General features: G+C 61.0%; 46 protein-coding genes and 1 pseudogene (2 of these 47 cut by a window edge). 31 read left to right on the top strand and 16 right to left on the bottom strand.

The window, feature by feature from the left end:
- From BGC09_RS06805 to BGC09_RS06790, 4 genes are all read left to right on the top strand, one after another.
- Nucleotides 1–357: the 3' portion of a hypothetical protein gene (locus tag BGC09_RS06805; protein ID WP_069803137.1), read on the top strand. The gene continues 180 nt to the left of window position 1, outside the view; the window shows 357 of its 537 coding nt (coding positions 181–537); the start codon falls outside the window, past its left edge; its stop codon occupies nucleotides 355–357.
- A 310-nt stretch (nucleotides 358–667) separates the two neighbouring features.
- Nucleotides 668–1,072 (top strand): hypothetical protein, encoded by a 405-nt coding sequence (locus tag BGC09_RS06800; RefSeq protein ID WP_069803136.1) that lies wholly within the window; start codon nucleotides 668–670, stop codon nucleotides 1,070–1,072.
- A 136-nt stretch (nucleotides 1,073–1,208) separates the two neighbouring features.
- A complete protein-coding gene (locus tag BGC09_RS06795; protein ID WP_069803135.1) occupies nucleotides 1,209–2,840 on the top strand; it encodes an MFS transporter in 1,632 nt (543 codons plus the stop codon).
- Nucleotides 2,827–3,468 (top strand): TetR/AcrR family transcriptional regulator, encoded by a 642-nt coding sequence (locus BGC09_RS06790; RefSeq protein ID WP_069803134.1) that lies wholly within the window; start codon nucleotides 2,827–2,829, stop codon nucleotides 3,466–3,468. The genes BGC09_RS06795 and BGC09_RS06790 overlap by 14 nt, the downstream gene beginning before the upstream one ends.
- 198 nt (nucleotides 3,469–3,666) lie before the next feature.
- Here BGC09_RS06790 and sufB read toward each other — a convergent pair whose 3' ends face one another.
- Both sufB and BGC09_RS06780 read right to left on the bottom strand, forming a co-directional pair.
- A complete protein-coding gene (gene sufB, locus BGC09_RS06785) occupies nucleotides 3,667–5,073 on the bottom strand; it encodes a Fe-S cluster assembly protein SufB (protein WP_069803133.1) in 1,407 nt (468 codons plus the stop codon).
- Between the two features lie 175 nt (nucleotides 5,074–5,248).
- Nucleotides 5,249–5,677 (bottom strand): hypothetical protein, encoded by a 429-nt coding sequence (locus BGC09_RS06780; RefSeq protein ID WP_141727666.1) that lies wholly within the window; start codon nucleotides 5,675–5,677, stop codon nucleotides 5,249–5,251.
- Between the two features lie 505 nt (nucleotides 5,678–6,182).
- Between BGC09_RS06780 and BGC09_RS06775 the strand changes: the two genes are divergently transcribed.
- The 5 genes from BGC09_RS06775 to BGC09_RS06755 all read left to right on the top strand — a co-directional run bounded on the left by BGC09_RS06775 (nucleotide 6,183) and on the right by BGC09_RS06755 (nucleotide 11,727).
- Nucleotides 6,183–6,569 carry a DUF2089 domain-containing protein gene (locus BGC09_RS06775; RefSeq protein WP_069803131.1) on the top strand — a complete coding sequence of 129 codons (387 nt, stop codon included), beginning with the start codon at nucleotides 6,183–6,185 and terminating at the stop codon, nucleotides 6,567–6,569.
- Entirely contained in the window at nucleotides 6,553–6,936 is a 384-nt protein-coding gene (locus BGC09_RS06770) for an SHOCT-like domain-containing protein (protein WP_069803130.1), read from the top strand. The genes BGC09_RS06775 and BGC09_RS06770 overlap by 17 nt, the downstream gene beginning before the upstream one ends.
- 175 nt (nucleotides 6,937–7,111) lie before the next feature.
- Complete coding sequence (locus BGC09_RS06765; protein WP_069803129.1) at nucleotides 7,112–8,929, top strand: SHOCT-like domain-containing protein; 1,818 nt, start codon at nucleotides 7,112–7,114, stop codon at nucleotides 8,927–8,929.
- Between the two features lie 398 nt (nucleotides 8,930–9,327).
- A complete protein-coding gene (locus tag BGC09_RS06760; protein WP_069803128.1) occupies nucleotides 9,328–10,323 on the top strand; it encodes a helix-turn-helix domain-containing protein in 996 nt (331 codons plus the stop codon).
- 435 nt (nucleotides 10,324–10,758) lie between these two features.
- Nucleotides 10,759–11,727, top strand: coding sequence for an aldo/keto reductase (locus BGC09_RS06755; RefSeq protein ID WP_069803127.1), 969 nt, complete (start codon nucleotides 10,759–10,761; stop codon nucleotides 11,725–11,727).
- Nucleotides 11,728–11,892: 165 nt separating this feature from the next.
- Here BGC09_RS06755 and yedA read toward each other — a convergent pair whose 3' ends face one another.
- The gene (gene yedA, locus BGC09_RS06750) at nucleotides 11,893–12,933 is read right to left on the bottom strand and encodes a drug/metabolite exporter YedA (protein WP_069803126.1); all 1,041 of its coding nucleotides are present in this window, start codon (nucleotides 12,931–12,933) and stop codon (nucleotides 11,893–11,895) included.
- Nucleotides 12,934–13,403: 470 nt separating this feature from the next.
- Nucleotides 13,404–14,801, bottom strand: a complete 1,398-nt coding sequence (locus tag BGC09_RS06745; RefSeq protein WP_069803125.1) for an FAD-binding oxidoreductase — start codon at nucleotides 14,799–14,801, stop codon at nucleotides 13,404–13,406.
- 798 nt (nucleotides 14,802–15,599) lie between these two features.
- On the opposite strand from BGC09_RS06745, the gene BGC09_RS06740 reads away from it, so the two are divergent.
- From BGC09_RS06740 to BGC09_RS06730, 4 genes and pseudogenes are all read left to right on the top strand, one after another.
- Nucleotides 15,600–18,431, top strand: coding sequence for a type I restriction endonuclease subunit R (locus BGC09_RS06740; RefSeq protein ID WP_176728862.1), 2,832 nt, complete (start codon nucleotides 15,600–15,602; stop codon nucleotides 18,429–18,431).
- Nucleotides 18,428–18,883 (top strand): annotated as a pseudogene (locus tag BGC09_RS23605) (restriction endonuclease subunit S); the annotation flags it as partial. The gene BGC09_RS06740 and the pseudogene BGC09_RS23605, both read left to right, overlap by 4 nt.
- Before the next feature lie 33 nt (nucleotides 18,884–18,916).
- On the top strand, nucleotides 18,917–20,134 hold the full coding sequence (locus tag BGC09_RS06735) for a restriction endonuclease subunit S (RefSeq protein ID WP_069803124.1): 1,218 nt from the start codon (nucleotides 18,917–18,919) through the stop codon (nucleotides 20,132–20,134).
- A 110-nt stretch (nucleotides 20,135–20,244) separates the two neighbouring features.
- Nucleotides 20,245–21,804, top strand: coding sequence for a class I SAM-dependent DNA methyltransferase (locus tag BGC09_RS06730; RefSeq protein ID WP_069803123.1), 1,560 nt, complete (start codon nucleotides 20,245–20,247; stop codon nucleotides 21,802–21,804).
- A gap of 94 nt (nucleotides 21,805–21,898) precedes the next feature.
- Here BGC09_RS06730 and BGC09_RS06725 read toward each other — a convergent pair whose 3' ends face one another.
- The 3 genes from BGC09_RS06725 to BGC09_RS06720 form a co-directional block, all read right to left on the bottom strand.
- The gene (locus BGC09_RS06725) at nucleotides 21,899–22,156 is read right to left on the bottom strand and encodes a hypothetical protein (RefSeq protein ID WP_069803122.1); all 258 of its coding nucleotides are present in this window, start codon (nucleotides 22,154–22,156) and stop codon (nucleotides 21,899–21,901) included.
- 165 nt (nucleotides 22,157–22,321) lie between these two features.
- Nucleotides 22,322–22,486 carry a hypothetical protein gene (locus tag BGC09_RS22795; RefSeq protein WP_176728861.1) on the bottom strand — a complete coding sequence of 55 codons (165 nt, stop codon included), beginning with the start codon at nucleotides 22,484–22,486 and terminating at the stop codon, nucleotides 22,322–22,324.
- 72 nt (nucleotides 22,487–22,558) lie between these two features.
- On the bottom strand, nucleotides 22,559–22,759 hold the full coding sequence (locus BGC09_RS06720; RefSeq protein WP_069803121.1) for a hypothetical protein: 201 nt from the start codon (nucleotides 22,757–22,759) through the stop codon (nucleotides 22,559–22,561).
- 197 nt (nucleotides 22,760–22,956) lie between these two features.
- Between BGC09_RS06720 and BGC09_RS06715 the strand changes: the two genes are divergently transcribed.
- The 4 genes from BGC09_RS06715 (at nucleotide 22,957) to BGC09_RS06695 (ending at nucleotide 31,315) form a co-directional block, all read left to right on the top strand.
- Nucleotides 22,957–25,377, top strand: coding sequence for a protein kinase domain-containing protein (locus BGC09_RS06715; RefSeq protein ID WP_069803120.1), 2,421 nt, complete (start codon nucleotides 22,957–22,959; stop codon nucleotides 25,375–25,377).
- Nucleotides 25,378–25,519: 142 nt separating this feature from the next.
- On the top strand, nucleotides 25,520–27,307 hold the full coding sequence (locus tag BGC09_RS06710; protein WP_069803119.1) for a substrate-binding and vWA domain-containing protein: 1,788 nt from the start codon (nucleotides 25,520–25,522) through the stop codon (nucleotides 27,305–27,307).
- Nucleotides 27,308–28,042: 735 nt separating this feature from the next.
- Nucleotides 28,043–28,516 (top strand): nuclear transport factor 2 family protein, encoded by a 474-nt coding sequence (locus BGC09_RS06700; RefSeq protein WP_069803117.1) that lies wholly within the window; start codon nucleotides 28,043–28,045, stop codon nucleotides 28,514–28,516.
- Between the two features lie 603 nt (nucleotides 28,517–29,119).
- Nucleotides 29,120–31,315, top strand: a complete 2,196-nt coding sequence (locus tag BGC09_RS06695) for an alkaline phosphatase family protein (RefSeq protein WP_069803116.1) — start codon at nucleotides 29,120–29,122, stop codon at nucleotides 31,313–31,315.
- Nucleotides 31,316–31,542: 227 nt separating this feature from the next.
- Here the strand turns inward: BGC09_RS06695 and BGC09_RS06690 are convergent, their stop codons facing one another.
- The 4 genes from BGC09_RS06690 to BGC09_RS06675 all read right to left on the bottom strand — a co-directional run bounded on the left by BGC09_RS06690 (nucleotide 31,543) and on the right by BGC09_RS06675 (nucleotide 36,520).
- On the bottom strand, nucleotides 31,543–33,222 hold the full coding sequence (locus BGC09_RS06690; protein ID WP_084658043.1) for a glycoside hydrolase family 10-like protein: 1,680 nt from the start codon (nucleotides 33,220–33,222) through the stop codon (nucleotides 31,543–31,545).
- Nucleotides 33,223–33,532: 310 nt separating this feature from the next.
- Nucleotides 33,533–34,495 (bottom strand): ribokinase, encoded by a 963-nt coding sequence (locus BGC09_RS06685; RefSeq protein WP_069803115.1) that lies wholly within the window; start codon nucleotides 34,493–34,495, stop codon nucleotides 33,533–33,535.
- 287 nt (nucleotides 34,496–34,782) lie between these two features.
- Nucleotides 34,783–35,529, bottom strand: coding sequence for an ABC transporter ATP-binding protein (locus BGC09_RS06680; RefSeq protein WP_069803114.1), 747 nt, complete (start codon nucleotides 35,527–35,529; stop codon nucleotides 34,783–34,785).
- A gap of 226 nt (nucleotides 35,530–35,755) precedes the next feature.
- Nucleotides 35,756–36,520 carry a hypothetical protein gene (locus tag BGC09_RS06675; RefSeq protein WP_069803113.1) on the bottom strand — a complete coding sequence of 255 codons (765 nt, stop codon included), beginning with the start codon at nucleotides 36,518–36,520 and terminating at the stop codon, nucleotides 35,756–35,758.
- A gap of 188 nt (nucleotides 36,521–36,708) precedes the next feature.
- Here BGC09_RS06675 and BGC09_RS06670 point away from each other — a divergent pair, with 188 nt between their 5' ends.
- The 3 genes from BGC09_RS06670 (at nucleotide 36,709) to BGC09_RS06660 (ending at nucleotide 40,051) form a co-directional block, all read left to right on the top strand.
- The gene (locus tag BGC09_RS06670; protein ID WP_069803112.1) at nucleotides 36,709–37,548 is read left to right on the top strand and encodes an IclR family transcriptional regulator; all 840 of its coding nucleotides are present in this window, start codon (nucleotides 36,709–36,711) and stop codon (nucleotides 37,546–37,548) included.
- A gap of 106 nt (nucleotides 37,549–37,654) precedes the next feature.
- The gene (locus BGC09_RS06665; protein ID WP_069803111.1) at nucleotides 37,655–39,043 is read left to right on the top strand and encodes an MmgE/PrpD family protein; all 1,389 of its coding nucleotides are present in this window, start codon (nucleotides 37,655–37,657) and stop codon (nucleotides 39,041–39,043) included.
- A 177-nt stretch (nucleotides 39,044–39,220) separates the two neighbouring features.
- On the top strand, nucleotides 39,221–40,051 hold the full coding sequence (locus BGC09_RS06660) for a phosphosulfolactate synthase (RefSeq protein ID WP_069803110.1): 831 nt from the start codon (nucleotides 39,221–39,223) through the stop codon (nucleotides 40,049–40,051).
- 353 nt (nucleotides 40,052–40,404) lie between these two features.
- On the opposite strand, the gene BGC09_RS06655 is transcribed toward BGC09_RS06660, so the two are convergent.
- The 3 genes from BGC09_RS06655 to BGC09_RS06640 form a co-directional block, all read right to left on the bottom strand.
- A complete protein-coding gene (locus BGC09_RS06655) occupies nucleotides 40,405–40,737 on the bottom strand; it encodes a hypothetical protein (RefSeq protein WP_069803109.1) in 333 nt (110 codons plus the stop codon).
- Between the two features lie 23 nt (nucleotides 40,738–40,760).
- A complete protein-coding gene (locus BGC09_RS06650) occupies nucleotides 40,761–41,882 on the bottom strand; it encodes an alpha/beta hydrolase family protein (RefSeq protein WP_141727665.1) in 1,122 nt (373 codons plus the stop codon).
- Between the two features lie 590 nt (nucleotides 41,883–42,472).
- Nucleotides 42,473–42,766, bottom strand: a complete 294-nt coding sequence (locus BGC09_RS06640) for a hypothetical protein (protein WP_069803106.1) — start codon at nucleotides 42,764–42,766, stop codon at nucleotides 42,473–42,475.
- Nucleotides 42,767–43,209: 443 nt separating this feature from the next.
- Between BGC09_RS06640 and BGC09_RS06630 the strand changes: the two genes are divergently transcribed.
- The gene (locus BGC09_RS06630) at nucleotides 43,210–43,887 is read left to right on the top strand and encodes an MEDS domain-containing protein (protein WP_069803104.1); all 678 of its coding nucleotides are present in this window, start codon (nucleotides 43,210–43,212) and stop codon (nucleotides 43,885–43,887) included.
- 165 nt (nucleotides 43,888–44,052) lie between these two features.
- Here the strand turns inward: BGC09_RS06630 and BGC09_RS06625 are convergent, their stop codons facing one another.
- A complete protein-coding gene (locus BGC09_RS06625) occupies nucleotides 44,053–44,997 on the bottom strand; it encodes a cysteine hydrolase family protein (RefSeq protein WP_069803103.1) in 945 nt (314 codons plus the stop codon).
- An 818-nt stretch (nucleotides 44,998–45,815) separates the two neighbouring features.
- On the opposite strand from BGC09_RS06625, the gene nusA reads away from it, so the two are divergent.
- The 10 genes from nusA to BGC09_RS06570 all read left to right on the top strand — a co-directional run bounded on the left by nusA (nucleotide 45,816) and on the right by BGC09_RS06570 (nucleotide 57,131).
- Nucleotides 45,816–46,976: a transcription termination factor NusA gene (gene nusA, locus BGC09_RS06620; protein WP_069803102.1), complete on the top strand. Its 1,161-nt coding sequence runs from the start codon at nucleotides 45,816–45,818 to the stop codon at nucleotides 46,974–46,976.
- Nucleotides 46,977–47,346: 370 nt separating this feature from the next.
- On the top strand, nucleotides 47,347–47,700 hold the full coding sequence (gene rnpM / locus BGC09_RS06615) for an RNase P modulator RnpM (RefSeq protein ID WP_218103984.1): 354 nt from the start codon (nucleotides 47,347–47,349) through the stop codon (nucleotides 47,698–47,700).
- Between the two features lie 540 nt (nucleotides 47,701–48,240).
- Nucleotides 48,241–50,697, top strand: coding sequence for a translation initiation factor IF-2 (gene infB, locus BGC09_RS06605; protein WP_176728860.1), 2,457 nt, complete (start codon nucleotides 48,241–48,243; stop codon nucleotides 50,695–50,697).
- A gap of 21 nt (nucleotides 50,698–50,718) precedes the next feature.
- Nucleotides 50,719–51,162, top strand: coding sequence for a 30S ribosome-binding factor RbfA (gene rbfA / locus BGC09_RS06600; RefSeq protein WP_069803100.1), 444 nt, complete (start codon nucleotides 50,719–50,721; stop codon nucleotides 51,160–51,162).
- Complete coding sequence (locus BGC09_RS06595) at nucleotides 51,159–52,217, top strand: DHH family phosphoesterase (protein WP_069803099.1); 1,059 nt, start codon at nucleotides 51,159–51,161, stop codon at nucleotides 52,215–52,217. Before rbfA ends, BGC09_RS06595 begins: the two co-directional genes overlap by 4 nt.
- The gene (gene truB, locus BGC09_RS06590) at nucleotides 52,184–53,143 is read left to right on the top strand and encodes a tRNA pseudouridine(55) synthase TruB (protein WP_069803098.1); all 960 of its coding nucleotides are present in this window, start codon (nucleotides 52,184–52,186) and stop codon (nucleotides 53,141–53,143) included. The genes BGC09_RS06595 and truB overlap by 34 nt, the downstream gene beginning before the upstream one ends.
- A gap of 143 nt (nucleotides 53,144–53,286) precedes the next feature.
- Nucleotides 53,287–54,228 carry a bifunctional riboflavin kinase/FAD synthetase gene (locus tag BGC09_RS06585; protein ID WP_069803097.1) on the top strand — a complete coding sequence of 314 codons (942 nt, stop codon included), beginning with the start codon at nucleotides 53,287–53,289 and terminating at the stop codon, nucleotides 54,226–54,228.
- 17 nt (nucleotides 54,229–54,245) lie between these two features.
- On the top strand, nucleotides 54,246–55,100 hold the full coding sequence (locus tag BGC09_RS06580) for an FHA domain-containing protein (RefSeq protein WP_069803096.1): 855 nt from the start codon (nucleotides 54,246–54,248) through the stop codon (nucleotides 55,098–55,100).
- Nucleotides 55,101–55,148: 48 nt separating this feature from the next.
- Nucleotides 55,149–55,559, top strand: a complete 411-nt coding sequence (locus BGC09_RS06575) for an FHA domain-containing protein (RefSeq protein WP_176728859.1) — start codon at nucleotides 55,149–55,151, stop codon at nucleotides 55,557–55,559.
- A gap of 204 nt (nucleotides 55,560–55,763) precedes the next feature.
- Nucleotides 55,764–57,131 (top strand): FtsW/RodA/SpoVE family cell cycle protein, encoded by a 1,368-nt coding sequence (locus BGC09_RS06570; protein ID WP_069803094.1) that lies wholly within the window; start codon nucleotides 55,764–55,766, stop codon nucleotides 57,129–57,131.
- A gap of 110 nt (nucleotides 57,132–57,241) precedes the next feature.
- On the opposite strand, the gene BGC09_RS06565 is transcribed toward BGC09_RS06570, so the two are convergent.
- A protein-coding gene (locus BGC09_RS06565) for an MptA/MptB family glycosyltransferase (RefSeq protein WP_069803093.1) crosses the window boundary here: on the bottom strand, nucleotides 57,242–57,671 show its 3' end. Its footprint extends 1,328 nt past the window's final position; the window shows 430 of its 1,758 coding nt (coding positions 1,329–1,758); its start codon lies off the right edge, out of view; the stop codon is at nucleotides 57,242–57,244.

Genomic DNA, 57,671 nt, shown 5'->3' with positions numbered 1-57,671 from the left:
TTGCTGGGGCAATTGCTGCTCTTTCTGGTGGCCTACAAGCTCCTGGAAAAAATCTGGTACAGGCGACGCCAACAGCCCTGGCTTCTTCGCTTTCCAACTGTGAGCGCGACAATACTGCGGGGATATATCCGCGCTATGGTAGGCGAGCTTGGCATTCTCTGTCTAGCCATTGGCTGCGGTCGGCACGGTCTGGCCTTACTCTCCATCTTCAACACCTCCTTTCCAGTGATGCTCATCATTGCCACGGTCGCGACGGCCCTCTACCGCCGGCAGGAAGCGCGCTCAACACTCTTGCAGGTCCTGTGCCTGGGCTTTGGCCTCCAGCTCCTGCTTGATCTCCTGGTCAGACTTCTCTAACCGCTGACTGACGATCTCGCGGGACTGTTGCCATAGGGGACCGCTGACGGCAAAAGCAGCTCCGCAGCTGCCTGAGTTGAATGAAGAGGGGCTACCCTTGAAAGGAAAGGGTCACATCGTTGTCTTGCGCTCATCTCGTCTGCATCGTCCTGCCCTCTTCTCCCAATGCCACCCCTTCCCGACGCCTCTGTTGGAGTAACCGACTTCACCTGCGTTTATAGTGAATGGAAGCCGAACAGGAGCGCCAGCGATGCCCGGAAGGCACCGCCCAGGCGCTCCGGCTGATCCGCATTGGAAAGGAGATAAGGGGATGGAACGCTCGGCTCAAGAACCGCTGAGCGATCGTCAGCTCGTGGTCTGCCGCTACTGGTGGCGGGAGGATGCCCCACCACTGGCCTGGGCGCTTCCTAGACGGATGCTAGTTGCTACCCTGGCTGGAGCGCTGATAGTCACTGTCCTCGCTCTTCTCTTCTTTGTCTGGCATCTGGAGATACTGGCCTCTATCTTGTTCGTCTTGCACTCACTCCTGGCAATCAGCCTCCTGCCGCGCTGGCAGCGCTACAATGGTCTCTACGAGGTGGATGCTACTGGCAGGCCGCGCGCCTTGGTCTCACATGCGCTGCTGCCCGGCCTGACGCTCAGGAACAGCATGGGCCGCAAAGGCTTTCTGAAGTACGTGCAGCAGCAGCAAGGGGCGGTACTCGATTGGCGCTGAGCGCGAGAGATCGTCGGTAGGTAACTCGCTTTCCTCGTTATGGATACGAAACTATGGCGTTTCGTATTTTGGTGTGCTATACTCCATAAAGAAACGATACCGTTTCGTATCTAAATAGGAAGCGAGGAATCAGGGCATGGATACCCTGAACAGTCTGGGATTGAGCCAGCAGGTCAGCGAGCGGCGCTGGTGGATCTTCGCCGTTGTCTGTCTCAGCCTGCTGGTCATCGTCATGGACAACACCATCTTAAACGTGGCCCTGCCGACGCTGGCGCGTGCGCTAGGAGCCAGCGAGAGCCAGCTCCAATGGTTTGTGGACGCCTACACCCTGGTCTTTGCTGGCCTGCTCCTCAGCGCGGGCAGCCTCTGCGATCGTTACGGGCGGCGGCTCGTCCTCATGGTGGGCCTGCTGCTCTTTGCGGGAGGCTCCCTGTGGGCGATGCTCTCCGGTTCAGCCGACCTGCTCATCGCCGCGCGTACTGTCATGGGGCTGGGGGCCGCTCTCATCATGCCCTCTACCCTGGCCATCATTGCTGCTGTCTTCAGCGGACCGGAGCGTGGGCGAGCCATTGGGGCCTGGTCGGGCATTGCCGGGCTAGGGATCGTGATCGGCCCGCTTGTTGGGGGCTGGCTGCTCGATCACTTCGCCTGGGGGAGCATCTTCCTCATCAACCTCCCGATCGTCTTCGTCGCCCTGGTCGGAACGCTCTGGCTCGTTCCCGAATCGCGTGATCCTGAGCAAGCGCATCTCGACCCACTCGGTACTCTGCTCTCCATTGGCGGGCTGAGTGCTCTTGTCTGGGGGCTGATCGAAGCTCCTCAACGTGGCTGGGGCGATCGCCAGATCCTGACGGCGTTGGGCCTGGCGCTGCTGCTGCTGCTGGCCTTTGCCATCTGGGAAGTGCGGACGCGCCGACCCATGCTGGACGTGCGCCTTTTCCGTAACCCGCGCTTTTCGGTGGCCAGCCTGGTGATGACCCTTACCACCTTTGCCACCTTTGGCGCGCTGTTGCTCTTGACCCAGTACCTGCAGTTCGTTGTCGGGCAGACGCCGCTGCAGGCTGGGGCGGCGCTCATGCCGCTCGTCCCGACGCTACTGCTTGGCTCCATCGTTGCTCCACGTCTCAGCGAGCGCCTCGGTCCCAAGCTGCCGGTAGCGATTGGGCTTTTCATCGTCGCCATTGGGGCTGGCCTCCTGGCCTGCATCCAGCAGGGCAGTGGCTATTCGCCCGTTGCCCTCATGCTCCTGATCACCGGTCTGGGCCTCGGGCTGGTCGCGGCGCCGGCGGCCACCTCCATCATGGACGCGCTGCCGGTGGCACGTGCTGGCGTCGGTTCCGCCGTCAACGACACCACGCGCCAGGTTGGGGGTGCGCTGGGCGTTGCTGTTCTGGGGAGCGTCCTCTCGACCGTCTACCGTGACGCCCTGCAGCAGCATGCTGCGGCCATCCTTGGGCAGTTGCCGCCCGTCCTGGGAGCAGCTGTACGCGACTCCATTGGCAAGGCCATTGTGGTAGCCGGGCAGCTACCGCCGCCGGCTCAGGCGTTGCTGCGCAGCGCCGCAGAGCGGGCTTTCATCGAAGCATTCGATCGCAGTGCCCTGGTGACTGTCTCCGTGCTCGTTATCGGGGCCTTAGTGGCGCTGCTCTTCCTGCCAGCGCGAGCCCGCCGCCAGGCTCGGGTCACTGATGCAGTGGACTTGACGCCTGCAGAGTCACCTACTACAATGAAGGCAAGGGAGGAAGAGCCATCTCATGATCATTCCTGACTCTGAGCCAGAATCAGCCCAACGGCGGCCTGGGCGTCCACGGAGCGCCCAGGCTCACATGGCCATCCTCCAGGCCACCCTGGAAGAGCTAGCCGAAGAAGGCTATCAGGGCATGACCATCGAGGGCGTTGCGGCCCGGGCCGGTGTCAGCAAAGCCACCATCTACCGCCGCTGGTCCTCCAAGGAAGAGCTGGTCATGGAAGCCGCCCATCGCATCTACACCGACGTTCCGGTCATCAACACTGGTCACCTGCGGCGTGACTTCATCGCCATCTATACCCTGGCCTATCGAGCGATCCAACAGAACCCGTTTCTGCAACGGCTGCTCTTCCGGGCCCTTGGCGAGGTCCACATCAACCCCGAGATCTATCGCGCCTTTGTTGAGCGTCTCTTTGCTCCGCGCCTGCAGCAGTTTATCGAGCTAATCAGGCAGGCCCAGGAGCGCGGTGAAGTGCGCTCTGATCTGGACCCCTGGCTGATCATCGATATGGTGGCCGGGCCGCTCTTCTATCACCTCATGCTGGGTCCCCTGGCGCCCTCGCAGCCGCAGCCCTTCAACGAGGCCATCATCGAACGGCTCATCGACACAGTCTTTGAAGGCATTGCCCCGCAGACCGCCACTTCCTGAGTCCCCTGGCTCCCGGCTGGCTCCCTCCCTGGCGCTGGCGAGCGCCCCCTCTTTCTTGAGCGCCGACACAGGGGTGGAGTTTTGTCCTCTGCTCGACGGGAGTGAGCGGACCGACAAAAAAGGTCATCGCCGTAGGCAGGCGATGACCCTTGACTGAGAGCTTCTGCTCCGTGCTGGGCGTGGGCTGGGCAGGTGAGATCAACCGACGCTGCCCGACATCTCCAGTTGGATGAGGCGGTTCAGCTCGACCGCGTACTCCATCGGCAGCTCCTTGGTGATCGGCTCGATGAAGCCGTTCACGATCAGCGAATAAGCCTCCGACTCGTCCAGACCGCGGCTCATCAGGTAGAAGAGCTGATCCTCACCGACCTTCGAGACGGTAGCCTCGTGGCCGATCTCCGTCTCATTATTCTCGATCCGCATCGTCGGATACGTATCGGTGCGGGCCTGCTCATCCAGCAGCAGGGCGTCGCAGCGCACGCTGCACTTCGTATGGTGGGCCTCCGGATTGACGCGCACCAGTCCGCGGTAAGAGGCGCGGCCCGTGCCCTTCGAGACCGACTTCGACAGAATCTGCGAAGTTGTGTATGGGGCCAGATGGGTTACCTTCGCGCCGGCATCCTGATGCTGCCCGTCGCCGGCGAAGGCCACGGACAGAATATCGCCGCGTGCGCCCGGCTCCATCAGCAGGACGGCAGGATACTTCATCGTCACCTTCGAGCCCAGGTTGCCATCGACCCACTCCATCGTCGCATCGGCGTAGGCGGCGGCGCGCTTCGTCACCAGGTTATAGACGTTCTTCGACCAGTTCTGGATCGTTGTATAGCGCACGCGGGCGCCGCGCTTCACGATAATCTCCACCACGGCGCTATGGAGGCTATCGGTCGAATAGGTAGGAGCCGTGCAGCCCTCCACATAGTGGACATACGAGCCGGGTTCCGCGATGATCAGCGTCCGCTCGAACTGGCCCATATTCTGGGCATTGATGCGGAAGTAGGCCTGGAGAGGAATCTCCACGCGCACATTCTCCGGCACATAGACAAAGCTGCCGCCGCTCCAGACCGCGCTATTGAGCGAAGCGAACTTATTATCGGAGGGCGGAACGATCGTACCGAAGTACTCCTTCACCAGGTCCGGGTAGAGGCGCAGGGCGCTATCCATATCCATAAAGATCACGCCCATCTTCTCCAGATCCTCGCGGACCTTATGATAGACCGCCTCGCTCTCATACTGGGCCGTCACGCCGGCCAGATACTTGCGCTCCGCCTCGGGGATACCCAGACGATCGAAGGTCTCCTTAATCTCGGGCGGCACCTCGTCCCACGAGCGGCCCTGTTCCCTGACGGGCTTAATGTAGTAGTAGATATCGTCGAAGTTGATCCCCGAGAGGTCTGCACCCCAGGTAGGCAGAGGCCGCTTCAGAAAGAGGTCGAGGCTCTTGAGACGGAAGCGGCGCATCCAGTCAGGCTCGCCCTTCATCTCCGAGATCTGCTCCACGACCTCGCGGCTCAGCCCCTTCTTCGACTTGAAGGCGTAATTTTCAGGTACATGGAAGCCAGCGGTGTAGCTCGGCTCGGCAGTACCGAAGATTTCTTGCGTGCTCATCTCACATCACCTCAGTGTGGCGTCGAGACCCCTGCCTCACACATGAGGAAACAGCGCCACCTCGATTAATCCTTACTCTAATACTCGGATTTGCTCCTCTAATTATACGGCCCATTGTGACGGCCTGTCAAGGCCAGTTTGATGAGAGCCGGCAGGCCGTCACGCCTTGCTGGTCCTAGCTTGCCGTCTCAAACAGATAGACGTGAGCGGTGCTGGTAGCAAAAGAGGCCAGCAGGTGGTAGTGAGAGGAGAGCCAGGCGACGCTGGCCTGAGCGCGCTGAACGGCTGCCGCGTTGGGCAGCCGAGCAGTAACATAGAAGAGGCGCGCATGGTGCGCGGCGTAGGTGGCTAGGGCGGATGGATCAGTCGCCTGGCTGGCCTTCTCTGTACCCAGAGTGACGCGCGCGACATTGTAGGGCAAGAGAATGGTGTGCCAGAGCGTGGGCAACGATTGTGAGGCCCGCGAGACCGAGAGCAATTCGTCGAACCAGAGGCTAGGCGTACCAAGATGGTACAGGCCCAGAGCCAGAGCCACCAGGGCCAGTAACGTAGCCCAGATTCCCTCACCGCTCAACAGAGGCCGGTAAGGGGAGAGGCTTCTCATAAAGAAACCAGGTCTTCGCTCGTAGAAGGAATGCGATAGAGAGATGCTTTCAGAAGGAGCGGTCCTCAAGAACGCTTTAGAATGAGAGCAATCAGTGTCTTCCATAGCTACGCTCCTGAAGAGAGAGCTAGTCGCCAGGCTGGACGAGGAGCATGCTGTGCCGGAGGAATGGGCAGGGGCCGCTTTCACCCGACTCTGCCGGGCGGCTTCGCAAAGTGTGACGGGTTAAGCAGAAAGCAGTAACATGTATTGCCCAGGTATAAATACTTAGTTGTCGGTCTTTTGCTCATCCTGGGGGGTGTGAGGGTAGAGATGGCATCATCAATGGTATATCTCTCCATTTTTGGGGTGTATTTTGCCATATTCATTGACGAAATTGAGCGACTGTGCTAAAATCATGAGCAGAAACGCATAGCCATTCCCGAACTGGGCCGGTGGTCCATATGGGAAATTGGATTCAGGAGGTCCGGGGCGAGAAGATGGTCCCGGTGAAGAAGAGAGAAGCATGCACAGGCTGATAACCAGAGACCCGGTGAGCGGCGGCGAGCTGATCGTGACGCGCCTGGAGTGTCCTGAGAGCGGCGTAGTGATCGAGGGGCGTTTTAGCCTTGGGTGGATTGGGCGTCTTACTCCCGAGCAGCTCGATTTTGTGGAGCGCCTGGTTAAGAATCGCGGCAATATTCAGAAGCTGGCCAGTGAGCTGGATATTGCCTACAACACGGCGCGCAGCCGTCTGGATGAGATTGTGGCTGCTCTTGGGGGGCCGCCCGAGAGCGAGCCTCGTCCCAGTGTTGATCGACGCGCGATTCTGGATCGCCTGGCCGCGCGCGAAATTACAGTTGAGGAGGCCATGCGCCTACTGCGAGGTCAGTCAGATGCCAGTTCCCGCTGAAGAGCGCGATCGCATTCTGCGTTTGATTGAGGCTGGTCAGGTCAGTGCTGCTGAGGCTGCTCGCTTGCTCGATGCCCTGGCATCGCCTGCGGAGGCCGTGCCTGTTCCGCGGGCCAGGTCACGCCAGCGCCTGGTACATATCCGCGTGACTGATCTGCTGCAGAATCGTCCCCGGACAAGTGTGACGATCCCGGTGGAGCTTATCGAGGTGGGTTTGCGTCTGGCAACTCGTTTGGCTCCTCAGATTAGTGGCAGTGCCCTGGAGCAGCTGCTGCGTGCCATCGCTCAGGCTTCCACAGGACGCCTGCTTGATTTCCAGGATCTGGAGGAGAATGAGCGCGTAGAGATCTTCCTGGAAGAGCGCTAGAGTGGGCGCGCCAGGTAGCCAGGTGCTCTCGTCTCTGGCGAGCCGATAGGCCAGGTCCTGGGTACCAGCTTACTCGACGAAAGATGATCTGAAAGGAGCGAGCGGAGACTGTGGCTTGCGCTGGCTGGTGCTCCGCTCGGTACAGGGGTTTTGTGTGCCCTGAGGAGGCTGCCTTATGCGACAAACGGTGAGTGTTGGACCCCAGCCACGGATCAGGGTGGACCGCATCAGTGGCGATCTCGTTGTGCGTCCCGGTGAGCATCCTGGTGAGCATCCTGGTGAGCTTCAGCGCGTGCTGATCGAGAGCGACCACGCCCTGGCGGCGGAGCTGGTGCGTGGCGGCAAGGAATGCCTGGTACTGGGCGATTGTCGTGGTGACCTGACGCTCTGGCTGCCAGCAGATGCGGCTCTCTCCGTGGGCTGGCTCGCTGGGGACGGAGATATTCAGGGCATTCGGCTCTGTGAGCTGGAAGAGGCGCGTGCGGATCTGGCGGTGAAGCGTCTGAGCGAGGCGCTGGTTCTCGGGCGCGTTGCGGGAGATCTGCGCGTGCAGGAGGTACCGCTGATGCGCGTGCGCGGCGAGATTGGCGAGGGCCTGGTCAAAGAGGTCGAGCGGCTGGAGATGTCCTCGGTGGGCGGCGATCTTGTAGTGGAAGGCGGCGGTACGGTCCTGCTCGGCTCCGTTGGTGGCGATCTGCGCCTGCCCGCTGTTGCCAGCTCATTACGCTGTGGGCGTGTTGGTGGCGATGCCCAGGTACAGGGGGGGACTGATACGAAGGTGGTACTAGGGCAGATCGGGGGCGATCTGGAGCTGCTCGGCGCTGCCCAGGTCTATATAGGCGGCATCGAGGGCGACGCGGTGCTGCGCGATATCAGCGGTGAGGTGGAAATCGGGCGTATCAGTGGCGACCTCGATTGTCGCGAGGTAATGGGCCAGATGAGGGTGAGTCAGGTGGTGTCGGATGCGGTCCTGAAGAAGATCCATGCTTCTCTGGAGATGGGGACCGTAGAGGGCGATCTTTCGTTGCAGGCAGACTTTCCGCCAGGCTCATTCACGCGCTTGAATGTAAGTGGCGATGCGGTGCTCTCGCTGCCGGCGCAGGCTAATCTTACCTTGCGGGCCGTGGTCGGTGGGAGCGTCAGTGGCGCTGGTCTCGGCCAGGAGCGAGGTGAGACACGCCTGCTCTCGCTGGTTTATGGCTCGGGGGAGGCCCAGGTGGAGCTGCGCGTTGGTGGCAATCTGCGCCTGCAGGGGGGGGATCATCCCCGTGCCGATGAGGGACCTTGGCGCTCCTTGTTATGGTCTTGGGAGGACTTTGAGCAGGAGATGAAAGCTTTCGGTCGGACCATGACTACCCTGGGTCAGGAGCTGGCCCGCGAGATGACGCGCCTGGCTCAAGACCTGGCCCGCGAGCTGGCTGGGGCTGGAGTAGAGTCGAGCGCCCGCTGGTCTGAGGAGGTACTGCGCATGCTGGAGGAGCAAGCACGGCGTGCACAGGAGCGGGCCTCGGCCTGGGAGCGCCGCTTTGCCCGGTTCGGGCCCCAGCGTGGGGGATCGCGAGTGCGCCTGCGCTTTCAGGAACATGAGTGGCAGATGGACCCGGAGCGTCTCTATCGCATGCTCGATCAGGCTCAGCGGGCTGCTGCGGAAGGAGTAGCGGGGGCAATGGAGGCCGTGGAGCGGGCCTTGCGCAATCTGGGCCTGGTCTCATCGGCTGAAGAGCGCTGGCAGGCTTCACCGCCACCTTCGAGCGGATCAAAGGAGAGAACAGAAACACCCCCCATGCGGCCCGCGGCATCCTCGGCTGAGCAACCTGGTTCGCAGCCAGCAGTGTCCTCCCAGGCAGCCGCGGAGTCCGTATCAGATCCCGCCCCAGTTGCCGCCGTCGAGCACGAGCATGAGCGCGAGCGCGAAGCGATTTTGCGCATGATAGCTGAAGGCCGGCTTTCTCCTGAAGAGGGCGATATGTTGCTGGAGGCCCTGGGCGCCTGAGCTGGATAGGGACCGGCTTCGGCAGCGTGCAAGGCTGGCGAGCCGTTGCCGGGTCCCTGTCCAACGACTCAAGAGTCCCTGGTTTTGGGGACAACCTGGCCTGCTGGCTTGTTTGCTTCTCTGCTTCTCTGCCGCTGGGTAGCGCTTTCGCTGGCCTCTTCTCACTATTTAGATAGCCTAAATGCCGCTTTTCGGACCTTGAGTCTGCACAACTATCGTTCTCCACTGGGCGAATTGTGGTATAATTACAACCGCTGTCAATATTTCTGACCACGCGGAGCCGCTGCGAGAGGGGATTGTTTTACCACTGGCACCTGATCCGAAGGATCTCAGTTTTTGCTATCACCTGAGAACGCGATCTGTATCCACCCACTATTTCAAAGGACCAAGGTAGTTAGATGCAACAGAGCCGAAACTGGCGGGAACTGCTGGCAAGCCTCATTAGTGACCCGCGGCAGAAACAGACGCTGGCCAACAAGTTGGGAGTCACGCCGCTGACCCTGACACGCTGGGCTGAAGGGGAGTCACAGCCCCGTCCTCAGAATCTGAGGTTGTTGGCTGAAGCTCTCCCACAGTATCGTGCGGAGCTGCAGCAAGCGTTCGGTGAAGAGTTTGGCCTCGCCAATCTAGGGGAGCCAATGCTGGAGCTGGAAGAGGAAGAGATCCCCTCGGCCTTCTATGCTCGTGTCCTCAATACCCATGCCACGGCGCTGGCCATGCTGCGCTTCTGGTCCATCGCCAGTCTGATCCTCCAGCAAGCGATTGGACAGCTTGATCCCCATCAGGTTGGCATTGCGATCACTGTGGTACAGTGCATGCCGCCCTCTGGCCCCAATGGCAAAGTGCGCAGTCTGCGCAAGCGCGTTGGTATTGGCACTGGCCCCTGGCAGAGCAGCGTTGAGCAGAAAGCTGGCTTTTTGGGAGCGGAGTCGCTCGCCGGCTATACGGTGGCCCAGGGGCGGCTGATTGTCATCCAGGACCTGATACGCGATCAGGGTTACTATCCTGCGCGCCCGATCGAGGGAGAAGTGGGCTGTGCCATTGCGCCCATTCTGCGCTCCAGCTGTGTGGCTGGGGGCCTGCTCGTCTCCAGCACGCGACCTGACTTCTTCTCGCCTGGACGCAGTCGGCTGGTGCAGGAGTATGCCGATCTCCTGGCACTGGCCTTTGAGCCTCTTGAGTTCTATGAACTGCAGCTGATTGATCTGCAAACCATGCCTCCCTCACAGGTGCAAGAGGAGCATTTCAGACATTTCCAGCGACGAGTCGCGGCTTTGATGCGCGAGGCTGCTTTGAATGACCGTCCGCTGAAAGTGACACAGGCGGAGCAGCTGGTCTGGCAGCAACTGGAGGAGGAACTACTGGGGCTGCCAGTGCCAGACGTGCAGGAGTGAGGCCAGGCCAGGGGAGTACAGCCGGGGCGTGCTCCTGCTGTCCTCCTGCCGCGCCCACCCCTTCCCTTGCTCCTTTGTGCGTGACTCTAAGTGTTCGCCAACTTCACCCTCTGGCTGACCGCTCTGTCAGTCGGTAGTGGCTCCGGAGCGCTGTGGTCTAAAAGTGCGAGAAATTTGCCTTCCTCTTGTTCCTTGCTGTAGGGCAGCTATGAGCGAGGCATCCTTCAGCCCATGAATCACGGAGAGTAGCGCCTCTGGCAAACGACGGCTGGCGGCCTCCCCGCGGCATTCCATTCCCTACAAACAGGCTCTTTGCCTGAGTTTGCGTTACGGGTCTCCTTTGGAATAAGATGAGAAGGCCAGGGGCTGTGAGGGCCTTCTGAGCACCTACCACAAAGCAGTTGAGATGGCGAACAGGTTGCGGAAGGAGTGTCTATGCAGAAGCGACGCTTAGGGAACACCGACATGGAAATCACGCCGCTGGGGCTGGGGACATGGGCGATTGGAGGCGGCAACTGGACCTTTGGCTGGGGTCCACAGGATGATGCGGACTCGTTGGCGGCGATTCATAAGGCTTTAGACCTTGGGATCAATTGGATCGATACAGCGGCGGCCTATGGCCTGGGGCATTCGGAGGAGATTGTCGGGCGAGCCGTGCGCGAGCGCAGTCCCAACGAACGCCCGTACATTTTTACAAAGTGCTCGCTGGTCTGGGATGAGAGCAGCAATGGGCAGGTACGCAATGTGCTCAAGGCCGATTCGATTCGCCGCGAGGCCGAGGCGAGCCTGCGCCGTTTGGGCGTCGAGGCCATCGATCTCTATCAGATTCACTGGCCGGTGCCCGAAGAGGATATCGAGGAGGGCTGGAGCACACTCGCCGAGCTGCAGCGCGCCGGCAAGGTACGCTATATTGGGGTCTCAAACTTCAATGTGGCCCAGATGGAGCGGGCGCGGGCCATTGCTCCCATCAGTTCGCTGCAGCCGCCCTACTCTCTGATCCATCGTGAGATTGAAGAGGAGATTCTGCCCTATTGCCAGCAGCATAATATCGGGGTGATCGTCTATTCACCGATGGCTTCGGGCCTGCTGACAGGGCGGATGACCAAAGAGCGGGTGGCGGCCCTGCCCGATAACGACTGGCGCAAGCATCACCCCGATTTCCAGGAGCCGCGCCTGTCGCGCAATCTGGCTCTGGCGCAGCTCCTGGGCGATATCGGCTATCGCTATGGGCGCACGGCGGGCGAGGTGGCGATCGCCTGGACGCTGCGCCATCCAGCGGTGACTGGGGCGATTGTGGGGGCGCGCCGGCCTGAGCAGGTCAGCGAGCTGATCGGTGCGGCGGAGTTCCGTCTCTCTCCGAGCGACCTGGAAGAGGTCGACAATTTCCTGCGCGCCAATCCCTGACTGACCTCTTGCTGAGGAGAAGCCTCTCCCGGCAGCGAGGCCAGGCCGGCCTCGCTCGCCGGTGATTATCTATTTTCTCTCTCTTTTTGCTCTTTGTCTCCTGATCTCTTCTTCTTCTTCTTCTCCTCCTCCTCCTCCTCCTCCCTCGCTCTGTTCGGCTCCCGGCTAGCGGTCGGCTTGTGCCCGTAGTGAGCTGATCTGCTGTGGCTCGCTCTGGCTGTCGAGGACGCTGGTGGGCTGCTCGATGTCGCTGGCAGGAGGAGCTGGACGTGGCTGGAGCGAGATGAGGGCGACGCTGCCCAGGATGATGAGCATGGCCAGCAGTTCGAGCAGCGAGACCTGCTCGTGGGCAAAGAGAGCGCCCAGGAAAACGGCGACCAGAGGATTGACATAAGCGTAGCTGGTGGCGAGAGCGGGCCGCACACGGCGCAGCAGATAGCCGTAGGCACAGTAGCCGAGCAGGGAGCCGGCGCCGACCAGATAGACGATCGCCAGGAGTGCGCCCGAAGCCGGCGGCAGGCTGGGACGTTCTCCTAGTAGCAGGCCGATGGTGAGCTGGGCCAGGCCGCCAGCCAGCATCTGGGTGGCGCTGGCCATCAGGCCGGAGGCCAGTGGCAGGCGCGCGCTCCAGACGGAGCCAAGCGACCAGCAGATGGGGGCGATCAGGAGGGCAATGGCCCCCTGGGGATTGGCTCGCAGGCCGCTCTGCAGGTTGAGCAGGATGACACCGGCGAAGCCGACGAGTAGGCCGAGCCATTCGAGGCGTCGCGGCCAGCGCCCACTCAGGCCGGAGAAGAGCGCGGTCCATAGCGGCACGGCGGCCAGGGCAATGGCGGCCAGGCCACTGGCGACCCACTGCTCGGCAAAGGCGACCATACCGTTGCTGCCAACCAGCATGAGAACGCCGATGCCGGCTCCGGCCAGCCACTGGCGCAGGCTGGGCCGCGGCTCGCCGCGCAGGCGCAGGAAGAGATAGAGCAGGATGCCGGCACAGACGAAGCGTAGGCCGCCCATGAGAAAGGGCGGAAAACTGGTGAGCGCCTGGCGCATGCCCAGATAGGTGGAACCCCAGATAATATAGAGGGCGAGCAGGGCCAGGATGATGCCCAGGCGATCGGCAGGGCGCAGGCTGCCCGGACGCTGGCGGGCTGCTGCGGACCCTGACCGCTCAGGACCACTGGCGAATGCTAGGCGATCTTTACTCACAAAGGTCTTTATTTGTTCTCTTTGCATAGCTCTTCACAAATATACTGCTGATAAGATGAAAAACAAGCGAGACAATAAACTGGTGCATCATAGATTAACTGGCGTCACAGGGCGGGAAGTGGCTCGCTCCGTGGCGTAGCTGCTGCTAGCCTGTCTGGCTGACTGGATCGGAGGTGAAGGGCGGGTGTCCGGGTCCGATCGGGATCGCTGGCAAGAGTGCCAGCAAAAATTTTATCTGCCTGGGGGCCGATTGGCTACAGCCAATGGGGGGCAGACGGGGGTGGATTGGCTCTTGCCGTGGTTGGGGCGCCAGTTTGATCTGGTCTGCAGGCTTCACGCTCGCTAAGCGGAGAAGGAGGGAATGGAAGTCAATGACGAGCGACGTGCAGTCCGAGGATGCTACTCGCCTGGCCTGCGCGCCGCTTTTGACTTATGCTGGTCTGAGGCCCTAGGTCTGCAGGAAGGTTGACCTAGAGAGCAGGCTGGATGTTCTGATTGATGCGGAACAAGTTAGCCGGATCGTAGTGCCGCTTCACCTGGCTGAGTCGCTGGTAGTTCTCGCGGTAGGCGGCGCGGACACGCTCATCGCCTTCCCCCTCCATCATGAAATTGATGTAGGCTCCGCTTTCGGAGTAGGGATGCAGCGCTGTCCAGTAGGCACGTGCCCAGTCAGTAATCGTCTTCTTCTGGGCGGGGTCTGGGCTGACTCCCACGATCACCTCGGCCCAGGTGGCATCGCGGTAGCTCCAGGCGGTGGCGTTATTGCTCACGCGGCTGGCGGCCCCATTCACCGGGTAGAGATGCATCGTTGAGTGCAGCGTCGGGAGCTGAGAGCCGTGCTGCATGTGCAGGCGAATCGCTTCATCGCTCAGCTCTTTCACAAAGTCCGCTTTCCAATACCACTGCAGGCCAGGTGGATAGAGCGCGTCAAACATACTCTGCAGCGCGGGGAAGGGAAGTGGCCCTACGAGGTCCAATGCTGGCTGACGGAACTGGCGGATCGGCTGGAAGGTCTGTTCTGCCCTGTCCAGTGGCCCTGTGTAGCACCAGATCACGCCGCAGACCTTCTTATTGTGCAAATGCTCCGGGAACGGTGGGCCTGGCGGCACAGTCAGGAAGGCGAAGAAGCCGTTGAGATCCTCGGGGGCGGTCGTAATCAGGTTCTGGTACCAGTGAAGAATCTCGGGGGCCTTCTCTAACTCCCAGAGCATGGGGCCAGCATACACCGTGTCGACTGGCTGGGTGCGAAACAGGAAGGAGGTGACAACGCCGAAGTTGCCGCCGCCGCCGCGCAAGCCCCAGAAAAGATCAGGGTGCTGCTGCTCGCTGGCCACTACGACGCTGCCGTCTGCCAGCACCACGGTCGCTTCCAGCAGATTGTCGATGGCCAGGCCGTAGGTGCGCGTGAGGTGGCCCAGGCCACCGCCGAGTGTCAGGCCGCCGATGCCAGTGGTCGAGATGATCCCCGATGGCACAGCCAGACCGAAGGCATGGGTGGCGTGATCGACGTCACCCCAGGTGCAGCCGGCGCCGACGCGCGCTGTGCACCGGTCGGGATCGACGTGGGTGTAGCGCAGAAGAGATAGATCGATCACCAGGCCATCATCGCAGCTTCCCAATCCGCCAGCATTGTGACCGCCGCTGCGGATCGACAGCGGCAGCTCATGATCGCGGGCGAAGTTGACGGCGGTGATCACGTCGGCTATGTCGGCGCAGCGCACGATGAGGGCTGGCCGCTTATCGATCATGGCGTTGTAGACGCGGCGAGCTGCCTCGTAGGCGGCCTCGCCCTTCTGGATGACTTGCCCGCGCAGATTCGTCTGCAGGGCGCTCGCGTTGATCGCTGAAGACCTCTCCTCGATAGCCATACTTCTTTCGCTCCTTATCTCTGTCGAGGTCGATGCACTAAAAAAAAACACTCCGCTTTCCTGCAGACGTGGGGTGGCCTGGTCATAAGCAATTCTACTCAGTGCTGGATGGGGGAGCAAGCGCAAGGCTACCTACCTCGTTTGCATTGCAACCTGGGATGGGTCCTTCGGTCCTTCACAGGAGCGAGGGCCGTTGATCGCGCTTGCCGGCCTCGCGGACATCTCTGGGACCGGGCGTGCTACGCCAAGGGGAACCCGTGTGAGTGGGGGAGGACCTCCCTCATTGTGGGGGCCCCTCACCCGGAGAAACCTCCTGGGGCTGTTAGCAGCTCGCCGCCCGTTGACTGTTGTGCCAGTTCTGTGCTATGCTGCATTGCCTTACCTGTGCTGCTATGTGATCGTCAGGCTGTCAGGCGGTGGAGACCCTGGGGCGCAGGCTGGCCGCGCTCGACGGCGGGCGACGCAAGATCTTGTCTGGGCAGCCTTGCCTCTCTGTTTGCTCCATGCCCGACCCGGCTTCCTCCTCGCCTGATCTGCCACCCACAGCAATGTGACGGCCTGCACCACCTTCAGCCGGGCCTGATTCTGTTGGCTCTCTTCCGCCAACAAGCGGGCGGTAAAGAAACGTTCTGTGATTCGAAGAACAGGCAGGCGGTAATAACGAGATGAGCGATTGATGGGTGTTGCAGGCAATGATGGGCCTTTCTGCCCTGTGCTCTTTTGATGGATCTGGCTGAAGTGCAGAGGTAGAAGAGATGCGGGGCGTGAGCTGTTCCCACGAAGCAAGGAGTGAATGCAGTGCTGAAACCAGAGCAAGAGGCACGACAACAGATTGACGAACTGCTCCGTCAGGCAGGTTGGGCCGTTCAGGTGAAGGCGACTCTCAACCTGGGCGCGGCGCGCGGTGTGGCCCTCTGCGAAGCCTCGCTCAAGACGGGGGAAGCGGACTATCTTCTCTTTGTGGACCGCAAGGCTGTGGGGATCATCGAGGCCAAAAAGGTGGGGACCACGCTGACCGGGGTTGAGGAGCAGAGCAGCAAATATCGCCACGGGGTTCCTGCTGATCTGCCGGCGGCGCGCCTGCCCCTACCTTTCGTCTACGAGTCTACCGGGATCGAGACGCGCTTTACCAACTATCTGGAGCCTGCCGCCAGCAGTCGGCAAGTCTTTGCTTTTCATCGGCCCGAGACGCTGGCTGCCTGGCTAGAGCAGGCCCCCGAGGGGGTGCCGGAGCAGGAGAACGAGACGCTGCGCGCGCGGCTGCGGCGCCTCCCGCCTTTAGCCCGCACTGGTCTGCGCGACTGCCAGTACGAGGCCATCACCAACCTGGAGCGCTCCTTTGCCGATAACCGTCCGCGGGCGCTGATCCAGATGGCGACTGGCAGCGGCAAGACCTACACTGCTGTCGCCAGCGTCTACCGTCTGCTCAAGTTCGGTGGGGCACGGCGTGTACTCTTTCTGGTTGATCGCGCGAATCTGGGGCGTCAGGCGCTCAATGAGTTTTTGCAGTATGTGACTCCTGACAGCAAGCGCAGGTTTGGCGAGCTATACAATGTGCAGCTGCTCACGCATAACACCATCGATCGGGCGGCCAACGTTTGCATCACCACCATCCAGCGCCTCTACTCGATCCTGAGCGGCGAGCCGGAGCTAGAGAGCGAGCAGGAGGAGCGTTCGCTCTTTGATCGCGAGGAGGAGCTGCTGAAGGAGAGGCCGAAGCAGGTGCGCTACAATCCAGCGGTGCCTATTGAGACCTTTGATGTGATCTTTGTGGATGAGTGCCACCGCAGTATCTATCATGTCTGGCGCGCTGTACTCGAATACTTCGATGCCTTTATTGTGGGGTTGACGGCGACGCCCAATAAGCAGACCTTTGGCTTTTTTCATCGCAATCTGGTGATGGAGTATGGACATGAGCGGGCGGTGGCCGATGGCGTCAATGTCGACTACGGCATCTTCCGCCTGCGCACCGATATCAGCGAGCGCGGGAGCCGGATCGAGCCGCTCTCGGTCGTGGGTCTGCGCGATCGGCGGACGCGCGCCGTGCGCTGGGAGCAGCTTGAAGATGAGCTGGTTTATTATCCAGAGCAGCTTGATCGCGAGGTGGTCTCGCTGGACCAGATCCGTACCATTATTCGCGCCTATCGCGATAGCTACCGCCAGCTCTTCCCGGAGCGCACGAAGGTGCCCAAGACGCTGATCTTTGCCAAGGATGATAGCCATGCCGATACGATTGTGGAGATTGCGCGCCAGGAGTTCATGCCGGAGATTCTGCGCGAGGGATGCAGCGCTAACGATTACGTGCGGAAGATTACCTATCGGACGACAGGGGCGCGACCCGAAGATCTGATCACGGCCTTCCGCAACCGGCTGACGCCGCGGATTGTGGTGACGGTCGATATGATTGCAACCGGTACGGATATTAAGCCGCTGGAGGTCTTGATTTTTATGCGTCCGGTGCGCAGCCGGGGCTTTTATGAGCAGATGCTGGGGCGTGGGAGCCGGACGATTGATGAGACGGAGTTTCAGCGGGTGATGGGCGAGGAGGTGGGGAAGACGCGCTTTGTGGTGATCGATGCGGTGGGGGTCAGTGAGCGGGTCATGATCGATAGTGGGCCGTTGGAGCGCAAGCCGGGCCTGAGTCTGGAGCAGTTGCTTCAGGATATTGCGCTAGGGAAGTGGCGGAACGATCCCGATCTGCTGCGTTCCCTGGCGGGACGCCTGGGGCGGTTGGCACGGCGAGCGACGCCGGAGCAGCAGGCGGCGGTGATGGCGGCGAGCGGCGGTTTGGACCTGCGCGCGCTGGCCCGGCGCATTGTGGAGGCGCTCGATCCCGATGTCCAGCTAGAGCGGGCGATGGCTGAGACGGGGCAAAGCCTGCTGACGCCCGAGGCCCCGGAGGTGCAGGCGGTACGGCTGCGGCTCTTGCAGGAGGCGGCGGCTCCTTTTGATCAGCCGGAGCTGCGTCAGGCGCTGCTGCGCTTGCAGGGTCCGCGCGAGCAGGTGCTTGATGAGGTCAGCCAGGATCGGGTGATCGAGGCTGGCTGGCAGGCGACGACGGTGGGGGACGATCAGGAAGTGCTGGCGCGCTTGCGCCGCTTTATTGAGGAGTGTGCCCATGAGCAGCCGATTCTGCGCCGGCTGTGGCTGGGCGAGGCTGGCGAACCCTGGCGCGAGGCAGATCTGAAGCGCCTGACGGAGGCGCTGGCTGCGCCACCCTGGCAGTTATCCTTGCCGCGACTCGTGCAGGCCTATGCACGCCTGGAGCCGGGGCGGGTGCCTGGCCAATTTGGGAGTATGGAGACGGACTTGATTGCCCTGCTGCGCTATACTATAGAGCGTGAGCGCACCGGCGAGGCCGTCCTGGTGCCGTATCGCACGCTGGTTGAGCATCGCTTTGCTGCCTGGCTGGCGGAGGAGGAGGAGCGTCGCGGCGCACCTTTTACAAGGGAGCAACGGCGCTGGCTGGAGGCGATGCGCGATGCGATCGCCACCTCGCTGAGTATCGAGTTGACAGATTTCGAGATGGCACCTTTTCATCAGCTCGGTGGCCTGGGACGGGCCATATCCCTGTTTGGGGCTGATTTGCCCGCAATCCTGCGCTCCCTGAATGAGAGGTTGGCTTCATGAGTGCCGCTGCAACCACCGCCGCTAATGCCCACGATCAGACCCTGCCCCCAGGGTGGGCTTGGGTATGTTTGGGAGATTGCTGTACCATCATCATGGGGCAATCTCCCCCTTCCTCAGAGTACAATGACGAAGGGAAAGGATTGCCGTTTTTCCAGGGAAAGGCCGAATTTACTGATCTCTTTCCAGTGCCGCGTAAGTGGTGTACTAGTCCCCTTAAAGTTGCTGAGGCCGGCGATATTCTATTATCTGTTCGTGCTCCTGTTGGACCGACGAATATGGCTCCTTCCTTATGCTGTATAGGTAGGGGATTAGCTGCTCTTCGACCCGAAGGAAATATTTCCAATAGATATGTGCTTTATGCTCTCAGAGCACTTTCCGATAAATTTGCCGAATTATCTGGAGGAACTACTTTCGACTCTATTTCGGCTGAAGACATCAAGGGCTTTCAAATTCCTTTGGCTCCGATAGAGGAGCAGCGGCGCATAGTGGCGGCCATTGAGCGGCATCTGACGCGGCTGGATGCGGTGGTTGAGACGCTGCGCCGGGATCGCATCAAGCTTAAGAATGCGCGGGCGGCCCTGCTGCGCGATGCGGTCGAGGGGAAGCTGACCGAGGGCTGGCGGGCGAGCCATCCGGTGAGCGAAGACGGGCAGGCCCTGCTCAGGCGCATTCTGGCCGAGCGGCGCGCGCGCTGGGAGGCCGAGCAGTTGGAGAAGATGCGCGCCCGCGGCCAGGAGCCGCGCGACGATCGTTGGAAGCAGGCCTATCGCGAGCCGGCTGGCCCGGATACCAGCACGCTGCCGCCGCTGCCCCCCGGCTGGTGCTGGGCCACCGTGGAGCAGCTTATTACTCAGTTAAGTAACGGTCTTTCCCAGATGCCAAGCTCTGATCCAAGGGGTTATAAAATACTGAGAATTAGCGCTGTGCGGCCTATGTCTGTGGATCTAAGTCAGGTTAGATATCTGAGTTTACCACCTGATGAAGCAACTAATTTTACAATAGAAAATGGAGATCTCCTATTCACTCGTTATAATGGCAGTTTAGATTTTCTAGGGATAGTGGGCGTTGTACGCAAATGCTTTGAAGCCATTCTTTATCCAGATAAAATTATAAGAGCAAAAGCTACTCTTGGCGAGCCGCTTGTCTCTTACCTTGAATTTGCGATTAACACCGGCATATCGAGATTTCATATCGAAAGCAGATCACGTACGACTGCTGGTCAAAGAGGCATATCAGGGTCCGATATCAAACAGACGCCTATCCCCCTCCCTCCGCTTGAAGAGCAGCGGCAGATTGTCGCCGAGGTAGAGAGGCGGCTCACCATCATCCAGCAGGCCGAAGAAGCCATCGAGCGTAGCCTCAAGCGCGCCGAGCGCCTGCGTCAGAGCATCCTCAAGCGCGCCTTCAGCGGCCAGCTCGTCCCCCAGGACCCGCGCGACGAGCCGGCCAGCCAGCTCCTGGAGCGCATTCAGGCCGAGCGCGCCCGGCGCCAGCGTGAGAAAGAGGGTCGGCGCCCTGGGCAGCGCCGCAGCCGCATGGGAGCCGGACCGGGCGACCCATCCCTGTCCGGCGGTGGTCCTGGTGGCGTGGTCGGCTCCAACCCCCAGCCTCCAGAGCCGCTCGACCCCCAGCAGCTCGCGCGGCCCAGCCTCTGGGAAGCCGAAAGCGACACCGGCGGCGGCGAAGGCCGGAGCCAGACCTAGCCAGATCGGCGCTGCCGCCGTCCGGCCCGCCACATCACTGACCGAGCGGACCGTCCGACCCAACCGATTTTCTAGCTCAGCACCAACAAAAAAGAGAGCACGTAAGCACAATGAGCGACACACACAACGCACAATACATCGTCCAGCGACTCTGGAACTACTGTAACATCCTGCGCGATGAAGGCCTTTCCTACGGCGACTATCTCGAACAACTCACCTATCTTCTCTTCCTCAAAATGGCCCATGAGCGTACCCAACCGCCCTACAACCAACCGGCGCGCATCCCGGAAGAACTGAGCTGGGCCAGCCTGCTCAAACTGGACGGCGAAGCTCTGGAAGCCCATTATCGCCGCATCCTCAGCGAGCTAGGACAGCGCAACGGCATGCTAGGTATCATCTTCCGCAAGGCCCAGAACAAGATTCAAGACCCGGCCAAACTCCGGCGCCTCATCGTCGACCTCATCGACCGCGAACAATGGACCTCCCTCAGCGCCGACGTCAAAGGCGACGCCTACGAGGGCCTGCTCCAGAAGAACGCCGAAGACATCAAAGGCGGCGCCGGCCAATATTTCACTCCGCGCCCGCTCATCAGCGCCATTGTCGACGTCATGCAACCCAGACCGGGCCAACGCATCTGCGATCCCGCCTGCGGCACCGGCGGCTTTCTCCTGGCTGCCCACGACTACATCGTCAAGCACTACAGCCAGCAGATGAACCGCGACCAGAGGCGCTTTCTCAAACACGAAGCCCTGCACGGCTGGGAGATCGTCGATGCTGCCGCCCGCCTCTGCGTCATGAACCTCTTCCTGCACGGCATCGGCGACGACGAAAGCGAGCACTGTCCCATTCGGGTCGCCGACAGCCTGCGCAGCCATCCCGGCGAATATTTCGACCTCGTGCTCACCAATCCCCCTTTTGGGCGCAAAAGCAGCATCACCTACATCAACGAAAAAGGGCGTGAAGAGCGCGAGGCCAGCGTCATCGTGCGCGACGACTTCATCGCCAGCACCAGCAACAAGCAACTGAACTTTCTCCAGCACGTCAAATCCCTGCTCAAGCCCCACGGTCAGGCAGCCATTGTTGTGCCCGACAACGTCCTCTTCGAAGGAGGCGCCGGCGAGATCATCCGCCGCGACCTGCTCGACACCTGCGACGTCCATACCCTGCTGCGCCTGCCGACCGGCATCTTCTACGCCCAGGGAGTCAAAGCCAACGTCCTCTTTTTTGAGCGCAAGCCGGCCAGCGCCCGGCCCTGGACCGAGCAGCTCTGGATTTACGACCTGCGCACTAACCAGCATTTCACCCTGCGCTCCAGGCCGCTGATGCGGGCCCACCTCGACGACTTTGTCGCCTGCTATCAGCCTGGGAGGCGCCATGAGCGCGAAGAGAACGAGCGCTTCCGCGCCTTCAGCTATGAAGAGCTGATCAAGCGCGACAAAGTGAACCTTGACATCGTCTGGCTGCGCGATCGCAGTCTGGAAGATGCCAGCGATCTGCCAGCGCCAGACGAGATCATTGGCGATATTGTCGAAGACCTGCAGGCAGCCTTAGAGCAGCTGAACGCCATTATCGAGGACCTCAACGGCAACGGTAACGGCAATGGCAAGAGGAAAACAGAAGAGGGCCTCAATGCTGAAGAGAGCGAGATCACGATGCTGGTGGACGGGTAGAAAAGGAGAGCAAGCGGATAAGGTGCAGGTAAAAGAGCGTCCCGCTTGCTCTCAGGCTGGCTGGCTGACCCGTAGCCAGGCGCTTGCCGGCATGTCAGAGGTCTGTTGTGAGAAAGAGCGCGCGCGCCGCTTCGGGATCGAAGGTATCGCAGAAAGCGAGCAAGAGGGCGCGCAGGCGGTCGGGGTCCTGCAGAGCGCGCATGTGCGGCTCCAGCTCGGGGACGAGAGCGGGAAAGCGGCGGGCCAGCAGGGAAAGCACAAGCTCCTGCTCTGTGAGGAGACGGCCCTCAGCACGGCCTTCGGCGAGCCACTCCTGAACGGCTGGCGATTCCCGATAGATGTCGCGAAGCATCTCGAATCTCCTGTGAACGCGACTGGAATCCACCTGACCTTGAAATGTCAAACTGGCAAGCGTCTTAGCATGAGCAAGAAGATCGCGTAGCTGCTGCTCTGAGATACACTGGCGCCTTTGGGCCTGCTCCAGGCCTGGAATCACGCGCTCCACAATCTCATAGCGTCAGCCCCCGCGGCAGAGCGGTGCCAGTGGCCAGATGCCTGGCAGATCGAGACGCAGCAGATCCTCCGCTGCCACCTTCCACAGCTTCACCACGCGATAAGAGAACGAGAGCGTATCGGCCTCGCCCTTACGCAAGCCGGGCCAGCGCAAAGGCGGCGGTGGCATCTTGCCCCCCCCTCATGCAAGTAGATCACCCACGAAAAGACCTCTTGCTGGTACAGGCGCCGTGCAACTATATTATACTGCCAGCAGGCGGTTAGCCATCTGCGCATCGCCTCGCGCTTGAAACTCGATATGGAAGAGGCACGGGCGCCCGTCGACCCGAACACGACACAGCTCATCGGCGCGCAGCTGCAGACTCTGCATCTCACCAGAGAGGCGAGACTCCTCCTCGCACTCGCCGATCAGTTCCACCCCGGCACAGAGCCAGGTCAGCATATCCTGATTTCTTAATTGAGCCTTTACATTCCCATAACAGAGCCGTAAAGCAGAGATAAAGCTCTGGCGACATACTCGCAGCGTGGCAATTGGATAAGCAGAACATGAGCATCACGAGTGCGCGACTCATCACGACCGATCAAAGGCCGAGGAGCCATACGTGCTTGTACGTGCTATTCACGAGGAAGTGAAAAACCTTGCAGAGTCATACTGGAGGATTCCTCACCTGTGGCCACTGTGGTACCCCGAACGCGCCCGGTGAACAATTCTGTATCAACTGTGGTTACACGCTGGCCGGACCGCCAACCGGCGTCTATGCTGCCGTAGCCTCCTCGTCAGCGGTCACCGGAGGAGGTCGACGGATCACTGGGGCCCTTAGTCCTGGTGCCCTGCTCAGCGGACGCTACCGCATCGTCGCCCTTGTTGGCAAAGGGGGCTTTGGAGCTGTCTACAAAGCCCTGGACTTGCGCTTCTCGGCTCGCCGGCAGGTCGCCATCAAAGAGATGGGCGATGCCCTGCTCACTCCCAGCGAGAAAGCGCGTGCCCTGGCCGACTTTCGCCAAGAGGCAGATCTCCTGGTTCAGCTCCAGCATCCCAACCTGCCCAATGTCAGCGACTTCTTCGAAGAAGCGGGCAAAGCCTACCTTGTCATGGAATTCATCGAGGGCCAAACGCTGGCGAAGATCCTGGAAGAACACGGCGGACCGCTCGACGAAGCGACCGTCATGGGCTGGGGTCTGGAGCTATGTGCTGTCCTGCACTACCTGCACACGCGCTCCCAGGCGATCATCTTCCGTGACATGAAGCCGGCCAACGTCATGCTGACCCCAGATGACCAGCTCAAGCTCATCGATTTCGGCATTGCCCGCATCTTTAAGAGCCAGGTCACACGTGACACCACCCTGCTTGGCTCTCAGGGCTATGCCCCGCTAGAGCAGTATGGGCGCGGTCAAAGTGATGCGCGTTCGGACATCTACGCCCTGGGGGCCACGCTCTACGAGCTCCTCACCGGCGAGCTACCCCTTGACGCTCCGACCAGGCGCCTTAATCCTAGTCTCTTTCAGGCCCCACGCGCCTTGAACCCGCGAATCTCTGCCGCCAGCGAGGAGATCATCCTGACAGCGATGGCTGAAGATCCAGCGCAGCGCTATCAAACTGCCGCGGCCATGTACATGGCAATCCTGGCTGCCGGCTTCAGCTCCCCTGGTGCCATGAAAGGCTCCCTTCCTGGCCTGCCCAATGTCGCCGCGGGTGGCCGAACAGCCTCGCCAGCGACTTCGCCACCGGCGAACGCTCTGCCAGTGACCCCGCTGCCCGCCAGCAGTCCACCAACACCGATAACACCGTTACCCGGAACGCCGGGCCAGGGACCCCAGGCGCAGCTTGCCGTTCAGGGAGGGAGACGCATCTCGCGTCGCCTGCTGCTGACCGCAGGCGCAGTGAGCCTTGTCGCGGGCGCTGGCCTGCTCAGCCTCCCTTTCTTCTTCTCGCGCCAGCGTAGCGGAGGAACGACGGGAGTGGCCGGGCAGATTGCTCTCAGCTTTGTCTACAGCACCGAAAAAGAAGGCTGGATCAGCGCCGCCGTCGCAGCCTTTAACCAGCGCGGGGTGACCCTGGGCGGCAAACGCATCACCCTGCCGCAAGCCGAAGAGCGTGGCTCGCTCGATGCCCGTGCCCGCATTCTCAATGGCCAACTGCGACCCATCGCCTGGAGTCCGGCCAGCACACTGGAGCTCAACCAGCTGAATGATGCCTGGAAGGCCACACACGGAGGCAAAGAGATCGTAGCCTCCTCAGCAGACCTGTCACCACGCTCGCTCGTCTTCAGCCCTCTGGTCTTTGCAGTCTGGGAAGAGCGCGCACGTCTCCTGCTTCAGCGTTACCGCACCATCGACTGGGAGGCCGTTCACAGCACCGTTCTCCTCAAAAACGGCTGGCAGGACCTGGGAGGGCCTGCCGACTGGGGTCAAATCAAGCTGGCCCAGACTCGTCCCGATCAGTCCAATAGCGGCCTGCTGAGCATTACCCTGCTGGCCTATGCCTACTTCCATCAACAACGAGGCCTTACCAGCGACCAGGTGCGTGACAAAGGTTTTCTGCGCTACCTCGACGATATTGAGGGAGCCGTCACCCAATTCGGGCGCAGCAGCGGCACCTATCTAGAGCGTGAAGTCATTCTCAAAGGGCCTTCTTCCTATGATCTGGCCTTCACCTACGAGAACCTCGTGCTGACCTATCAGGCGGAGGCGCGCCAACGCCAGGGCATGGCTCTTCTCCCCTTCTATCCGGGCCTCAACCTGCTAAGCGATCATCCCTTTGCCATCCTTGACGCCGAATGGGTCACCAGTGAGCAGCAAGAAGCGGCGCGCCTCTTTCGCGACTTCCTCCTCGGCGAGGAGCAGCAGCGCGCAGCCCTCAAAAGCGGCTTCCGGCCCACCAACGCCGCGGTCACCATCTACGACCGCCTTGCAGGCAACCCTTTTCCCGACCTGGCGAGCAGTCTCAAGATACCAGCGCAGCTTGGTCCCGAGGCACAGCCGCCAGCAGGCCCTGTGACAGATGCCTTACTTCAAGAGTGGCTCAGCGCCTACGGCAATAGCGCCACTGCCACCAGTTAGCCAGTCCGATAGGAGGACGATAAAGCCAGAACAGAAGCGGAGGCACCACCTCCGAGAGAGGTGGCCCACAGCTTCCCCCGATTCCTGATGCTGCCACGACCACGCTACTCATGCTTTCGACAGGAAAGGATAGGCGAAGACGATGCTGAGAGCAAATGAGACCCTCAGCCGGCGAAGACGAAGAACACTCTGGATCAGCCTCTTCTGCTCTGTTTGTACTTTATTGCTGCTCTTCACGCTCCTGGTGAGCTGTGAGGCGCCCTGGAGCGCCACCGTGCAGCCCACGCCCACGCCGGCCCCCTATCCGCTGAATTGTCAGCATCATTCGAGCGACCCGGTGACCCTCACCCTCTACTATGGCTCCGAGAAAGAAGCCTGGATGAGAGAGGTCATTGCCGACTTCAACAACCACCACTACGCCGGCTGCGATGGCCTCATCACTGTCAACGCCATCCCCATTGGCTCCGGCGACTCCCTGCAGCAGATCCTCAATGGCACTATCAGGCCCGACGTCTGGAGTCCAGCAGGCAGCGTCTGGCTCAGCCTTCTCAATGCCCGCTGGCACCAGAAGACCGGGCAGAATCTTATCGACATGGGAGCCAGCGCCACCCCCTCGCTGGTCAGCAGTCCTGTTGTCATTGCCATGTGGAAACCGCTGGCTGAAGCACTTGGCTGGCCGCAGCGTGCCATTGGCTGGAGCGACATCGCGCGCCTGAGCACCAATGTGCAGGGGTGGGCTGCCTATGGTCATCCCGAGGCGGGCAGCTTCAAATTCGGCCACACCCATCCAGCATATTCCAATTCCGGACTTGACGCCGTCATTGCCATGAGCTACGCCGCTTTGGGCAAACAGCGCGGGCTAACCGTAGCAGATATCAACGATTCTCGCGTCAGCAACTTTATCGCTGGCATTGAAAGGGCAGTCGTTCACTATGGCGACAGCACCGGTTTCTTTGCCGACGAAATGTTCAACAAAGGGCCCAGCTTCCTCAGCGCGGCTGTCATGTACGAAAACCTGGTAGTTGAAGCCAATGACGGTCATAGCTATTCCCATCTCCCCTTTCCCGTCGTGGCCATCTACCCCAAAGAGGGCACCTTCTACAGCGATCACCCCTACGCCATTCTGCACGGTAGCTGGCTGACGCCGGCCAAAGAGAGTGCCGCAGAAGTCCTGCGCGCCTTTCTTCTGGCGCCCCAACAGCAAGCCAAAGCCCTGCGCTACGGCTTCCGCCCTGCTGTGGCCTCGGTAGCGATTGGCGCCCCCATTGACAGCGCTCACGGCGTCGACCCAGAGCAGCCGCGGACCATCCTGCAGGTCCCCTCGGTGGACGTTATCAATGCTATTGAGGGCACCTGGCAGGCGCAAAAACGCCGTGTGGCCGCCATGCTCATTCTGGACACCTCGGGGAGCATGAACGACGACTTCAACGGGATGAGCAAGATCGATGCCGCGCGGCAGGGCCTCAGCGACTTTGTGCGGCTGATGAGCGATGATGACATCCTTGGGCTAACGACCTTCAGCGATGAAGCCAGGGTCATCAGTCCGCTCTCAGAGGTTGGCCCCAAGCGTCAGCAGGTCCTCCAGCAAATTGCCACCATTACAGCGGACGGCAGTACCCGTCTCTTTGATACCATTGCTGAGCAAGTGCAGGCGCTCAATAGTTTTGCCACCGATGACATCAAAGCCGTTGTCGTCCTGACCGATGGGCAGGATAACGTCAGTCAACTCTCACGAGATAAGCTACTCCAGCGCATTACGCCGGAAGGAGAAGATGCCGGCAGGGGTATCAAAGTCTTCACGATCGCCTATGGCGACGATGCCGATGTAGACGCCCTCAAGTCGATCGCCGCGGCCACTGGTGCCCAGGAATACGCCGGCACGCCGCAGAACATTCGCGCTGTCTACAATCAAATCAGCCTCTTCTTCTGAAAGCATCTGACCTGGCCGCGGGGAGGCGCTTACAGACCTGCACGGAGAGAGATTGCAGTAAACAGCGAGATGCCTGCCTCGCTCGCTACGCTGGCGACCTCTCGCAAGAGGTCGAGCGGGGACGGGGACGGGGACGAGACAGGCGTCTCTCTGTCTTCGCCGACTGGTAAGCGCGCAAGCGCAGAAGTGAAAAAAGGAACGTCTCCCATGCGGCCCTCGGTCTCCGCTGCCGAAGCCCACGGGAAGCGCTCCCATCAGAGAAGACGGCATCGCCGGTGGAAACTGGTAATGAACGTCCTCCTGCTAATCGCGGTTCTGGCCGGGAAGCTGGTTGGGGGCGGCAAAAAGATCGTATCCCAGTTCCCTGTCATTGCGCCCGCATCCAGTGACGGACTCCCCTCAGCACCTTGCCTGGACAGTATGAGAATGGCAAATTCCTTTCTCCTGCCCTCGCCAGCGAAGAAGGCGGCGACCGATGAGGCTTGCGTCCTCTCGCTCGCCGTTTCCTCCTGGCTTTCGTCCTGATTGGGTCTTGCTCGCTCGGTAGGAGAGGTCAGCGAAGAAGGCCGGTGGATAGGCAGGTAAAGATAGGCGACAGGCGACCACACTCGACGCAGCTCCCAATTCAATTGACCAGAGTATTTGTCCTTATCGTCCTCCTGCGCTACAATACAGAGCACGAGGATGACCCCATCCGAGAGCTGCCAGCCAGAGAGAAGCAGAGGAGAAAGTGGCGTGCGAACCAACCGAGACGGCTTTGAGCACAGTGGTCCTGTGCCTGCAGGCATGGAGCTACCTATTCTCATCAATCGCTGGATCGTCGCCTTCAATGCTCATGACGTCGATGAGCTTGTTGCCCTCTATCATGAGAGCGCTGAACTCTTTGACACGGGTATGCGCCATGCGCGTCGCGGCCATCAAGAGATTGCGCGCTGGTTTAGTCAGCGGTTCAGCAGTATGCCGACCATCCAGTATACGCCGACGCGCCGCTTCTTTGGGGAAGGGCAGGCGGCAGTCTGCTGGATCGCCTCCGGCACAACGCCACGTCTCCTGAAGCAGTCCTGGCTCTCACGCCCTTTTCAAGTTGATGGCGTCAGCATCTTCCTGGTCAGAAATGGTCTGATCCTGCGGCAGAGCGACTACTACGATCATTTTTCGATTGTCGAGCAGGTCTTTCCCCCTCTGCGCTGGCTCCCCTTCAGGCTCTAAGCTTTGAGTCGGAGCAACCCCAGTCAGAGAGCCGTCCGGGTACTGGCTTTCTTCCAGGTGCGCCGTGCTTCCCATCCAGGGAGCCTGTGAGGTCAGTCAGCCAGCCGGCCACCTCGCTAACCAACCAACGAACCTTGGCCTAGACTCTCGGCCCTGCTTGATCAGGCGGGGTAGCCGACGAACTGAGCCTGACCGGGTCTACCAGTGCTTTTCCCCGGCCTGCGTCTCGGGGGTGATTCTCCTCTGCCCCTCTTATGGACGTGCATGAATGCCTCTATTTTGCATATTCTTAACACTTTGCCATTTAGATCATTGATATCTATTCAATAGAGTGCTATACTCTAATTGCATCTCCTTAGAGAGTCGAGAGGAACGCGACTTGAGGAGGCCTCTCTGTCAGGAGTGCCACCTGACAGGCTCTCAACACTGGAAGCGCAAGGACAGGGCAGGACGTGGCGGGGAAGGTCAGCGTCCGGGTGCAGCTACTGGACGGAGGAAGAAAAGGGCCGTACTCATGCTGTCACGAGCGAGTCGCAGTCATGCTGTTCTTGTGTGCCAGTTGACCGACCAACCGGTGGACCTGCAGCGATAAAGGAGGAACCTATGTGTCATCGCATCTGGTCCCAGCGCAACCCTGCGGGGGGACGCTTCCGCTTCATCGAAGCGAGCTGTTTGCTTCTCCTCATCATCAGCATCCTGCTACCGGCGTTGAAACCTGGTAGTGCTGCTGCTACTGCTGCTACGATGAGCGAGAGTGATGCGGCCTGTCGCCTCAAAAATGGCATCAAGCACGTCATCTACATCCAATTTGACAATGTGCATCTGATGAGGGACAACCCTAATGTTCCTTCTGATCTAGAGCAGATGCCCCATCTCCTCAACTTTATCGAGAGCAACGGTGTCATGCTCTCCAACAACCACACTCCCCTGATTGCCCACACTGGCACCAACATCCTCACCTCACTCACTGGTGTCTACCCAGATCGTCACGGCGTAGCGATCAGCAACAGCTATCGCTATTTCAATCCTGACGGGACCAGCAGCCCGGCCTCTGCCTTTGCCTACTGGACCGATCCCGTCTATGATCCCAGCAATCCGGCGCCGACCGACACCACCTACAACATGCTCAACGAGCTAGGAGTCAACGCCCCGGCGCCGTGGGTGCCCTACACGCGGGCTGGCTGTAATGTTGGAGGGGTTGGCGCGGCCAACATGGTCCTGGAGAACATCGGGACTGACATCCCCACTGTCTTCGGGGCTGACTCGCCGGAGGCCAGCGAAGTCAAAGCCAATCCAGCCCAGGCCTATGCTGATTTCGTAGGCATCAGCATTCATTGTGCCCTCAACAACCCGCTTTGCTCGGCTGGGCAGAGCGGGAAACCTGATCTTCTGCCTGATGAACCTGGGGGCTATCAAGGCTACCAGGCCCTCTTCGGCCACAAATACGTCGTCCCCCAGATCAGTCCCGACGGGCCGCTCACTGACCTTGACGGGCACATCATCCAGGACTCCCAGGGGCACATCGGCTTTCCCGGCTTTGATGGCATGAGTGCCAGTGTCAGTCTCGCCTATGTAGCCGCCATGCAAGAGCACGGCGTCCCTATCACCTACGCCTACATCTCCGATGTGCATGACAAACACCCTGGAGGGCCGGCCTTTGGGCCTGGTCAGGCGGGCTACGTTGCAGCTCTGCGCGCCTATGATCAAGCCTTTGCCCGCTTCTTCCAGCGGCTAGAGCAAGACGGCATCACGCCCGCCAACACCCTTTTTGTCATCACTGCTGACGAAGGCGACCATTTCGTCGGAGGGCCACCGACCCCGGCGGACTGTGACGGCGTCACTATCCCCTGCAGCTACAGCGTCATTGGCGAAATCAACGTCAACATGGCGGGCCTGCTGGCCACCCAGCAAGGCGTTACCACTCCTTTCCAGCTCCACGCCGACTCTGCTCCGGCAATCTACATCACTGGCAACCCGGGGCGCAGCGATCCAGTGACGCGAGCGTTTGAGCGGGCCACCGGCAAACTCACTGCCGTCAACCCCATCACGGGCAAGACAGAGCAGCTCACCCAATACATGGCCGACCCTGTCGAGATGAAGCTGCTCCACATGGTCACTGCCGACCCGGCCCGCGCCCCTACCTTTGTCTGGTTTGCCAATCCCGACTACTACATCTACGCCGGGCCTGCCAACTGCAACGCGCCCTGTGTTCAGGCTGTGCCCACCTATGCCTGGAACCACGGAGATATTGCCCCCGACATCAACCGTACCTGGCTGGGGCTGGTTGGACCTGGCGTGCGCCATCTTGGTCGCAACGGCAGCATCTGGGCCGATCACGCCGACATTCGACCCACCATGCTGGAGCTGCTCGGTCTCAAAGACGACTACCGTCATGATGGACGAGTCCTTATCGAAGCGCTGGACGACAGTGCGCTCCCGCCGACAGTGCGGCGCAGTCGTGGCCTGCTTCTCCAGCTTGGTCAACTCCTCAAGCGCATCGATGCGCCCGTCGGTGACCTTGCTTTGAGCACACTGCGCATCTCCACCCTGGCACTGGAGAGCGGCAGCCCCGACAACGACAGCACCTATACCCGCATGGCCTCCCAGCTCCAGCTACTGACCGCGCAGCGCAACGCCCTGGCCGACGAGCTTCTTACCATCCTGGAGGGAGCCGAGTTCGGTGGCAGCGGGCAGCAAGCCGCGGCGAAGCTCACCCCGGCCCGCACGGCTACCCTTGTGGCAAAAGGCAACAATCTGCTCCAACGCGCCCGTAGCCTGACGACCCGGCGCTCCCGTTAGCGCCCTCAAGCCTACCCTGGCCCTGGTGAACGGCGACTGAACTGAGCTGTGAACGCTCAGGCACTGTGCCGATATGCTCTCTCAGCCGCTGTGCTCTCCCCACACCAGGGCCTCTCTAAGCGTGGGGCGGCACAGTCTGGCAAGCTGGGGCTGTGTCCGTCCCCCTTGCGCCTCACGGCGAGGCTGGGCAGAGAAGAGGCGCGCCTGAGCGACAAATCTCGCCTATCTCATGGAAGATGGACCACCAGGGCGGTGCTGGTTGGGCTTTCATGATGCAGGCGGTCCAGCGCTGTCACATAGTAGGTATAGAGAGTCTGCGGGAGCACGAGCTGGTCGACAAAGACCTGCCAATCCGCGTCCAGGCCCCGCTGGGTTGCCAGTAGGGCAGTAGAAGTCTTCAGCGCGCATGGATCAGGGGATGCCACGCCATCCAGGCGATAGATCGCATAGTAAGTCGTCGCGACCGAGCCGGCAGGGTCGTTCTGCCAGCGCAGCCTTACAGTCCATCTGCTCGTCCCCTGGGGCTGCAACTGAGCCTGTAAAGCTCTGGGAGCTGCCGGAGGGCCGCCACCCAACCAGGGCATCACCGGAATCAGCGCGGGATGGCGATAGAGGGCTGTGCGCAAGCGCCGGGCAAAGCCGAGCGGATCGGCCAGAACCGACCTCAATCGAAAGAAGATCTCGCCCTTGACCGCTGCAAAGCGCAGGTCAAAACGCAGATGGCGTGGCATCTCCTCCGCGTCGCTCCAGGGGCCGCCGCTCCCGATTTTATAAGCTGCCTGTCCAATGTAAAGATGGACCGGCCAACCCTCTACCTCATGGACCCACCAGCGCACGAGCGTGGTGTACTCAGCGCGGCGAAAGCCAATTGGCCAATACAACTGGGGGGCAATATAATCCAGCCAGTGGTGTCTGATCCAGGTGCGTGTATCTGCATAGAGCGAATCGTAGCTGGTCACCGCGGCCTCGGTTGCCGAGCCTGACGGATCGCTGCGGCGGTTGCGCCAGACCCCGAAAGGACTCACACCGAACTTGACGGTTGGGCGCAGGCGGTGGATCGTCTGAGCCAGGGTCGCGATCAGCTCGTTCACATTCGCGCGTCGCCAATCGCCGATCGAGCGATAGCGACCGGCGCCGTACTGGCGATAGGTCTCGCTATCTGGAAACGGCAGCTTTCCCACTGGATAGGGGTAGAAATAATCATCCAGGTGGATGCCGTCGACATCATAGCGGCGCACCAGCTCCTCAACCGTGGCCGCCAGGAGCCGGCGCACGGCGGGCAGGCCCGGGTTCAGGTAGAGGGCTCCGGCATAGTGCACCACCCACGCGGGGTGCTGCCGCGCGGGATTGGTCGGCGCCAGGGCGGCGAGATTGTCGTGAAAGCTGATGCGAAACGGGTTCAGCCAGGCATGGAACTCCAGGTTGCGCCGGTGCGCCTCGCTCAGCAGGAACCCCAGCGGATCGTAACCAGGACTGCGTCCCTGGACACCGCTCAGATAGGCTGACCAGGGGGCGTAGTGCGACGGATAGAAGGCGTCCCCAAGCGGGCGTACCTGCACAAACACCGCATTGAAGCCCAAGGCCCTTGCCTGGTCGAGCAAGCGCCGTCCTTCTTCCTGCTGCGCGGCGGCGGGCAGGCCCGGGCGTGAAGGCCAGTCCAGGTTGGCCACCGTGGCGATCCAGACCCCGCGCAACTGTCGACGCGGCGCTCCCGTGGTTGGCGAAGGGGAGCACGACCAGGCTCCGGCCCCTTCTCGACGCCAGCTCTGCGCCTGCACTTGCATCGCAGGCAGACTGGCTGCGCCCAGAGCCGGACTCAATGGCAGCGAACTCAGCAGCCAGAACAGCACCACTGCCACCCAGCGCAGGTACCCATACGCTTCTATGCCACTCCCACCTTTGCCCATTTGCTGCTTCTCCCTTCTACCCTGAGATTGATGTAGACAATAGTGGCGATATGCAGGGGTATTGTACCGCACTTCTTTCTGATTGTGAAATCAGCTTCTTCAATGTAAGGATCTATATCGAAATAATTTGATAAAGAGGGGTAGGAAGCAGGTCAAGAGTGAAGGGGAGAGTGGGGAAAAGAAGAGAGGAAAGAGAGTGCTGGGAGAAGTCAGGCGCAGAGAGGTATGAGCCGGTTACTGTCGTGTCCAAAGGCTGGCCGTGAAGGTAACCGGCAAAGAGAGAAATAGAAATAGAAGACGAAGGTGAGCGCTAGAGCAGGGCTTCGACCTCGGCCCGTGTGGGCAGGGAAGGCAGAGCGCCCTTCCGTGTCACCGTAATGGCGCCTGCGGCGTTGGCCCAGCGGAGTGCCTCCTCGAGGGGGGCGTCCATTGAAAGGCGAGCGGCCAACGCTCCGCAGAAGGCGTCACCGGCGCCAGTTGGATCGACCTGCTGCACATTAAAAGCGCGCTGCCAGCGATGAAAAGGCGGCGCGCCATTCTCGCCGTGGGTGCACCAGGTCGCGCCCAGAGCCCCCAGCGTAATAATCACGTGCTGAGGGCCGCGCTCTAGCAAGCGTTCGGCTGCGGTTTTCGCTGTCATCGCCGTATCGACGGTCAGGCCGGCCAGGAAACTGGCCTCGATCTCATTCACCACCAGGATATCCACCAATCTGAAAAGCTCGGCAGGCAGTGTTTCCTGGGGGATGGGAGCGGCGTTAAGGATGGTCACGAAGCCGGCCTTGTGGGCCTGGAGCAAGGCCGTAGCGATGGTCTCGATGCTTGTCTCGCACTGGGTCAGAAAAACGCCGGGCGGAGTCATAGCGGCTGCCTGTCCCGAGCTGAGCAGTGCCTCCATTGCCCGTCGCACCGTCTCTGCCGACAGAGTCAAATTCGCGCGTGGCAGAGCAACAATGGCATTTTGGCCGATCTCGGTCGCCACCGTCACGCAGCCTACGCCCGTACCGGTGGTCGTATCGCGGCTGACGTAGGTGCAATCGACGCCTTCGGCGGCCAGCGCAGGGAAGAAGGCATCGCCAAAGGCGTCCTGACCGACGTTGCCGATCAGACTTGTCTGGGCGCCGAGGCGAGCGGCAGTCACCGCCTGATTGAAGCCTTTGCCGCCGATGAACATCGCGAACTCCTCACCGATCAAGGACTCCCCGGGGAAGGGGAAGCGAGGCGCGCGGGCTACCAGGTCGGTCATCAGGCTGCCAAGAACAATGACTCTACCCATAGGAGGACCCCCTCAATCCCTTCTTTACAGTATCCTCGTGTTTCCTTTCTGTATCCTCGTGCGGATCGTTCCCTCTGCAACCGCGGGCGGAGGAAAGAGATCCGGGATAGCCCTTCATTATTCTAACGATTGAGGCCCCGTTTTTGGCATCTGAGAGGCTCGTTTTCCTCTTCTTTCCCCTTCTCCAAAGACATCGTCATGCGGCATTTCTCGAAACTTGTTTTCTGTGCTTATAGAGGACAGGCGTGCAAGATGTAAATGCTGTCTCTGCCGGCAGGATCGCAGAGCTAGGCTTCGTCTGCATGGGAAGCGACGAGCGAACGATCGTCTTCGATGCGTCCATCGCGCATTGTGATCAAGCGCTGGGCCCGGTGCGCGACCTCCAGAGCGTGCGAGACCCAGACAAAAGTCAGCCCTTGCTCGCGATTGAGCGAGAGCATCAAGTCAAGAATCTCTTGACTGGCCTCGCTATCCAATGCTCCCGTTGGCTCATCGGCCCAGACGATCGCTGGGCGAGTAGCCAGGGCGCGAGCGATCGCCACTCGCTGGCACTGTCCGCCGCTCATCTCAGCCGGGCGATGGCGGGCCCAGCGGCTCAGTCCGACCTCCTCGATACTGGCCAGGGCCCGCGCACGGGCTTCGCGCGGTGGCACCCCGCTCACCAGCAGTGGCAATTCGATATTCTCCAGGGCTGTCAACACTGGCAACAGATTGTAGTTCTGGAAGATAAAGCCCATCGAGCGAGCGCGAAAGGTAGTCAGCTCATTATCGGTCAATTCCTGAAGATCCTGGCCTGCAATACGGATAGTGCCGGAGGTAGCTCGATCCAGGCCACTGAGGCAATTCAGCAGCGTTGTCTTACCGCAGCCGCTTGGACCCATAATAGCGACAACCTCGCCCCGGCGGATTTGGAGGCTGATCCCACGCAGCGCCTGGACCTTGAGCGTCCCTTCTCCGTAGTCCTTATGCACGTCAACGGCCTCGACAATCAGCTCCTCGTGTTCTGGTAAGCTGGGAATCCCTTTGCTGGACATGCTCCTTTTCCTTCTCACTTGCAGGCTGCTCACTATCTTGCTTGCTCTCGCTCCTTGAAAAGAAGAGGGCGGGGCTTTCTCACTTAGTCAGTGTAGCGCGGGCTGGCCTCAAGCGCAAGGGCGGGTGTCATGGATGAGCGGCAGGGATTGGCCTTTCTCTCTCATCGGGGACGGGAGGCCGGCGCCGACACGGTCTGGTGGGCCGGCCTGCTGGCTGATGGGCCTGCTACCGCTGGTGAGGCTCTCCCAGGGCACTTTCTGGCAAGGCTCCCAATGGCGGAACATCTGTCGGCGTCGGCGGCGCTGGAGGACCTCCTGATCCGGGGGGCGCTGGGGGCACGCCCTGCACACTGGTGGGAGTCGTCGCGGTGGCGGGATCGGGGCCAGAGGGTGGCATAGCTGCGCTCCCAGGAACTGGTGGGGGAGCCACGACGGTAGTCCCATCCCTGGGAGGCGCAGCGACTGCCGCGGGAACGCTCGCCAGTGGTGGAACGAAACCCGGCGGGGCATAACCTGGGTTGGGAGCAGGCCCTGTTGGCATGGGCGTGGCCAATGGTGGCGGGTAGGCGACCGGGCCGCCGACGGGATAGGTTGCTGCCGGCGGCAATGGCGGAGAATACGCTGGATAAACCGCAGGGGGAGCTGCGTCGTTGCTGGCCGATGGACCAGGGGGCAGAGGCCCGGTCGCTTCGGCGGGTGCGATGCCAGCCTCTTCCTGTCCCTCGCCATGCAGGCGCTCCAGCTCCTGCTGGATTTCTTTGATGTGCTGCTCCAGGGTGGCGAGATTCTGACAGAGTGGCAGCAGCTCGCCCTGGCTCAGTTTCCCGTTGAAATACAATTCCATGACCTGGTTGGATAGCGTCCGGTGCTCCAGGCTTGCCTTGTAGCTCAGATCATTCAGCACCAGCTGCAGATGCTGAATACGGGCCAGACGAGCTGCCTGCTGAGCTGCCTTTTCCAGCCCATGCTGAATGCTTTCCAGTATGCTCATCGTATGCTCCTTACAGACAATATTGCCACTCAGGTCTGCCCTTACCGGCCCCCATTATAGCAAAGGGGCGACGCCGGCGTCGAGAGATAGCGGCGGCCCTCCATTTGACAGGGCTGCCATCCCGTGCTATACTAAGGTATCCATTATGTGGATGATATTCCACTATGTGGAAAGGAGGCGCTGAAGGAATGCCCTCAGAGGAGGCGCGTGCGACACGGGTCGGGGTCCTGGACAAGGCGATGGCCATTCTAGAGGCCTTCCCGCGGGGGGAGAGCGCTCTCCTGCCCCAGGAAATTGCTGAGAGGACTGGGCTGCCGCTCCCAACAGTCTATCGGCTGGCTCAGGCCCTGGCCGAGCATGGGCTACTTATGAAGGAAGGCTCGCGCTTTCGTCTAGGGCTGACTCTGCTGCGTCTTGGCTTGCTAGTTGCTGAAAGCATTGACGTACGCAGGCAGGCCCTGCCTCATCTCACCTGGCTCAATAGCCAGACAGGAGAGAATGCCGAGCTGCACATTCGTCAGCATGAGGCCAGGGTTGTCATCGAGGTTGTGCGCAGCCCCCACAATTTGCGTCCCTTTGCCGAGATCGGGGCCCCGCTGCCGCTGCATCGCGGTGCTGCCGGTAAGATCTTGCTGGCCTGGCTCCCTGATGAAGAGCGCCTGGCGCTGGCGCATGCCAGCCGCGAGCGCTTTGACAGCGAGCGGGCGGCTGGAGAAAGGGGTTGGGATGTGGGGGGCTTTGTGGCCGAGCTGGAGAGGGTGCGGCGCCAGGGGTGGGCCTACAGTGAAGGAGAGCGGGTTGCCGGAGTGGCGGGCCTGGCTGCTCCCATCTTTGATCGAGGTGGCCAGGTAGTGGCGGCCCTTACGCTCGTCGCACCCGCCGCGCGTCTTGGGCCAGAGCAACGGGAGCGAGCCATTCCTCTGGTCTGTGAAGCCGCGCGACGTGCCTCCTACGATATGGGGCATACCGCCAGTGCCGCTGGCCTTGCCAGCATGGCAAGCTCAGAGCGGCAAGAACAGCGTCACTAGCGCCACAACGGTGTCGGCGCTGAGTCGCCCAGACCTTGAGTGAAGGCGCAGATGAAACCAGCCATTCCCTTTGGGAGTGCTGGCATTGGGAAGGAGGTCAGCAACCATGACGCTCGTTGAAGAGCTAGCGAACTTTGTAGTACGCAGCAGCTATGAGGATATCTCGGCGGAGGCGCGCCGTGAGTTGAAGATTCGCGTGCTCGACTCGCTGGGCTGTGCCATTGGAGCCCTGGAGGGGCGACCTCTGGCTATTTTGCGCGAGCAGATCAAAGACTTCGGGGGAAATCCGCTGTCGACCTTGATTGCGGGAGGCCGCACGGCGCCCGACCGGGCGGCTTTCTACAATGCCGCTCTGGTGCGCTATCTCGACTATAACGATACCTTTATTGCCAAAGGGGAGAGCTGCCATCCCAGCGATAATCTGGGGGCTGTCCTGGCGGCCAGCGAATATGCTGATCGCGGTGGTAAGGACCTCTTGACGGCCCTGGCGGTGGCCTATCAGGTGCAGTGCCGGCTGTCAGAGGTGGCGCCAGTCCGGGCGAAGGGCTTTGACCATACCGTCGAAGGCACCTATGCCGTGGCGGCTGGCGTCTCGCGCGCCCTGGGCCTCGATGCCCAGCGCACAGCCAATGCCATTGCCATCAGCGGTACCGCTTACAACGCCCTGCGCGTGACCCGCACGGGGAGCATCTCCCATTGGAAAGGCCTGGCTTACCCGGCGGTCGCCCATGCTGCTACCCACGCCACCTTCCTGGCCATGCGCGGCATGACCGGGCCGGCTGAGGTCTTTGAAGGCAATAAGGGCTTTATGGAGAGCATCGCCGGACGCTTTACGATCGACTGGTCGCGCGAGAACCTGGAGATTGTCCTGCGCACCAGCATTAAGAAGTACAATGCTGAGTTTCATTCTCAGCCAACCCTGGAAGGTATTCTCCAGCTGCGTGAGCAGCATCAGCTCCGTGCCGATCAGATCGAGCGCATTGAGATCGATACCTTTGATGTAGCCTACCATATCATTGGCGGTGGCGAGGAGGGAGACAAGCGCATTGTGCGCACCAAGGAGGAGGCTGATCATAGCCTCCACTACATGGTGGCGGTGGCTCTGCTCGATGGCAAGGTGACCCCCGAGCAGTATCGACCCGAGCGCATTGCGGCCAGCGATGTGCAGACCCTGCTGCGCAAGATCGAGGTGCGGCCCGCCGACGATCTCAGTGCTCGCTTCCCCGCTGAAATGCCCTGTCGCATCCGGGTCCTGTTGACCGATGGGCGGCGCTATGATCTGGAAATTGCCGACTATCCGGGCTTTTACAGCCGCCCGCTGAGCTGGGAGCAGGCCCTGGAGAAGTTTGAGAGTCTGGCGGCACCCTACACCGACAGCGAGCTGCGGCGCTCCATTGCTGAGACAGCGCAGCATCTGGATGAGGTGCCAGTGCGCCAGCTCACAGCCTTGTTGGCGCAGGTGCGCCTGCCGGCCTCCGGCGGGCCAGCTCTCTAACGCGAGCAGCGCATCAGGCTGGGCAGGCCCGGGCGGGCCAGCAGCCAGAAGACAGTCGAGAGACTGGTCTGACGTGCTGGTCTGTGCTGCGGCCTGCCTCTGCCGCGCTGGCCCGAGTGGTACGCCAGCAAACCTGGCAAGCAATAGTCAGCGAGCGATCAGACAAGGAGGGAGACAATGGCAGAGCGTGGTTTTACCTTCTTACGCATGAATGAGCGGCAGAGCAAGCCGCGGACGCGCGGTATTACTGAGATTCGTGGCCCCTACTACACGGCGATGGGGAAGCGCTACCTGGAGGACGTGCTGGAGACAATGGGCGAGTACGTCGACTCGCTCAAGTACGCCGGCGGCTCTTTCACCCTCATGCCACCCAGGGCGGTACGCGAGCTGAACGAGACCGCCCATCGCTACAATGTGCTGGTCTCGACCGGCGGATTCATCGAGTACGTCCTCACTCAGGGGGCGCAGGCGGTGGATCGCTATATTAAAGAGTGCCGCGATCTGGGCTTCGACATTATTGAGATCTCCAGCGGCTTCATTACCATCCCCATTGATGACTGGCTGCGCCTGGTGGAGAAGGTTCAGAAAGAGGGTCTGAAGGCCAAGCCCGAGGTGGGCATCCAATTCGGCGCTGGTGGGGCGACCAGCGCTGAGGAACTGGAGGCTGAGGGGACGCGCGATGTGGGCTGGGCCATTGCTCAGGCCAGGCGCTTCCTGGAGGCCGGGGCCTACATGATCATGATCGAGTCCGAGGGGATCACAGAGAACGTCAAGACCTGGCGGACCGATGCCGTAGCCAGGATCATCGCCGAGCTTGGCCTTGAGAAGGTGATGTTCGAGGCCGCCGACCCCGAGGTCTTCACCTGGTACATCAAAAACTACGGTCCCGAGGTCAACCTCTTCGTCGATCACAGCCAGATCGTCCAGCTGGAGTGCCTGCGCTCAGGTATCTGGGGCACGAAGAGCGTCTGGGGCCGCATCCTTACCTACAAAGGCGACCAGTCCTGAAGCCTGCACCTCTCTGCTCCCAATGGGAAGCAGGCAGGACCGTGGCCGGCTGGCGTGGTGCGCCAGGCGCCTGACTGCTGAGCAGCGGCAGAGGCTCAGACTCATCAGGCTGCTGGACCCAATGCTCAGGCCACTTGGCCAGCACGCTGTGCGGGGGGAAAGATGCCGCTCCACAGAGCCGCGATCGCCATCAGGCCGGCGGCAATCAACTTCTCGTGGGCCTTCCAAAGCGGAGTGGGATGGGTCTTACCGTTTTCGGAGAGGGGCAAAAGAAAGAGGAGAACGAGCCGAGCGGGCGACCTGGCAGGAGAGGAGCGCCGGACAGGCCTTCTCGTCGCCCGCTCCCTCCATCCTCAGCCAGCAGGCGCCTGGGGTTGCCCCTCCCTGGGAGGGGGCTGCTTCTCAGCAGAAGCGAGCGCCACATGAGAGGCTAACCAGGGGGGGACTGCCAGCGTCACCAGCGCGGAGCAGCCGAGTGCCAGCGCGCTCGCTGCCAGCTTCCCCAGCAGCCAGACCGCCGGCCAGGCCGAAAGCACTGCTCCTGCCATCGCCAGCCCCAAGAGCAACAACCGGAAGCGCCAGCCAGCCTGACGCCAACGCGGGTGAGCCACGCCGCCAAGCAGACCGCAGAGCAGCCCGATCAGCAGCCAGAGACCAGTCAAAGCCAGCGCCAGCCAGAGCGTCATTGCAAACCTCCTGCGCCTCTCTCTCAAGAACCAACGAGCGTGATCTTCCAGACAATAGTTGCCAGGCGGCTGCTATCGCCAAGCACTTGCAGCGGACTGAGACCACTTCGCACCTCAACATGCTGAAAAATTCCAAACTCGGCCATATCGTAGGGATGATGCAGCTGCTGGAGTGCGTCGGCGAAGGCTCGTGTCTCCGTAAACGGCACATAGGCATCGCTGCGGTCGTGCAGCAAGAAGATCGGCGCCTCGATCGCAGACACCACGCTTGCCGGTGAAAGCTGAGCGAGCAGCGCGCGCATCTGTGGAGAAAGGGCCGCCAGATTTGCCGCCACCTGCCCTGGCTGATCGCCAGCTAACAGGTGATAGGCCGCGCGAGTACTGGGAGAGAGCTGCCTCAGCTCCGCTGCAGTCAGCGGCCTGCCGTTCTGAGCGAAAGCGGAGCGCAAAAGAGCCGCCTCGCGAGAAGGGAGAATAGTGCCCAGCGTGTGAGCCAGTGCCTGGAGAGGGACATAGTACGGTGTCCAGGGCTGTGCTCGACCATCTGCCTGTAACTGATGGGTAGCGATGGCCTGTAGCAGCGTCGTGGCCTCAAAGAATCCGCCGAAAGAGAGCACAAAGGCCACCTGCTGGCGAATACGGGGATCGGCAGCCGCGAAGCACGCCAGGGCATTGCCAGCGCTGAAGCCGACCAGGCCAATGTGTGAGGGGTCAATATCGGAGCGCCGGGCCAGCAGCTCAAAGACCTGCACCACCGCGGCGCTATCCGCGCGACGGAGCACGAAGTCAAACAGGGCTGGCGTCCCCACGATGGCCACCACCATCCCATCGCTTGCCAGCGAGCGTGCAAAGTTCACTAACTGGACATCAGCGCGATTATCGCCCAGGCCGGCGATGACCACCACCGCCTGGCGGCGTCCTGGAAGCACAGGAGAGGAGTCAGTAGGGGCATACAGGTCCACATACACAAGACCGGTAGTGGCGGAAGAGAGAGTCGTCCGAGTAAAGTGGATTGGTTCGCCGAAGAGCGAATAGGCAGGTCCTTGCGAAACGCTCAGCAGGGCCGGCAGCAGCAGCCCTGTGCGCAGGCCGGCCCGTCCCCAGGGGGTCAGTGAGAGCACGAGGCCGAACAGCGTCAGGGCCACCAGCAAGCCCTGAGCCAGGCGAGTTCCAAGGGCTGACCTTCTGCAGGGTGGCTGTCGGGAAGAGGCGGGCGAGAGAGCAGGCTCTGCGGAGTCTCTGACTGATAGAGAGGCAGTTGCCGCTGGCTGGCCGTCTGGAGGCAGGGACTCAGGAGTGGAAGAGGCTTCCGACTGAGCACAGGCCAGCTCTCCCCGCGGTCTTGCTGGAAGGACCCCGGCCCTTGTGGGGAAGGACCGGCCCCCTGACCAGGCGCCAAACAACGACAGCAGCGAACTGAGGCGGCTCACAGGCCAGATCGGGGACCAGGCCAATGAGCGGCAGCCAAAAAGCTGCGAGAGTAGTGGGGGCCTCATAGACATGGCCGCCTCCCTCTGAAGCAGAAGCAGGAACGACAGCGCACTTTACAGTCTCAAACGAAAAAGGCCACCCACAAGCAACAGCGCACTCAATTCCTTCTCCGGGCAGAACGGGCCTGGCAGCCGAGACTTGACCCGGCTGCCCATCCTCTCGTCGAGCCATCCCACTCGCCTGGAGAAAGCCCACCCCACGCCCACGCATCACGCTCCGTCTCTCCCAATCATCAACCAACTGCTCAGTCGGCAGCGGCCTCAACCACCACCGGGCCAGTAATCACCTCTTGCGAGACGAGCACCACGGAGCTACCCAGCGTCCCCATCCAGGTGGAAGCCACCTCATCGGCCTCGCGAAGCTGGCGCGGATCGGCAGAGAGATTGATCGTCACCAGCTGGTCCTCGCGATTCAGCACATAGAAGCCCATGAAGCCGGGCAAGCGGCGCACCAGAGGGACCAGGTCCTCCTGAATGCGCCGGATCACAGTAATCACCTTACCACTATCGATACGGTACTTACGAATCGTCCCTTGCATCGTAGTCGTCTTCCTTTCACCAGGTCCAGCAAAAATAGAAGCGAGAGAAGAGAAGGCGAGAACAAGCGCCATGCCTCGTCTCTCTGGGCAGGCAGAGGAGCGGGGCAGGCGTTCACCCAATAGTATAAAGTATGAAAGCAATGAGGGAGGCAGAGCAGGCGACCGCCGGCAAAGCCGTGCTGGCCCAAGCGCAACAGATCCACGGGGAAAGCGCTCCACTGCTGCAACTGGTCGCAGGGCTGCGTACAATATTTCAGGAGAAAGACCAAGGGCATCGGGTGGGAGTAGCAAGCAAGCAAAGAAGAAAAGGATGAGAGGGGTTGGGGAGAGCTTTCCTACTCTTGGCTGAATAGTGGACGCTTCTATATGTGCTAATCCCGCTCCGGTGTGATATGCTTAATGGTGGCAAGCTGGTTAAGAATCGGCATTGTGTGGAGATAGGCATGGACCTGAGTGTTGATGGCAAGTCAGAGCGTATTCCATACAGCTCGCACATCTGTCAGCTTTATAGCAAAGTGACAGAGATCGCCGGGGTCACAGCCCGGCTGCTACGTGCGGGGATTGTCGCATCGGAGAAGTGCCTCTTCGCGGCGGCGCCGGCGCAGGTGCAAGAGCTACGTGAAGAGCTGGTGAAGCTGCAGCTTGACGTAGACGACTTAATTGCCAAAGGGCAGCTCATCCTCTCCACCGATCGGGAGCCGTTTCTCTCCAACGGGAAGCGATTTGACCCTTATTTTTTATTATCCACGCACCAAACCTTTATTACGCAGGCGCTGCGTGATGGCTGGAAAGCGGTAAGAATCTCGATTGACATGACCTGGTTGGCCGGGGAGCTAGCCACGCCCGAGCAGCTCTTAAAATACGAGGCCCTCTGTGATGCGGTCTTTACCTTTCAGAACCGGCCCATCATTGCCCTGATGCATTACGATTACGGGAAATTGCTGCCCAGCCTTGTGGTGGAGATGCTCAAGCTTCATCCTATCTCCGTCGTAGGCAAATTCATCCGGCGCAATCCCTACTATTTGAACTCCGAACAGTACATGATCAAGATCCTGCGAATGCATCGGGAGAAAGAGAAAAAAGAGTCAGGGCCGCCAGAGCGCGGGGGCGGGCGAGACTAGTGAAGGCGAGCAGCAGTGAGCCATGCCTGGCCACACCGGAGCGCGATGAGGTGAGCGGGCGAGCGGGCCAGAGAGGGAGGCCCGGGCCTCATCGCAGCTGGCCTGCTGGTGCGAACGGGCGAGAAGATCGCTCTCGCCTTCGTCCCTCTCCTCGCGTTCTTTCCCTCACGCTGGTAGCTCATCGGTACTGCGCACCAGGTGGACCCCCAGGTGTTCCCAGCGTGCCAGCTCTTCCTCTGCCAGGGCATCGAAATCGATCGTGGGATGCTGAACAGAGCTGATGCAGTCGCGCAGCACGTAGAGGCGCTGCAGCACATCGGGCCGCTGACTGAAGTGCTGAACCAGCTGGCGACCGCTCTCCAGCACACAGTGAGACTTGGCCTCGCCGGCCAGGAAGACGCGATCATGCTGCATAATTGTTTCCAGCAAGGCAGTGTTGAGCTGGCTAGAGGGATCGGAAGGATCGGGCACCTCGGCGCCAAAGATGCCATAAAACTCCGTCCGCGGAGTCAGGCCCTTCACAATATAGTGAGGCTGTGTCTGGCGGGCCGTGCTGTGCCAGGCCAGGGCCTCGCTGAGGGGGGCCACCAGCATATGGCCCAGCGTGCCCTGCATCGTATGGTAGGGCCAGATCATCAGCTCCTTGCGGGCCTGCTGACGCAGGGCCTGCACATAGTGACGTGACCACTCAGGTTCACGGAGGGGGAGCCAGCGACCTTCCTCGACGTCCTCGATAGTGACCGTCGTGAACGGAGCGGGATGCTCACCCGTCTGGGGGTTCTGCCACCAGGTAGGATAGAAGATCTGGAAAGGCAAGTGCGTATCGAGCGAAGCGTAAATCGTGGTAATCCGATCGGCGTGGGCGTAAAACCAGGTCAGCAGGCGCGCGACATCTTCCTGGGCGCCAGGGACGGAGAGCGCGCCGCTGGGATCGACGAAATCATGCTGATAATCGACCAGCACCAGCGCGGTGCGCTCGCGGTCCGTGCTGGCGGGCGCGAGACCCGCCTGGCGCCCGGCCTCGCTGAACTCGGAGATGCGGGCGGCATAAGGGCCTCTGAAGGCATCCTGTGGATCAAAACTTGCTGGAGCCAGAGATCGTTCACTCATCTGTAGACTCCCTCATCCAGACCAACGTCGCGAGGCAGAAGCCACGAAGCAGAGCGTGCCCCCACGAGCAGTGACTGGCCAAAGGGGCGACCTGCTCTGTCTGGGCCTGCGGCCCCCGTCTAGAACAGCAGCGCAGCGAGCGCGGGCGAGGCGAGGCAGCGAGTCCAGCCCGCTACATGAGGAGGGACAAGAGGCCATTCCTCCCCTTGGCCAGCCGGACTCTCGCCAGGCCAGAGAGATAGAGAAAGTGTCAAATCTACACTAAATAGTCATTTAGAGTATAGCCTGTCTTGAGAGAAAAATCAAGGGGAGGGGAAACGAATCGCAAGCTCTTCACCCTGCCTTGCGTTGAAAAAGATGACATGATATAATACTAAAAGATAGGCGCTGGGGACCGCAGACTTCAGGGAGGGAGGAAGGAATGCGTCTTCCGGCCTGCCGTCTGTAAGGGGTTGACGCCTTAGTCCCTCTGGTGCTCTCTTCATGCCTGTGAGGCCAGAGGTACTGACCTGTGGTCAGCAACCGTTTCGCCTCACCTCGTGCGGGGGGATGGGTCAACCCGGCGACGTGCTACATCCTGCTATACTGTCCTATGCTGTGGGACAGTGGGCTGTTGTCAATCAGCCCCGGAGCCCGAGCTGACCAGGCTGCGGGCAAGCCCCCGGCTTCTGTCGTGGGGTCATTGGCAGAACATAAAGGAACCTTGAGAAAAGTGGGGGCCCCCCACTTTTCTGCTTGCCAGGGACTTTTTCTTTGCACTCGAACAACTTACAGTAAGTGTCTACTGGGCGACCAGCGAGCGGGAGGGAGAAGGCATCATGAGAAGCGAATTTCAGGCTGCTATTGCGCAGTTGATTGCCGAAAAAGGATTGCCCCGCGAAGTGGTCATGGAGACCGTGGCCAATGCCCTCTTATCAGCCTACCGCAAGAGCTTCGGGGGCGGGGATAATGTGCGCATCGAGGTGGACAAGAACGGCGAGGTCCACGTTTGGACCACCAAGCGAGTGGTTGCCCAGGTCAAAGATCCCAATGAGGAAATCTCGCTGGCGGAGGCCCAGCGCCTCATTCCGAAGGCCGCCCTGGGGCAAACGATTGAAGTGGATTCATCGCATATCTTTGAGCGCATTCCTACCCAGACGGCCAAGCAGGTCATCCTGCAGCGCATTCGCGAGGCCGAGCATGAGCATCTCTACGAGCAGCTCAAGGAGTGGGTGGGCGAGATCCGGCTGGGCACGATCACACGCCGTGATCCAGCGCGTGGGTGGGTGCTTGACTTCGATCTCGACCGTGTCGATAAGGTCGAGGGGTTGATGCCTTTCAGCGAAGAGGTGCCCAGCGAGCACTATCGGGTCGGCCAGCGGCTGCGCGTCTATATTGTCGATGTGCGCCGTGTCCAGGGGCGGCTCTTGCAGATTGTGGCCTCGCGCTCCCATCGCGACCTGGTGCGGCGGCTCTTCGAGGCCGAGGTGCCCGAGATTTACGAGGGCATGGTCGAGATCAAAGCCATTGCCCGCGAGCCAGGTAGCCGGACCAAAGTGGCGGTGGTTGCTCACCAGGAGGGCCTGGACCCCATCGGCTCCTGTGTCGGGGTACGGGGATCGCGCATCAATAATATTGTGCGCGAGCTGAACGATGAGAAGATCGACATTATCCTGTGGAACCCCGATCCGGCGACCTTCGTGGCGAATGCTCTCAGCCCCGTGAAGCCTCTGCGTGTCGAGCTGCGGGAGGCCGAACGCACCGCCCAGGTGGTGGTAGCCGAGAAGCAGCTTTCTCTTGCCATCGGCAAGGATGGGCAGAACGCGCGCCTGGCCGCCAAGCTCACTGGCTGGCGCGTCGATGTGGTCAAGCCTGCCGAGGGCGAGGTCTATGAGGAACCTGTTGAGGAAGCCATCTCTTCCGTCAGCGCCCGCCGTGACCGTGGACGCCATGACGGTGGCAGACGCTCTTCCTCGTCACGCAGCGGCAAGTATCGCTAAAGGACTGCCGGCCTGCCTGCTAGCCTGCCTGCGGCACCTTCACCTTGCCTGCCTGTCGGCCTCCTGAAGCTTGCTCACTAGCTTGCTGGCCCGTGTCGGTCTGGCTGGCCTGCGACCTGCCTGCGGCACAAGTAGGCCCTGTATCTCTCGGCCTTCTCTTCTCCTCCCCCGGCAGGCTCTCATCTGGCCTATCCAGAGAAAGGCCAGCGAAGAAGTAGGCGTAGGGGGGCGTAGGGAAGCAGGGATGGGCTGCAGCAAGCCTGGCCGAGGCAGCGCAATTTGATCAGCACGAGGCCTCTCCGTGGCTGCGGCTGGCAGGCATCGCTGAGCAGCATATTGACAAGAGAAGAAAGGGTAGGAGTAGCATCTCATGATGGCCAAAGCTGCTAAGGGAGGGCGCCAGAAGCACGTTCCGCTACGTACCTGTATTGCCTGCCGCGAGACCAGGCCAAAGCGGGAGCTATTGCGCATTGTGCGCACACCCGAGGGGCGAATTCTCCTCGACCCGACCAGTAAGAAGTCCGGGCGTGGAGCCTATCTCTGCGCTCGCTATTCCTGCTGGCAGAAGGCGCTCAGGGTGAAAAAAACGGGTGATCGCTGCCTGCTAGAGCATGAGTTTGAGCAGCCGCTCTCTGCCGAGGATCGTGCGGCACTGGAGGAGTACCTGGCCACGTTGCCACGGGAGGAGCAACCTCCCAGCGGTCTTGTCAGGCCCGTGCCGTGACCGTCTAAGCTCCTGGCTCATCTGGTCTCCCTGCCCGGCTCATCTGGCACACGGCACGGCAGGGCGAGAGGGAGGGCCAGGGAGAAAATTGGCTACAGGCTCAACCGTAGCGGGTTGCAAGGGTCCAGCGAGTAGGCTATACTGAAGAAAAGTTCGCAGCTTCCTGAATCCTTTGTTACCATGTCCCGAGCAGGGAAACGGGAAGCCAGTGGGCGCTTTCCTTGTTATCATTGTTGTATGTGTCACGCAATCTTGACTCTTCTTTACAGAGACACAGCCCCTCGTCTACAGGGCAGACGTGGTGCGCCAATGTTTGCGGAGCAAGGGCTATGCTAGGATAAACCATAGCAGCAACTACGCCAGAGTGCGCAGACTGAGACAAACATGCCTGGCCTGCATTAGCGAGGGCTGTCTCCTCCTTTCACCTGTATGGCGCCTGCCTTTGGGGAAGGGAAGGTGACAGTCCTTTGTTGTGGCTGTGAAGAGAGGTCTCCACCGCCAATTGTGGCGCATCATTCTCGACAGAAGGGAGTCTTCTTCATGAGAAATACATCTGAATCAACCACGAATACCAACGAGCAGGCGAAGGCAGCGACGACGCGCAGCCGTACCGGCACTCGCCCGAAAACTGAGAACGCCACACAGGGCGGTCAGGAACGTTCGACCAAGCCAGGCCCCCAAGGTGCCCAGCGCCGTAATGCGCCGCCGGCGGGTGCGCCTCCGGCGCGCAGTCAGCCGCAGCACCAGCAGCATCAACAGCATCAACAGCACCAGCAGCATCAACAGCACCAACATGGTGGCGGTGTGGGTCAGCCGTCGCAGCAGGGTGGGGCAGGGGCAGCGCCCGTTCAGGCCCAACGGCCAGGGCCTGGGAACGGTCAGCGCAGTCAGCGGCCTGGGGGAGGGCCACAGTCCCAGCGGTCTCCCTTGCCTGCAGGTGGAGGAGCGGCCAGATCAGCAGGGGGGGGAGGAGCTTTCAGCGGTGGAGTATCTGGGGGAGCGGCGGCCACTCGTGGCGGTGGGGTATCTGGAGGGGTCACTGCCGCGCGTGGCGGTGGGCACACTGGGGCGGGTCCCGCAGCTGGAGGTGGAGCTGGGACTCATGCCCCGGCGCCGGCCTCATCGGCCTCGCGGCCTGGTGCCCGTTCCCGTCCTGGAGGAGGACGGCCTGGCTCCTCGGCTCAGCGCAGCCATGAGCGGCATGGCAGCCTCGTCAAGGAGAGGCCCCCGACCGGCCCGGTGGCTATTCCACCGCAGATTGTCGTCAGGGACCTGGCCGAGCTTCTGCATGCAACGCCTACGGAGATCATCCGTCACCTGATCAAGCATCACATCTTTGCCAGCATTAATCAGGTGGTCGATTTCGAGCAGGCGGCTCTGGTCGCGCGCGATCTTGGCTTTGAGCCGATGCCGCAGGTCATCTCGCCGACGAGCACCAGCCTGCAGCAGGGAGCGCTGCCGACCAGTGCCGTCTTGCAGGCGGCGCGCGAAGACAAGAATACCGTGCCTATTCCACCGGTGGTCACCATTATGGGCCATGTTGACCACGGGAAAACCACGCTGCTCGACATGATCCGTAAGACCCGTGTGGCTGCCGAAGAGGCCGGCGGGATCACTCAGCATATTGGGGCCTATCAGGTGGAGGTCAAAGGGAAAAAGATCACCTTCCTCGATACACCTGGCCATGAGGCTTTCACCGCTATGCGTGCGCGTGGGGCGCAGGTTACCCACATTGCCGTCATTGTGGTCGCTGCCGATGATGGGGTGATGCCGCAGACCCGTGAGGCCATTGATCACGCTCGCGCGGCCAACGTACCGATCATCATCGCCATCAACAAGATCGACAAGCCGACGGCCAACCCTGATCTGGTCAAACAGCAGCTTGCTGAGATCGGTGTGATCGTCGAAGACTACGGCGGTGACACGGTCTGCGTCCCCATCTCGGCCCGCACGGGGGCCGGCATCGACGAGCTGTTAGAGATGATCCTGCTCGTAGCTGAGATGCAGGACCTGCGCGCGAACCCGAATCGCCCGGCTGTAGGCGTAGTCATCGAAGCCAAGCTGGAGAAGAGCACCGGCCCCATGGCCACTATCCTGGTCCAGGAAGGGACCCTCAAAATGGGCGACTATATTGTCGTCGGGCCGTTGGCGGGCAAGGTACGCGCTATGTTCAACGACCGTGGCAAGCGCATTCAGAAGGCGCCTCCCAGCACGCCGGTGAGCATCCTTGGCCTGCCCGAGGTACCACAGCCCGGCGATCGCCTCGAAGTCGTGCCTGACGAGCGCACAGCCAAGCAGCGCGCGGCAGAGATCGCTGAGCAGCGCCGGGCCGAGAGCAGCTTGCCAGGGCATGTCAGCCTCGACACCCTCTATATGCAGATGCAGGAAGGAAGGACCAAAGAGCTGAATCTCGTCCTCAAGTGCGATGTTCAGGGAACGGTCGAGGCGATCAAGAATGCCTTGCTCAAGCTGGGCGAGGAGAAGATCAAGCTGCACCTGATCCACGAGGGCGTTGGCAATATCACGGAGACCGACGTCCATCTGGCTGCCGCTTCCGGCGCCATCATTATCGGCTTCAACGTCAAGGCCGATAACGCAGCTCTGCGTCAGGCTCAGAAAGAGGGCGTCGAGATCCGCTATTATGATGTGATCTACCAGCTGATCGAAGACATCGAGGCCGCCCTCAAGGGCCTGCTGGAACCAACCTATCACGAGGTGGTCGAGGGCCATGCCGAGGTGCTGCAGCTCTTCCGCAGCGGCAAGAATACCGTGATCGCCGGCTGCCGGGTCACGGATGGCAAGATTACCCGCGCTTCACAGGTGCGTGTGCTGCGTAACGGAGCGAAGGTGCACGAGAGTCGCGTGGCCTCGTTGCGGCGTGGCAAAGATGATGTGCGTGAAGTGGCCGCCGGTTACGAATGTGGTATGATCATTGAAGGCTTCAGTAGCGTGCAAATTGGCGATATCATTGAAGCCTTCAGACAGGAAAAGGATTGAGGCCCAGGAAGGGGATAGATCATGCCAAACCTGTATCGCCAGGAAAAGCTGGGTGAGTTGATTGCCGAGGAACTCAGCGATCTGCTACGCACGCGCATGAAAGACCCGCGCATCGGCTTTGTCAGCATTACGCGGGTAGAGGTCAGCGGTGATCTGGCCCACGCCAAGGTCTATGTCAGTGTGCTGGGCAGCGATGAGGAACGCCACAATACGATGGCTGCCCTCAAGCGCGCTACCGGCTTTCTGCGCCATGAGCTGGCGGGCCGTCTCGTGCTGCGCCATGTGCCCGAGCTGGTCTTCAAGCTGGATCTCTCTCTGGAGAAAGGGGCCCAGGTCATGGAGCTGATCAAGCAGATCGAGCAAGAGCATGCTCAGCAGCAGCCAGGATCTCAGGCTGGTTCGCCTGCTCAGCCGGACGCGGAAGAAGAGCAAGGTCAGACCTCTGATTCAATGGAGGCGGAATGAGCGCATCTGCGACTGCTCTGGCATCTCAGCTACCGGCGGACCAGGTGGAGCGCGCGTTGACCTTGCTGCGTCCGGCCCGGCGTGTGGCCTTGCTGGCCCATGAGCATCCCGATGGGGACTGTCTCGGCTCTGCTCTGGGACTGGCGCATATGCTCTGGGCCCTGGGCAAAGGCGCGGTGCCCTGTTGTGCCGACCCGCCGCCACGGGCTTTCTCCTTCCTTCCCGCTCAGGAGCGCTTTCAGCAGGACCTGGGGGATGAGGATTTCGATCTCGTGATAGCGCTCGATGCCGGAGAACTGCCGCGTTTTGGCAGCCTCTACGAGCGCCATCGCTCCTTCCTGGAGCGGGTGCCGCTGCTCAATATTGATCACCACATCAGCAGCATGGGCTGTGGGCAGGTGACGATCATCGACCCAACGGCGGCGGCTACGGCGGAGCTGCTGGTCCTCTTCCAACAGCAGGCTCAGCTGCCGCTGACGCCCGAAGCGGCGCTCTGTTTGCTGACAGGCTTGATGACCGATACTGGCTCGTTCCAATTCCCCAGCACCACGTCTCGAACGTTGGAGGCGGCGGCCCTGCTGCTGCGAGCTGGAGCCTCTCCCGAGCCAATCGCTCAGGCTGTCTTTCGGACCCATCCGCTGGCCCAAGAGCGCCTGCGCGCCAGGGTCCTGCTGCAAGCGCAGACGGCCTGTGATGGACAGCTGATCTGGTCGTGGGCCAGCGATGCCACCCTGGCCGAGACCGGAGCCTTGCCAGAGATGGATGACAATCTGGCCGGCCTGCTCCGTGATATCGAAGGAGTGAGAATTGCGGCTTTCTTCAAGAGCTACGGCGACCCGGGCACGACGCGCCTGAGCTTGCGCTGCGCGGCTCCCTATAACGCCGCAGAGATCTGCCAGCGCCTGGGGCGTGGCGGTGGCCATGCCCGTGCCGCAGGCGCCACGCTTGATCTGCCGTTGGAGCAGGCGATCCCCTTTGTTGTGGCCAGGCTGGAAGCTGAGCTACGGCGGGGAAAGGAGCAATGGACGGCATCCTCAACATCAACAAGCCCGTAGGTCTCACCTCGCACGATGTCGTCGCGCGCGTGCGTCGTCTCCTGCACCAACAGCGCGTAGGCCATGCTGGGACGCTGGACCCCCTGGCTCGTGGGGTGCTACCCATCTGCGTTGGCCTCGCCACGCGCGTGGCCGACTATCTCAGCGAGAGCGGTAAAGCCTATCAGGCCGAGATTGTCCTGGGAAGAGAGACCGACACCTATGATCGCGAGGGGCGGCTTCTTAACGAGCGGCCAGTGCCGGATTTCACCCGTGAGCAGCTTGAGAGCGTCCTGAGCACCTTTCTCGGGCCGCAGCTGCAGGTACCCCCGCCTTACTCGGCCATCAAGCTCCAGGGGGAGCCGGCCTATCGTCGCGCCCGGGCTGGGGAAAGCCTCAAGCTGGAGGCTCGTCCAGTTGTGATCGAGCGCCTTGTTCTCCTCGCCTGGGAGAAGCCGCGGCTCCTGCTCGAGATCGAGTGCAGCAAGGGAACCTATATTCGCTCGCTGGCCCACGACCTGGGCCAGCGCCTCGGCTGTGGAGCGTCTCTGAACGCCTTGCTACGGACGCGCAGCGGACCTTTGACTCTGCAGGAGAGCATTACCCTGGAGCAGCTGGCCGAGGCCGTGGAGAGCGGTCACCTTGCGCACTATCTTCGGCCACTGGATATTGCTCTCCAGCATTACCCGGCGCTCGTCGTCGACGCCAAAACCCTGCAGCGGGTCCTGCACGGGAACAGCTTTCGCGCCCCTGGGCCAGAGTCTGGCCCCTTGCCTGCTCGGGCCTCTCTCCCAGGCTGGCGAGAGAACGCTTCCCGGCAGGAAGAACAGCCACGACTGGCGCGCGTCTGCGACGAGCAGGGGAGAACCTGGGCCTTAGCTGCCTGGAAGCCAGAGCTGCAGCTCTGGCAGCCGACGCGGGTCTTTGGACCCGAACGACGCTCTTGAGCGGGACGGCGACGGCGGGCAATTCCCCCAGGCTGGTTAAGAAAGCGCGCGATTGTTGCCTGACCACTAGAGCTGTGATACTATTAAAACGCCCGCTGCGGGTGCGACACTGAGCAGAACGTAAAGGGCCACCACTATTCATTATGAACTATCAAACCACCGTAACCGCGCAGGAACCAATCGTCATTACCATCGGGAACTTCGATGGCATTCATAGAGGACACCAGCGCCTGCTCCATGAGCTGCGAGCATTGGCGGCGACCCTGGGCAGTAAACCGGTACTGCTGACCTTTGAACCGCATACGCTGGCGGTCGTACGGCCCCATGTGCCACTCCAGTGCCTGACCTCGCTGGAGGAGAAGCTGGCTCTGGCACGGCGCTATGGCGGGGTAGAGGACTACATTGTGGTGCAGTTTACGCCGCAAGTGGCAGCCATGCCGGCGCGCCAGTTTCTCAATGAGCTGCGTGCTGCCTTTAACCTGAAAGGGCTTGTGGTAGGCGAAAACTTCAGTCTGGGGCACAATCGTGAGGGAGATATCGCCTTCCTGCAAGGCTATGGCGCAGAGCATGGGCTGGTGGTCCGCGCGCTCCCGCTGGAGGAGATTCGTGGGGTGCGCGTGAGTAGTACCGAGATTCGCGCGCTCGTCAGCGCAGGTCGCATCGCCGAAGCCGCCGAGCTGCTTGGACATCCCTTACTTTTGAGCGGCGTCGTGGTACACGGCGATCATCGTGGCCGGCTGTTGGGATTCCCAACGGCCAATCTTGTGCCGGAACCCTATCGCCTGCTGCCGGCCAATGGCATCTACGCGGCGCGGGTGGCGGTGGAGGAGGAGGCGGGAATGTGTGACGTGTTTTCTTCTCCTCACGTCTATAAGAGTGCGGTCAGCGTCGGGATTCGTCCCAATTTCCCCAGCGAGCGCCCACTGGTGGAGGCGTACCTGCTGGATGTCGAGCTTGATCTCTACGGCAAGCGCATTCTCGTAGAATTCATCGCCCGATTACGCGATGAACGGCGTTTTGACAGTATAGAAGCCTTGAAGGCGCAGATGGCCGCCGATGTGGAGCAGGTTCGGCAGATTCTATAAAGGGAGCGTGAGCCAGGGTGAAAACGCGCCAGAATCCACTCTCACGGTTTGAAGCCTTTATGCAGCGGCTGATCGAGGGGCCGTTTGCTTTTCTCTTCCCTTCGCGACTGGAGCCGGTGGAGGTGGCTCGCAAGCTGGAGCGGGCGATGGAGGATAACGTCTTCCAGGGGGTGGATCGCCTGCTGGCACCCAACGTCTACGATATTTACCTGAGTATCAAGGACCATCAGCGTTTCGCTCCCAGCCAGGCGATTCTGGTTCGCGAGTGGCAGGAGGATCTGGTGAATCTGGCTCGCCAACGACACTATACCCTGCGCTCCAATCCGGTGCTGCGCCTCCATGCCGACAGTACCTTGCGCCCGGGCCTGGTGCGCATCGAAGCCGAGCTGGTCGACCGGCAGCATCGGACTGGCGATCCCAGCGTCGACGGCGAGGTGATGGAGACCCAGGCGCTGAGCGCCGAACAGCTTGCGCAGCTGCGGGCCCAGTTGCAGTCTGGCCAATTGTTACCTGGCATCGACGCCCCCGCCGGCTCGTCGATGAGTGGCCTGGCTACAGCACGCCCTGCCCCCCCAATGCCACAGGCCTGGCTCACCATTCGCGTGCCCCAGGGCCAGCAGGTCTATCGCATCGAGAAGCCAGTCGTCAATATCGGCAGACAGCTCAATAACGATATTATTGTGGAAGATAAGCGCGTCTCTCGCTACCATGCGCAAATCAAATATCAGCCCAATGGACAGTTTATGCTCTTCGATCTCGGTAGCACCAACGGAATCACGGTGAATGGGATGCCCGGGGTACGGCAGCATACCCTGCGCAGCGGTGATCGTTTCACCATTGGAAGCTACGATTTCTACTTCGAGCGAAGGTAGGGACACTGACTCATGCCTTTGGATGTCTTTTTATTGATATTAAGGATCTTGCTGCTCATCCTTCTCTACCTCTTTTTGATGCAGGTTGTGCTAACGATCTCCCGTGATCTGCGCAGGACGGCGGCCATGGGCAGTGAGGTGGGGGGGCACACGCCGCCGGTGGTTGGGCATCTGGTGGTAGTCGACAGTGGTCCCAGCAATCTGCTGCCGGGGACGCGCTTTGACCTGATGCCGCAGACAACAATTGGGCGTGGTCCTACTAACACGATCCAGTTGCCCTACCCCTTTATTTCTGCTGAGCATACACGGCTCTGGTATCGCAATGGCGTCTGGTATGTTCAGGATGCCGGTAGCGTCAATGGCACCTTTCTGAATAGCAAACCGGCCCGTGAGCCGTTGCCCGCCCGGCCTGGTGATCTGATCCAGATCGGGCCGGTCTCTTTTAAGCTCACGCCCTAGCTCGCAGGGTCTGCTCAATCCTTCCCTCGCTGATCCTCGCCGGCTGGCTCGGTTGGTCGGTTGAGGGCATGCTGGTTGGTTGGCTGCGACCTGGCTGGCTGGTCAGGTTCGATGGCGGGTTATGGGCTCGCCTGGGTTCTGTTGGGTGTGGCTCGGCGCGCTCCGGTTTGCCGAGACTTGCTGACAGTGAAAGGTCTGGCTGCAATGACGTTTCGCTATCGCTGGAAAGAACTGGGATTATTCATTATCCCGTTTCTGATTTTGCTGCTGGGCATGACCCAGCTCTTACTGGCCAATCGTGATCAGACCTCCTCTCTGAGCACACGCAATTTGCCGCCGGTCCAGGGGCTTATTCCTATTCTGGGTCTGATCGCCCTGTTTCTGACAGTCAACATTGTGCTGAGCTTCTTTTTCTCGCGGGCCGATCAAATGCTGCTGCCGCTGGTGGGCTTGCTCAGCGGCCTGGGGGTGCTGATGGCGATGCGCATCGGCCCCGATATCAATCGTTCCACGTTGGGGACGCAGCAGCTGATCTGGGTGATCCTGGGCATTATCATGTGCATGGTCACCCTCTTCGGCTTGCGGCGCATGCAGTGGCTGGAGCGCTACAAATATACCTGGGCCGTGCTCGGCCTCTTTCTGGTCTGCGTGACTCTGGTCAATACCTTCCATGTGAAGAATCTCGACAGCCCAACGCATGACCAGCTCAAGCTTGGTCCTTTTGCCTTCCAGCCCTCAGAGCTGCTCAAGATCTGCATTGTCATCTTCTTCGCGGCCTACCTGAGCGAGAATCGCGATATTCTGGCTGGCAAAGGGCCGCGCTTTGGCCCTTTCCGCCTGCCCCCGTTGCGCCAGCTCGGCCCCGTCTTTATGATGTTGGGCATTGCTCTGCTCCTCTTCCTGGTGGTACGCGAGTTAGGGCTGGCCCTCTTGATCTACAGTCTCTTCCTCTGCATGATCTATCTCAGCTCCCAAAAGAAGTCCTATGTCTTCTTTGGGTTGCTGCTGTTTGCTCTCCTGGGCTTCATTGGCTATTCCCTCTTCAGCTATGTGCGTAATCGCTTCGCGGTTGTTGGCTTTGATGTGGTGAACTGGCAACACTGGACCCAGGCCCAGACGGATTTTGCTGAGAATAAGGGGTTCCAGGTTGTCCAGGGACTGATCACCCTCTCCAGCGGTGGCATTCTCGGCGCCGGCCTCGGGCTGGGCCATCCGACGATCGTTCCGGTAGTGGAGTCGGATATGGTCCTGACCGCCCTGGGTGAGGAGTTGGGACTGGGGGGCTTGCTAGCTCTCATTGGCCTCTATCTGCTGCTGATCTACCGGGGCTACCGCATTGCTATGGAAGCTCGCGACCCCTTTAACCAGCTCCTGGCAGCGGGTCTGACCTCAATCTTTGCGCTGCAGACTCTGATTATTGCCGCTGGTAATATCAAGCTGCTTCCTCTCACTGGTATTCCCTTGCCCTTCCTGAGCTACGGTGGTAGCTCGGTGATCGCTAACTATATTATTATCGGCATTCTCCTGCGCATCTCCCACAATAGCGCTCTGGAGCGCGAAGGGCTGGCTTAGCTGACAGGGCCCCCCCTCGCTGGCTCCGCTCCGATCAGGGCCAGACTGAGCTGGAGCCGGCGCGCCGCCTGCGCAGGTACAGATGGCGCACCGGCGTCCGGGCCTGGAACTCAGGAGACTGGCAGACGTCCCCGCTGTTGCCTGTCGCTCCCTTGTCCGTGGCTCACCAGCGGCAGCGGCTGCTCTGCCAGCGTTGACCAGGTCTGCTGGCGCCGGCGCTGAGTCAGTACCAACGGAATGACCAGCAGCAGGAAGGACCAGCCCCATAGGCCGCGCAGCCAGCTGATTTGTAAGCCGGGTAAGAAGGGAAGCCCGGTGCGCTCCATCCCCCAGACATAGCCAGCATAGATTGAAAGCATGCAGAAGGCGGTGAAGGCCGCAGTAACCGCAAAAGCCCGCGAGCGCAGCAGGGCTGGCCGGCCCTTGCCACTCACCAGCGCAAGCAGGCTCAGGCCAACCCAGCTTACCAGATACCACGGCCAGAACCAGGTAGAGCCAACACTGCAGAAGAGAAGCCAGGCCAGGGCCATCCAGCCGAAG

The sequence above is a fragment of the Thermogemmatispora onikobensis genome, from assembly GCF_001748285.1.
GTDB classification, from domain to species: domain Bacteria; phylum Chloroflexota; class Ktedonobacteria; order Ktedonobacterales; family Ktedonobacteraceae; genus Thermogemmatispora; species Thermogemmatispora onikobensis.
This window is presented reverse-complemented; position numbering and strand designations above follow the sequence as displayed.

Coding starts and splice junctions, on each gene's coding strand:
- BGC09_RS06770 (WP_069803130.1), top strand. CDS start 6,553: ATGCCAGTTCCCGCTGAAGAGCGCGATCGCATTCTGCGTTTGATTGAG.
- BGC09_RS06760 (WP_069803128.1), top strand. CDS start 9,328: ATGCAACAGAGCCGAAACTGGCGGGAACTGCTGGCAAGCCTCATTAGT.
- BGC09_RS06585 (WP_069803097.1), top strand. CDS start 53,287: ATGAACTATCAAACCACCGTAACCGCGCAGGAACCAATCGTCATTACC.
- BGC09_RS06675 (WP_069803113.1), bottom strand. CDS start 36,520: ATGAGCATACTGGAAAGCATTCAGCATGGGCTGGAAAAGGCAGCTCAG.
- BGC09_RS06775 (WP_069803131.1), top strand. CDS start 6,183: ATGCACAGGCTGATAACCAGAGACCCGGTGAGCGGCGGCGAGCTGATC.
- BGC09_RS06790 (WP_069803134.1), top strand. CDS start 2,827: ATGATCATTCCTGACTCTGAGCCAGAATCAGCCCAACGGCGGCCTGGG.
- BGC09_RS06655 (WP_069803109.1), bottom strand. CDS start 40,737: ATGACGCTCTGGCTGGCGCTGGCTTTGACTGGTCTCTGGCTGCTGATC.
- BGC09_RS06725 (WP_069803122.1), bottom strand. CDS start 22,156: ATGCTTCGCGACATCTATCGGGAATCGCCAGCCGTTCAGGAGTGGCTC.
- BGC09_RS06695 (WP_069803116.1), top strand. CDS start 29,120: ATGTGTCATCGCATCTGGTCCCAGCGCAACCCTGCGGGGGGACGCTTC.
- BGC09_RS06800 (WP_069803136.1), top strand. CDS start 668: ATGGAACGCTCGGCTCAAGAACCGCTGAGCGATCGTCAGCTCGTGGTC.
- nusA (WP_069803102.1), top strand. CDS start 45,816: ATGAGAAGCGAATTTCAGGCTGCTATTGCGCAGTTGATTGCCGAAAAA.
- rnpM (WP_218103984.1), top strand. CDS start 47,347: ATGATGGCCAAAGCTGCTAAGGGAGGGCGCCAGAAGCACGTTCCGCTA.
- rbfA (WP_069803100.1), top strand. CDS start 50,719: ATGCCAAACCTGTATCGCCAGGAAAAGCTGGGTGAGTTGATTGCCGAG.
- BGC09_RS06755 (WP_069803127.1), top strand. CDS start 10,759: ATGCAGAAGCGACGCTTAGGGAACACCGACATGGAAATCACGCCGCTG.
- BGC09_RS06630 (WP_069803104.1), top strand. CDS start 43,210: ATGGACCTGAGTGTTGATGGCAAGTCAGAGCGTATTCCATACAGCTCG.
- BGC09_RS06640 (WP_069803106.1), bottom strand. CDS start 42,766: ATGCAAGGGACGATTCGTAAGTACCGTATCGATAGTGGTAAGGTGATT.
- BGC09_RS06680 (WP_069803114.1), bottom strand. CDS start 35,529: ATGTCCAGCAAAGGGATTCCCAGCTTACCAGAACACGAGGAGCTGATT.
- BGC09_RS06765 (WP_069803129.1), top strand. CDS start 7,112: ATGCGACAAACGGTGAGTGTTGGACCCCAGCCACGGATCAGGGTGGAC.
- BGC09_RS06685 (WP_069803115.1), bottom strand. CDS start 34,495: ATGGGTAGAGTCATTGTTCTTGGCAGCCTGATGACCGACCTGGTAGCC.
- truB (WP_069803098.1), top strand. CDS start 52,184: ATGGACGGCATCCTCAACATCAACAAGCCCGTAGGTCTCACCTCGCAC.
- BGC09_RS06570 (WP_069803094.1), top strand. CDS start 55,764: ATGACGTTTCGCTATCGCTGGAAAGAACTGGGATTATTCATTATCCCG.
- BGC09_RS22795 (WP_176728861.1), bottom strand. CDS start 22,486: ATGCCACCGCCGCCTTTGCGCTGGCCCGGCTTGCGTAAGGGCGAGGCC.
- BGC09_RS06745 (WP_069803125.1), bottom strand. CDS start 14,801: ATGGCTATCGAGGAGAGGTCTTCAGCGATCAACGCGAGCGCCCTGCAG.
- infB (WP_176728860.1), top strand. CDS start 48,241: ATGAGAAATACATCTGAATCAACCACGAATACCAACGAGCAGGCGAAG.
- BGC09_RS06670 (WP_069803112.1), top strand. CDS start 36,709: ATGCCCTCAGAGGAGGCGCGTGCGACACGGGTCGGGGTCCTGGACAAG.
- sufB (WP_069803133.1), bottom strand. CDS start 5,073: ATGAGCACGCAAGAAATCTTCGGTACTGCCGAGCCGAGCTACACCGCT.
- BGC09_RS06625 (WP_069803103.1), bottom strand. CDS start 44,997: ATGAGTGAACGATCTCTGGCTCCAGCAAGTTTTGATCCACAGGATGCC.
- BGC09_RS06665 (WP_069803111.1), top strand. CDS start 37,655: ATGACGCTCGTTGAAGAGCTAGCGAACTTTGTAGTACGCAGCAGCTAT.
- BGC09_RS06720 (WP_069803121.1), bottom strand. CDS start 22,759: ATGCTGACCTGGCTCTGTGCCGGGGTGGAACTGATCGGCGAGTGCGAG.
- BGC09_RS06795 (WP_069803135.1), top strand. CDS start 1,209: ATGGATACCCTGAACAGTCTGGGATTGAGCCAGCAGGTCAGCGAGCGG.
- BGC09_RS06780 (WP_141727666.1), bottom strand. CDS start 5,677: ATGAGAAGCCTCTCCCCTTACCGGCCTCTGTTGAGCGGTGAGGGAATC.
- BGC09_RS06660 (WP_069803110.1), top strand. CDS start 39,221: ATGGCAGAGCGTGGTTTTACCTTCTTACGCATGAATGAGCGGCAGAGC.
- BGC09_RS06595 (WP_069803099.1), top strand. CDS start 51,159: ATGAGCGCATCTGCGACTGCTCTGGCATCTCAGCTACCGGCGGACCAG.
- BGC09_RS06710 (WP_069803119.1), top strand. CDS start 25,520: ATGCTGAGAGCAAATGAGACCCTCAGCCGGCGAAGACGAAGAACACTC.
- BGC09_RS06690 (WP_084658043.1), bottom strand. CDS start 33,222: ATGGGCAAAGGTGGGAGTGGCATAGAAGCGTATGGGTACCTGCGCTGG.
- BGC09_RS06730 (WP_069803123.1), top strand. CDS start 20,245: ATGAGCGACACACACAACGCACAATACATCGTCCAGCGACTCTGGAAC.